We start from the raw sequence: 54,442 nt of genomic DNA on the forward strand, positions 1-54,442 counted from the left end.
CCATCATGTCGCCCTGCTTGATATCGATGCCGGAATGCGAAAGCGCAATGACGATGTCGGCGCCCTCCTCACGGATTTGCGGTACCCAGGCCTTGGCCGCCTGGACAATGTCGCGGGTCTGGACGTTGCCTTCCAGGTTTTTCAGGTCCCAGACCATGATCTGCGGCGGCACGAACCCGATGACCCCGATCTTGATCGGCTGTTCGGCGCCGGAGCCGTCCTTGATCTTCTTGTCGAGGATAACATAGGGCTTGAGGTAGAGCTTGTCGTCGCGCGGGTTCGTGGCGAGCGTGGTGCCCCGGATCAGGTTGGCGCATACGAAGGGGAAATTGGCGCCGGCCAACACCTTGTCCATGAAGGACAGGCCGTAGTTGAATTCGTGGTTGCCGAGGGTCGAGCATTCATAGCCGAGCAGGTTCATGCCCTTCATGATCGGATGCAGGTCGCCGTCCTTCATGCCCTTTTCATAGGCGATGTAGTCGCCCATCGGATTGCCCTGTAACAGGTCGCCATTGTCGATCAGCATCGCATTGGTGGCTTGCTTGCGCACCCCGTCGATCAGCGAGGCCGTGCGCGACAGGCCCATCGTGTCGTTCGCTTTGTCGGCGTAATAATCATAAGGCAGCAAATTCACATGGATGTCGGTCGTCTCCATGATCCTCAGATGCGCCTGATTGGCTGCGGCCCGGACGGAGAACGGATGCAGCATGATCAGCGCTCCGCTGGCGGCGGCTCCGGCCAGGAATTCGCGGCGAGAGACGGGCAAAAGTGACATTGTTTTCCTCCTCTTAGACAACGCGACATGCCCTGCCCCTCAATCGGAACATGCCGCCGAAGGCATTTCGAGTCCATGTCTGTTGGATGTCTGTCGATCACGACAAAGTGACGCGTCGATGAAAAGCAATCAGCTCTTGTCGTCGTCACCCTGAGTGATCAGGCGCGCGCTGCGCTGTCCGGTAAAATATATCCATAGCCAGCTGAGCGACACCGCGAGCCGATTGCGGAAATCGATCAGGAAATAAATGTGCGCTATCCCCCAGAGCCACCATGCGAGCCAGCCGGTGAGCTTGATCCAGCCGAAATCGATGGCGGCCGCGCGTTTGCCGATCGTCGCCAGGTCGCCAGCATGCTTGTAGCGGAAAGGGCGTGGCGTTGCGTCGCCATCGAGCCTCGCTTTGATCGTTGCAGCAACATGCCTGCCCTCCTGCTTGGCGGACGGCGCCACGCCCGGTACCGGCTTGCCGTCCGGTCGCAGCAGATGCGCCGTATCGCCGATAACAAATATCTCCGGGCTGCCCGGCACGGTGAGATCGGGCTCGACCAGCACCCTGCCCGCCCGGTCGGCGGGCGCTCCCAGCCATTCCGCCGCAGGCGAAGCGGCGACGCCGGCTGCCCATAAAATCGTCTTTGCCGGCAGGTAGGTATCGCCAAAGACGACGCCCTCGGCATCCAACTGCGTGACGGCACGGCCAAGCTCGACCGTCACGCCAAGCCGCTCCAGCGCCTTTTGAGCATAGGCCGAGAGCTCCGGTGCGAAATTTGCGAGCACACGGTCACCGGCTTCGATCAGCACAACGCGTGCCTGCCGCGTGTCGATGTTGCGGAATTCGCCGCGCAGCGTGTCATGCGCAAGCTCTGCAATGGTGCCGGCAAGCTCCACGCCGGTCGGTCCGCCGCCAACGATGACCAGCGTCAGCAATGCCTGGCGCCTGGCGGGATCGGTCTCGCGCTCGGCTTGCTCGAAGGCGAGCAGGATGCGGCGCCGGATGGTGGTGGCATCTTCCAGCGTCTTCAGCCCGGGCGCGAATGGCTCCCATTCGTCATGGCCGAAATAGGCGTGGCGCGCGCCGGTGGCGAGCACTAGCGTGTCGTAGCCGACTGCGCTCCCGTCATCGAGCAGCACGCGTTTGCCTGCGCGGTCAACACCGATGACCGTACCCAGAAGCGTCGTCACGTCCTTGCGCTTGCGTAACAGATGACGGATCGGCCAGGCGATCTCGGAAGTCGCCAGCGCGGTGGTCGCCACCTGGTAGAGCAGCGGCTGGAACAAGTGGTGATTGCGCTTGTCGATCATGGTGATGCGCACCGGTGCGCCGGCCAGCGCGCGGGTAAGTTCGAGACCGCCGAACCCGGCGCCGACGATCACGACATGATGCTTGGCTTCGCCCATTTTCAGCCACCTCGCCCAAAGCAACCCGATTGCCTAGATGTAAGCTTTTTTGTGCACCGCAACAACGCCACCGCTGGCCATGTCAGTGCCCGGGAGTCGTCGCCCGGTGTCGTGTACGCGCATGTCGCCCCCGGAACGCCGGGTATAGCGTGGAGCAGAACGATAGGAGTGGAGCATGTCTGACAATCGCGATGACGACGGCCCGGCGCAATACGCTTCGCCGCCTTGTTTCATGCATGAGCTCGACCCGGCCTATCAGATGCCGCTGTCCGACTGGACCGATGTCCGGCGCTGGCGCAAGGCGGAGCGTGAGCGGCTGATCGGCGCGCGGCTTGCGGTTTCCGCCGATGCACGCGCGGCAATGTCACAGCGGATTGCCGAGGGCCTCGATATGCTGGTCGGCAAGGTTGCCGGCCTTATGGTCAGCCTCTACTGGCCGTTCCGCGGCGAGCCGGACCTGCGCGGCTTTATGGCGTCGATCAATGCGCGCGGCGGCCGCATCGCGCTGCCCGTCGTCATCGAGAAGGGCCAGCCTTTGGTGTTCCGCGCCTACGCGCCGGGCGACCGGCTGGAGAAGGGCGTCTGGAACATCCCGATCCCGGCCGAGGGTGATCCTGTCCTGCCCGATATCGTGATCTCGCCGGTAGTCGGCATCGATCCCAGCAACTACCGGCTGGGCTATGGCGGCGGTTTCTACGATCGTACGCTCGCCGCCATGCCGTTCAGGCCGCTGGTGATCGGCGTCGGCTACGAATTGCAGCGCATTCCCACCATCTATCCGCAACCGCACGACATCCCGATGACCAAGGTGGTCACCGAGGCGGCCGGAGCCTAATGCAGTTCCAAGAAAAGTGTGTAGCGGTTTTCCGTCCGTAATTGCGCAAAGCAAAGAAATGAGCGGTTCGGGGTTCCCGTGAAACGATGCGACGCTCTGACCTCAGCTAGGCCATTTCCGGCCTCAACCCCACCGCTGTCCTGTCGACGATCTCGCGCAGGGCGAAGGATGAGTTGATCTTCGTCACATGCGGCATCGCCGACAGCCATTCCTTGTGGATACGCTCATAGTCGGCAAGGTCCTTGGCCGCTATACGCAGGATATAGTCGTATTCGCCCGACATCAGATGGCAGGAAAGCACGTTCGGGCAGCGTTTGATCGCCGCTTCGAAATCGGACAGCGTCTTCTCGAACTGCCCCGACAACGATATATGCACGATCGCCGTCATCTGATGGCCGAGCGCGGCATTCGACAGCCGCGCGTGATAGCCGCGGATGGTTCCGGATTTCTCCAGATTGTCCAGGCGCCTGGAGCAGGCCGACTGTGACAGCCCAACCTTTTCGGCAAGCGCTGCATTGGGGATCCGGCCATCCTTCTGCAAGGTCTCCAGAATGGCGATATCAATCCTATCGAGCGGCATTTTTCGGGATTCCTGCGAATAATCCGGCATTTTGCGCAACGATTATCGAAGACCGGTCGCTGCCGCAAGTGCATTCGCAAACACATACGGAACGATTCATGCTTCACTGCGTCTCATGCATGTCGCCCAACTGCGCGGCGGTTTGGGGTTGGCGGCATGCCCGGAAATGTCAGGGAGAGCGCCCTTTCAAGGGCCGGACAGGAGAAGAAGATGCGCGTCGGCTGCCCCAAGGAAATCAAGAACCATGAATACCGTGTCGGTCTGACGCCCGGCTCGGTTCGCGAATATGTCGCGCACGGCCACGAAGTGCTTGTCGAGGCCGGCGCCGGCGCCGGCATAGGCGCCGACGACAACGCCTATCGCGCCGCCGGCGCCACGATCGCCAAGACGGCCGCCGACGTGTTCGCCAAGTCGGACATGATCGTCAAGGTCAAGGAACCGCAGCCCAACGAATGGGTGCAGCTGCGCGACGGCCAGATCCTCTACACCTACCTCCACCTCGCCCCGGATCCGGAGCAGACCAAGGGCCTGCTCGCTTCGGGCGTCACGGCGATCGCCTATGAGACGGTCACCGACGACCGCGGCGGTCTTCCCCTGCTCGCGCCGATGTCGGAAGTCGCCGGCCGCCTGTCGATCCAGGCCGGCGCGACCGCGCTGCAGAAGGCCAATGGCGGCCGCGGCGTGCTGCTCGGCGGCGTTCCCGGCGTTTTGCCAGGCAAGGTCACCGTGCTCGGCGGCGGCGTCGTCGGCCTGCACGCTGCCAAGATGGCTGCCGGCCTCGGCGCCGACGTCACCATCATCGACCGCTCGATCCCGCGCCTGCGCCAGCTCGACGACATTTTCGGCGGCCGTGTCCATACCCGCTACTCGACCGTCGAGGCGCTCGAAGACGAGTGCTTCTCGGCTGACATCGTCGTCGGCGCCGTGCTGATCCCGGGCGCTGCCGCACCCAAGCTGGTCACCCGCGAAATGCTCTCCGGCATGAAGAAGGGCTCGGTGCTCGTCGACGTCGCCATCGACCAGGGCGGCTGCTTCGAGACCTCGCACGCCACGACCCATGCCGACCCGACCTATGAGGTCGACGGCGTGATCCACTACTGCGTCGCCAACATGCCGGGCGCGGTTCCGGTTACCTCGGCACACGCGCTGAACAACGCCACCCTGCATCACGGCCTGCAGCTCGCCGACAAGGGCCTGAAGGCGCTGGTCGACGACCATCACCTGCGCAACGGCCTCAATGTCCACAAGGGCAAGATCACCAATCGTGCCGTCGCCGAAGCGCTGGGTTACGAGATGGTCGAACCGAAGGCGGTGCTGGCCGCCTGAAATTATTTGTCACGTAATTCCGGACGGTACCGCTACAGACCTTTCCTGGAATTGCCCTCGATAAAAGCTTCCTTCTGTCGCCCGCCGGTTCTTCCGGCGGGCGTTTTTTATCGTGTTTCCAACCGGTCCTTTGCGCGAAGAGTCCGGGCAACAAAAAAGCGGAGCCAGAGCCCCGCTTCCTCGATGTTGCGATGTGCCGCCGGTCCATCCGCGGTCGGCCATCGATCAACGACTGCCCTTCTAGCGCGGTTATGCGACGGGAGTACGACAGTTTGCGGGGGCATGCGGGCCGCCGCTCAGCCAATGCGAGCGAATCCGGTGCCTCTTGTGTGAAATGCTTCACATTCGGGACCCGAGAAACCTGCCTAGAGAGATTTCGCTACCTGATGGCTACGGTCGCCCTCGGTTCCGGTGAAAACCGGCCCCGCCGGCGGCTCGGGCCGAAGGCTTCTGTCACAGACTTCCAACGGCCCGCCAGACCACCGGCGGGCATTTTTTTGCCGGCGATCAAGCTCGTTCGATGCGGCACTGGTAGCAATTGTTCCGTGCCGAGCGGACGTGAATGTAGGCTATGTCGTCGCGCTCGAACAAAGTCTCGGCGCGGGCCGCGATATCGCCAGTCGGGACGACGGCGCCGCTGCCGTAGACGATGCGGTCGTCCTTGCCATAACCGCGCACTATGTAGTCGCTGCTTTGGAGCATCTCGGGCAGTGCATCCGCCTCCGCGGGGCGTTGGCATTCGTCCGCATGCAGGAAGATCGGTCCGGTCTCCGCGTAAGGCTGAAGCTCCGGGAACGGCCGGTAGGCGAGGATGAGATAGCTATCGCCGGTTGCGACGTTCTTCATGCAATGCCGGCACGGCACGCCATCGCCGTCCGAAATCCCTCGCTCTGGCGTGTGGCCGTAAGCGTCGGGCCCTCCCCGCTGTAAGGCGCGCACGGCTTCGGTCGGCAGGGCTTTGAACTGGATGCTCATGGCAAATTCTCCGGTGTCCTTGGCCGAAAATTATGCCGAGCCGACAGCGTCTCCCACCCGATTCCTGCCAAGCGCTTCGTGCGTCGCTCGAAGCGCAGTATCGAATTACGAACCCGAAATCACGATGCTCGCCTCATCGGACTCGCCATGGACCGCGCTCCGCGCCATGATGATCGCAGAAGAAGGGTGTGGCGCGCGGGCGGCTGAGGTCTGGCGATGATCCGAGCATGATACGGCCCGCAGCGACGATCCGGACGATCAAGGCGCCCCGATGGGCTTGCATCGACACGTCGCTGCCGACCTTCGCGGGCCAGCCGCCGCCGGTTGCGTAGGCGGCATCGAGGCAGCCGACTGCGCCGCGCTTCCCCTTAACTACGGCCGCATGACGCTTGCGGAGCGCTCGGCGAAGGTCAGCGGATGCACGACCTCTTTCTTCTGCGCAACCGGCGTAAAACCTAGCTTCTGGTAAAGCGGCAGCGCCGCCGGGTGGTCAAGCGTGCAGGTCTGCACCGTGATGCGCTTCGGCCCATAAGACCACGCGGCCGAGATGGCCGCTCCCAGGAACCAGCGACCGATACCCTGGCCGTGCGCATGTTCCATCATACCGAAATAGGCGAGTTCCACTTCCTCGGGCAGATGTGGCTTGAGGTCGAAGAAGCCGGCGGGAGAGCCGTCGAGGTAGAGCACGCTGATGTCACGGTCTTCACGATGCAGGCCGGCGGCCAGTTCCTCGTCGCTTAGTCTAAGCACATTGACCCAGTGCCATTTGCGCCCGACGCGATCCATCAGGTAGCGGTAGAAATGCAGCGGAATGTCCTTGGTCCTCAGCAAGGCGATCTGCCGGTTGTAGGGCAGCGGGGGAGATGAGGCCGGCGGTGCGTGCATTTCGAGGAATGTGACCGTGACATCGATATCCTTCGGTCCACCGTTTTCCATCGCCGTCATTCCTTGCCCGTCACCACGGGCGTGTCGCTCAGCCCACCCCATTCGGTCCATGAGCCGTCGTACAGCCTGTTGTCGGTATGGCCAAGCGTCTCCAGCGCCAACGTGATCGCCGCCGCGGTGATGCCAGATCCGCACGAGGTGACGACCGGCTTTGTAAGATCGATGCCGGCCTCCTCAATGACCATGCGCAAGCGGTCCTTGGGTAGCAGTTCGCCATTCTCGGCAAGCGCGGCAACCGGAACATTGCGAGCGCCCGGCATATGGCCGGAACGGACGCCGGGACGCGGTTCCGGATCGGTACCGGCGAAACGCCCGGGTGAGCGCGCATCGGCGATCTGGCTTTCTCCACTTCCAACGATCCGGCGCATTTCGTCGAGGCTGACAACCCGGCTTGCATCGAAATCGGCATAAAAGACGCAAGGCGCGATCCGGGTCTGCTCCGCCGTCACCGGCCGCCCTTCCGCCTTCCAGCGGTCGAAGCCGCCATTCAGGATATAAACCTGGAAGACGCCCATGACGCGGAACATCCACCAGGCGCGAGGCGCCGAGAAATAGCCTGGACCATCATAGATGACGATCGTGTCGTCGGCCGAAACGCCCATCGAGCCGACATATTGCGCGAAACATTGGGGCGACGCCAATGTGTGCGGCAGCTTGGAATTCGGGTCCGAAACGGCGTCCTGATCGAGGAAGCGCGCACCGGGAATATGGGCGTCGTCATACTCGGCGCGGGCGTCGCGTTTCTGCGCCGGCAGGTACCAGGACGCGTCAATGATGGTCAGTCCTGGCGTTCCCAACCGCTTCTCGAGCCAATCCGCGTCGACGGTGAATGGGCTGTCTTCGGCCATTTTTCCTCTCCTGCCCGCTCCTGGCGACTTTGGTAGGTGTTGCTCGTCAATTCGCCGGCATCGGCCCGAAGCGGATGCGGAAGCGCCGGTTCTCGCGGCCCTTTTTTTCGATCTTGCCGATATGGATCTCGCCGATTTCGCCGGTGCTCTTCACATGGGTGCCGCCGCAAGGCTGACTGTCGATTGAGGCATTCTCGCCGATACAGACCAGGCGAATCCTGCCGGTGCCGACGGGCGGCCGCACGTTCTTCGATTTGACAAGCCCGGGATTGGCCGAAAGTTCCTCGTCGGTGATCAGCCGCGTGAAGACGGGATGGTTGGCCCGCACAAGCTCCATCAACCTCGCTGTCACGTCCTCCTTGCTGAAGCCGGCATCGGGAATGTCGAAATCGACGCGGCTGTCGTCCTCGGTGACCGCTGCCCCGGTGATCGGAAACGGGCAGACGACGGTGAGCAGATGACACGCGGAGTGCATACGCATCAGAAGATGCCGCCGCCGCCAGTCGATGGCGAGCTTCAGCTTTTCACCGACGGCCGGCAGGGCCTGTTCAGGCGCCGGCACATGGATGATCTCGTCCTTGGTCTCGCCGGTGATGGTGGCGGCGATCGCGATGCGGCTGCCGTCGGCGCGCTCCAACATGCCCGTATCGCCTGGCTGTCCGCCCGACGTGGCATAGAAGATCGTGCGGTCGAGAAGGATGCCGCCGCGGTCATTGATGGCGACGACTTGCGCCTCCGCCGTGCTCAGATAGGCGTCGTCGCGAAACAGCGCTTCGGTTCTCTGCGCCATCAGGCCACCTTTTCGAACGGCACCGGGATGCTGGTTTTTTCGTCCATCCAGCCTGGGACCGGCAGGTTCTTGCTTCGCAGGAACTCGGGATTGAACAGCTTCGACTGGTAGCGCGTGCCGTAGTCGGCGAGGATCGTCACGATGGTATGGCCGGGGCCAAGCTCGCGCGCCAGCCGAATGGCGCCGGCGATGTTAATGCCCGTCGAGCCGCCGACGCACAGTCCCTCTTCCTGGATCAGATCGAAGATGATCGGCAATGCCTCCTCGTCCGGTATCTGGTAGGAGAAGTCCGGCGTGAAGCCGTCGAGATTGGCGGTGATGCGACCCTGGCCGATGCCTTCGGTAATCGAGCTGCCGTCGGCTTTCAGCTCACCGCTGGTATAGAAGCTGTAGAGCGCAGCACCCAACGGATCGGCAAGTGCGATCTTGACGTGCCTGCTCTTGGCCTTGAGCCCGAGCGCAACGCCGGCGAGCGTGCCGCCGGAGCCGACGGCGGACACGAAGCCGTCGACCTTGCCGCCGGTTTGGGTCCAGATCTCCTCGGCAGTCGTGCGGATGTGGCCGTCGCGGTTCGCGACATTGTCGAACTGGTTCGCCCAGATCGCGCCGTTCGGCTCCGACCGTGCCATCTGCTCGGCGAGCCGCCCCGAAAGCTTCACATAGTTGTTCGGGTTCTTGTAGGGCACGGCCGGCACTTCGATCAACTCGGCTCCCAGGATCTTGATCGTGTCCTTCTTCTCCTGGCTTTGCGTGTCGGGGATGACAATGACTGTCCGGTAGCCGAGCGCCTTGGCGACCAGCGTGAGGCCAATGCCGGTGTTGCCGGCGGTCCCTTCGACGATGACACCACCGGGCCTCAAAAATCCGCGCTGTTCGGCGTCCCTGATGATGAAGAGGCCTGCACGGTCCTTGACCGATTGTCCCGGATTCATGAATTCGGCCTTGCCCAGGATCTCGCAGCCGGTTGCGTCCGAAGCCTTGTTGAGCCGGATCAGGGGGGTGTTGCCGATCGCTTCGATCACATTACGGGGCATGGGGATTCCTTTATGCGTGCGGCGAGACCCTAAAAACCGGAAGCCGCGGTTTCAAGGCAAGATTTTGCCTGGTCCAGTCGCATTCGGGACGCTGCAATGCTCCCGAGCATTTCAACGATGTTATCCAAAAGCGCTCTTTTCATCCCATTTCTTCGCCGCTAGAGCACTAGCCCAGATAATTCGCAGGACTTTCAATGACACTCTACCGGGCCAACCCGAAAGACGGTGTCGCCTGGATCACGGGCGGCAGCAGCGGCCTCGGCCGGGCGCTGGCCAAGGACCTGGCGAGGCAAGGCTATGCCGTCGCGGTGACGGCGCTTGCCAGCGATCCAGCCGATACGCTGCTGGTTGAGACCGCGCAGATGGCCGGCCACGTGAAATCCTTTCCCTGCGATGTGACCGACGAAGAAGGGATGGCACGCACTGTCGCGGCGATCGAGAAAGACATGGGGCCGATCGTGCTCGCCGTCTTCAACGCCGGCAACTACATCGCGACCCCCGGTGAGCATCTCGTGGTGCGCGATTTTCATCGTTCCTTCGCCGTCAATTATTTCGGCATCGTCAACGGACTGGTGCCTGCGGTCGACTATATGCGCACGCGAGGACGCGGGCATGTCGTCCTGGTCGGGTCGGTCACGGCCTATTCCGGCTGGCCGACCACCGCCGCCTATGGCGGCACCAAGGCGGCAATCAACATCCTGGCGGAATCGCTGAAATACGACTTCGACAAGATGAACATCCGCATCCAGGTGATGAATCCGGGATTCGTCGACACGCCGCTGACCGAGAAGAACATGCTGCCGATGCCGGGCCTGATGCCTGTTCACCGGGCATCGCGCCGCATGGCGCGCGGCATCCGGAGGGGAGGCTTCGAAGTCACCTTCCCCTATCACATAAGCTGGCCGCTGAAGCTGCTGGGCCTGCTGCCGCGACCCGTAGGCCGACTGGTGATCGGGCTGACCACCAGCTGGCGGGGACGGCCGTTGTATTTCGACCGCAAGACGCCGGGCGAAAAAAGTCCAACGGACAAAGCGGCGTAAAGCGCCTCGCGCTGAAACGCATTCAGGCAACGCGCTTTATGCCTTTCTATGCAAGTCGTTTCGCAAAACCGTCGCAGGCTTTTGCACGACATCCGCTGATCCGGGAGAGATTGCCTCTCGGTGGGCACCGCCATAGGTTGAGAATTGTTGCTTGGAGTCGGTCATGGGGCGACGGATCTTGCTTGCGGTACTGGGTCTCGTCGTTATCCTCCTCTCAGGCTTTTACCTCGGCCCACGCGTGGCGGTCGATACGACGATCCGTTTCGATCCTTCGGCGATCGGCGACGATCCGCAGGCCTATCTGGCGCGCGAAGAAGCGGCCGTACCCAATATCCGTGACGGGTTGGACAAGGAGATCATCTGGGCGAATCCGTTGGTTCACGCCAAGACCAAGCTTGCGATCGTCTACATCCACGGGTTTTCGGCATCCAAGGGCGAGATCCGGCCGCTGCCGGACGACGTCGCCGGGGAGATCGAGGCCAATCTCTTCTACACCCGCCTGACCGGCCACGGGCAGGACGGCGCGGCCATGGCCGAAGGCAGCGTGAATGCCTGGATCAACGACTATGAGGAGGCACTGGCGATCGGGCGCGCGATCGGCGAGAAGGTGATCGTTATCGCCACCTCGACTGGCGCCTCACTGGCGACATGGGCTGCAGCCCAGCCTGGTGCTTCCGACGGCGTCGCGGCAATCGCATTCATCTCGCCTAATTTCGGCGTCAAGGCGTCGGGCGCCGAGGTCCTTACACTGCCTTGGGGCAGAGAGATTGCCGAACTCGTCGGCGGCAGGGAGCGCAGTTTTCCGGCGCGCAATGCGCTGCACGAAAAATTCTGGACCACCAAATATCCGATCGCGGCGGCCTTGCCGATGGCTGCGCTCACCGAGCTCGCCTATCGCGCGCCGGTCGAGAAGGCGACCATCCCTGCCCTGTTCATCTTCTCGGATGCCGACAAGGTGGTCCGGCCGGACCGCACGCGCGAGGTCGCCGGCCGCTGGGGCGGTCCGCACGAACTGGTGCCGGTCGACGATACGGGCGATCCGGACAACCACGTCATTGCAGGCGATGCAATATCGCCGCAGACCACGGGCTTTCTGACAGAGCGGATCGTGGTGTGGGTGAAGGCGCTGATGCAGCAGCAATCAAGTCCGTGAGACGAGAAACGGCCGGAGCGTTGCTTCCGGCCGTTATGCGATTTCAATCAAACCTCGGTGGGACTTTAAGCGGCCCGGTTCGCCGGCCGCTTGCCGCCGAAGCGGCGCTTGTTGTTGCCCTTGAAGCGCTTGAAGCCGTCAGGCTTGTGCTCGCCATTCGGCTTGGCGCCCGCAGGACGTTCGCCTTGCGGCTTGGGCGCGAATTGGCGCTCGCCACCGGGCTTGCCGCCGAAGCGCTTCTTGCCGTTGTTGCCGCTGCCGGGACGGCGGCCATCACGACGGCCGCCATGGTGCTCGCGGTCATTGGCCGGCTCGAAATGACGCTCGGTCCTTTCCTTCGGATCGCGCTGCGGGACGGGACTGCCGAGATGATCGGCAATGACCGGAAGCTTCATGCGGATGATGCGCTCGACCTGCCGCAGCTTGCCGTTCTCCGATGGATCGCAAAGCGTGATCGCGATGCCGTCCCTGCCGTTGCGGCCGGTACGGCCGATACGGTGGACATAGCTCTCCGCTTCGTCCGGCAAGTCGAAATTCACGACATGGCTGATGCCTGGGACGTCGATGCCGCGCGCGGCGATATCGGTCGCCACCAAAATACGCACCGAGCCGTCGCGGAAATCGTTGAGCGCCTTCTGACGCGCGTTCTGCGACTTGTTGCCGTGGATCACTGCGGCGTCGAAGCCGTCGCGGGCAAGGTCCTTGGTGACGCGGTCGGCGCCATGCTTGGTGCGCGAGAACACGATGACCGAGCGCATCGCCGCGTCGGCCAGCATCTTGGACAGCACTTGGCGCTTCTGCTTGGTGCGGGCAAGCACCACGCTTTGCACGATCTCGGCCGCCGTCGTGCTCTGCGGGGAGACTTCGATGCGGACGGCGTCCTTCAGCAAGCCCTTGGCGAGTTCCGCGATCTCGTTCGGCATGGTGGCCGAGAACAGCGCGGTCTGGCGGTTCGGCGCGGTCGCCTTGGCGATGCGCTTGACGTCGTTGATGAAGCCCATGTCGAGCATGCGGTCGCCCTCATCGAGCACCAGCCATTTGGTATCGGCAAGGATGAGGTCGCCTTCCCGCACCAGGTCGGTCAGCCGGCCGGGCGTGGCGATCAGGATATCGACGCCGGGTGCGATCTTCTTCACCTGGCTGTAGCGGGAGACGCCGCCGAGCACGAGCGCGGTCGAGATGTGCGCGCCCTTGGCGAGCAGCTTGATGGTGTCCTCGATCTGTACCGCTAGCTCGCGTGTCGGCGCCAGGATCAGCGCGCGCGCCGTCTTTGGCCGGCGCTTCGTGCCGAGCCCGATGATCTTCGACAGGATCGGCAGCGCGAAAGCCGCCGTCTTGCCCGAACCGGTCTGAGCAATTCCGAATATGTCGCGGCCTTCGATCTGCGGCGGGATCGCCTGCACCTGGATCGGCTTCGGATCCGTGAAGCCGGCGGCATTGGCGGCCTTCAGCAGCGCGCCGGTGATTCCAAGGGTAGCGAAACCGTTCTGGTCCGCCTGATTTTCATTGGTCAAAATAGTCTTCTTTCACGCGGCCCTGTGGCCGCAAACATCATGGCGGCAGGGCGCAACCTGCCGTCGAAAAATTGTCAGGAAACGACAAGGCGGCGGACGGGGAGCGTCCGCGCGGCTGCGCTGTCGTGCCCGCAGGCGTCATGCCCCGGGGCTCTTTCGCCAGCTTGCCGATCGACGCGAGGGCCCACCGGAAAGAGGGAAAACAGACGCAACCAGTCTCAATTAGTGGCCGAAGTTCGGCCCAAGCGCCTATGCGACCGCATATGGCCGAGTCCGCCGCAAAATGCAAGGGTGGATGTTGCAGCGCAACAAAACGCCGATCGAAAAGCGACGCTTGCGCTGCGCTGCCCTCACGATTACCACAAACCACCTTTCTATTGTGGGGGCAGCGATGAAGGACGTGCTGAAGGAACTCGAGCGCCGCCGCGAGATCGCCCGGATGGGCGGCGGCAAGCAACGGATCGAGGCCCAGCACAAGAAGGGCAAGCTCACCGCCCGCGAGCGCATCGACGTCTTCCTCGACGAGGGTTCGTTCGAGGAGTTCGACATGTATGTCGAGCACCGCTCAACCGACTTCGGCATGGAGAAAACCAAGATCGCGGGCGACGGCGTCGTCACAGGCTGGGGCACCGTCAACGGCCGTCCAGTCTACCTTTTTGCCAAGGATTTCACCGTCTTCGGCGGCTCGCTGTCTGAGGCGCATGCCGAGAAGGTGGTCAAGGTGCAGGAGATGGCGCTGCGCAATCGCGCGCCGATCATCGGCCTCTACGACGCGGGCGGCGCACGCATCCAGGAAGGCGTGGCCGCGCTCGGCGGCTATGCCGAGATTTTTCAGCGCAACGTGCTCGCCTCCGGCGTCATCCCCCAGATTTCGCTGATCATGGGCCCGTGCGCCGGCGGCGATGTCTATTCGCCGGCCATGACCGACTTCATCTTCATGGTGCGCGACACCTCCTACATGTTCGTCACCGGGCCGGACGTGGTGAAGACGGTGACCAATGAGACGGTGACGGCCGAAAGCCTCGGCGGCGCCACGGTACACACGACCCGATCCTCCATCGCCGACGGCGCCTATGACAACGACGTCGAGGCGCTGCTGCAGATGCGCCGGCTGATTGACCTGTTGCCGGCGTCCAATACCGCAGAGATTCCCGAGATCGAATGCTACCAGTCGGTGACGGACCATGACATGTCGCTCGACCGGCTGATTCCGGACAACGCCAACAAGCCCTACGACATCAAGGAACTGATCCTGAAGGTTGCCGACGAAGGCGACTTCTTCGAGATCCAGGCGAGCTTCGCCAGGAACATCGTCACCGGCTTCGGCCGTGTGGAGGGGCGAACCGTCGGCTTCGTCGCCAACCAGCCGATGGTTCTGGCCGGCGTGCTCGACTCCGACGCCAGCCGCAAGGCGGCGCGCTTCGTGCGCTTCTGCGACTGCTTCTCGATCCCGATCGTTACCTTGGTCGACGTTCCAGGCTTTCTGCCAGGCACCGCGCAGGAATATGGCGGGCTGATCAAGCATGGCGCAAAACTGCTGTTCGCCTATGCCGAAGCCACCGTGCCGAAGATCACCGTGATCACCCGTAAGGCCTATGGCGGCGCCTATGACGTGATGGCGTCGAAGCACCTGCGCGGCGACATGAACTATGCCTGGCCGACGGCGCAGATCGCGGTGATGGGCGCAAGGGGCGCGGTCGAGATCATCTACCGCAAGGACATCGGCAACGCGGAGAAGATCGCCGCCCACACCAAAGCATACGAGGATCGGTTCCTGTCGCCCTTCGTAGCGGCCGAACGCGGCTATATCGACGAGGTGATCATGCCGCATTCGACGCGCCGCCGGATCGCGCGGGCGCTGCGCATGCTGCGCAACAAGGATATGCAGAACCCCTGGAAGAAGCACGACAACATTCCGCTGTGAGGCGGTGGTGTCGCGACTGGTCCTTGTAGCTGGCAAGCATTTCGGCAGGTCCGCCGTTATTCTCGTTGCTTAGCCCCTCTCCTTCCGCTTGGCCTCGCGACCGGGAGTCGCCGACCATCTCAATCGGTGGAACCTCGAAAAGCCGGCCGGCGGCTGGAACTCTGGCTTACGCAATCCGTCGTCGGAGGTTGACAACTGGCAACCTCTAATCACATTGAAATCACATCAATGTGATGGCGGTAATGAATGCTAATAACCCTTGCAACAAAGGGCGTCGTTCCGTGCAAAGGCTACGGCGGGATAGAACGTCAGGTCGACTGGCTGGCCACTGAACTGGTCAGGCAGGGCCACCGTGTCGTCCTCGTGGCGGGCCCTGGATCGTCGCATCCACTGTGCGAAGTCCGGCATGCTGTGAGCGATGCCGAGTGCCGCGCGGCGATCCGCAAGGACACCCAAATCGTCCACCTTCATGCGTGGAAGGTCGAGGTTGACTTCCCGACCCTCAACACCGAGCGGGGCCATTTACCGGATTATCCGCGGCCGCAACCGAACTGGAGCTTCATCAGCGCACGGCACGCCCAGCTGCACGGCCGCAAGACCTTCGTCTACAACGGCTTTCCGGTGGATGACTATCGGCTGGCCGAATCGAAGAGCGATCGCCTCCTCTTCATGGCGGCCATCGCACGCGCCGGAAAGGGCTTGAACCGGGCAGTCGAACTCGCCAGGAAATTCGACTTTCCCCTCGATATCGCCGGCGGCTCGCGGTGGAAATTGCTCGGCCGAAGTCGGACCCGCCGCGAGGGGGTCTTTTTCAAGAGTCTTTCCCGCCGCTATCGCTTCAACGGCGTCGTCGACGGCGACGACAAGCTGCGCCTGCTGGGCGCATCGAAGGCCTTCCTCAATCCGATCGCCTGGGAAGAGCCTTTCGGCAATGCGCCGGTCGAGGCGATGCTGTGCGGCACGCCCGTTTTGACCACAGCGCGCGGCGCCCTGCCGGAGACGGTGGACACGGATACGGGCCGGTTCTTCGAGAGCGACGAGGAGTTTGCTGAAGGTCTTGCCGAGGTCGCAGACCTGTGCATGCGCAAATGCCGTGAATCTGCCGCGGACAGATTTCCGATCGCGAAAACCGCGAAGGCCTATCTGGAACTCTATGCCCGCATCCTTGATGGCGAAGCGCTTCCGTGACAAGGAACCGGCATGCTCGCCGTTCGCGGCGACTGCGTCGGATCGAAAAGGTATCGCGCGTTGCGCCCCATTCTCGTGTTCTGCTTGCCGGCAATCGGCGACTTCATCCGCTGCCATTCGGCAATTCAAATCATAGCAGCGACGTTTCCCGGACAGCCGATCGACGTCATCACCTCGCCGCTCGCCGCGCCCCTGGCGCGCTTGATGCCGCATGTCCGGAAGGCCTGGACCGTCGAGAGGCATTGGAACCCCGGTCTCAAGGAGCGGGTGCGGCTGGCGCGCGAACTCCGCCAGGAGAATTATCAGGCAGCCTATCTGCTCACCAGCAGCACCAAGGCGGCCCTGGTGCCGTGGCTGGCGGGCATTCCCGAGCGCATTGGATATCCGCGCGAGCTCCAGTTCGGCATCGTCAACCGGCTGCCGGCGGGATGGCTGAAAACCTTCGTGGCCTTCGGCCCGCGCAAGACAAGGCTCGTCGAACAGGTCTGTGCGATCGCGCTCCTCGGCAAGCAGCCCGCCGAGGAAAAACAGCTGCCGGCCCCGCGGCTGGCGATTTCGTCCGAAGACGTTGCCAAGTGGCGCCGGCGCAACGGCATCGATCCGGCAAGGCCAGTGCTTTCCCTCTATACTTCCGATTTCGAGAACATGCGCTCCTGGCCGCCCGAGCGCTTCGTCTCGGTCGCGCGAAAGCATATGGTACGGGGCTGGTCCGTCTGGCTTGTCGGCGGTCCGCGCGAACGCCAGGCTGCCGCCCAGATTCGCGCCTTGTTGCCTGAGGCGATCGACTTCACCTCGACGCCCGACATTGCAGAGGCCATGCACCAGATCGCCGCCTCCACCGTCTTTCTCGGTGTCGATGGCGGTGTGTCCCATGCAGCCGGCGCCTTAGGCATTCCAAGCGTGCTCATCTTCGGCTCGAACCGATCCTACGTGCATGGACCCTTGAACGAGCAGGTAACCTTCATCGAGCCTCCGATCTCGATACCGAGCTGGGTCCTGAACACGCGCGGTATCAGTGAGCAGCGTGTGCTCGAAGCGCTGGCGGCAAGCGTCGGAAAATACGCACCCCAACCGGTATGACCGCTTACTCCTCGGTGGCGCCAAAGCCCGCGCTCATGCTCGCGCGGGCGGTGTTCGTCCACGGCGTCGCATGATTGTCGATGCGCATCTGGAACAGGAAATAGGTCGGCGAGCAGAAGCCGATGCCCTTGACCCTGCCAGCACCCGGCGTGTCGGACGGCAGCGACTGGCACATATAATCCTCGCGGCAGAAACGATCGGCCGAGCAGGCCGGACGGTTACCGCGATTAACGGCGCCGCCGAGGCATTGGTCGAAATTGTTGGTCGCCACGCAAATATCGAACTTCTTGCCGCCGACCAAGCCGCAGATTTCGCTCGGCATCGGCTTGCCAGCCTTGAAAGCGGAGAAGGCCAGATCCTTCGCGTCGCAGCCGCGATAGGCGAAGCCGCCTGGCACACCGATCTTGGGCGGCCGGCAGGTATAGGCGGTGCGTGAAATGGCGGGCGCGAACGCCGCGAACTGGCCGGTGACGTTGTAACGGTCGTTGAAGGGCTGCGCGGTGTCGCTGGCAATCGTTCCGGTCAAGCAGGGATGGCCGGAAAAGATGTTCCGGCTCTCCTTCGGCAGCAGGCATTGCGCCAGTTTCGTCCTAACCCCTGTAGCGGTCGCGATCGGTGTGCAGACCGTGCCGGCTCCGCATTGCCAGCTGCTGCCGAAGCGGGCGGCGTCTTCCGGCACCAGGCACGGCATGGTCGTCTCGGCCGGCGTATAGGCGATCTCGCCGGTGTCTTTCCACACGGCGGGTGGTGCGAAGGACAACGGGCGAAACCCGTTCGCTTCTTTGCCTTCCGCAGTCGCCTGCAGCCACGCCTCGCGGCGCGGAATCTCGGCATGGAGATGCGGCGAGATGCCGACTTCGATGCGGTTGAGCGGCGAAGTCGTGCTATCGTCGAGGCCGATGAAATGGAATCCTGCGGTCGAGCCCGCCTGATGGCAGCCATGGCAGGCGCCGTTGTCGAGCCGCTCGATCAGGGCTTCGGCCGTGCGCGCCAATGTCAGTTTCGAATAGTCGACCCCGGCAAGCGCCTCCGGTTCGAACAGTGGCGTGAATGGATGATTGGCCTGCCTGGCACTGCCGAAGGTCGACCAGGAGATGACCTTCTTCGCTAGGAATTCATCCGGGATTTCGTAAACGCCGAGATCGATTGCACCGGCATTGGCGCGGACATAGTCCGTAAGCCTCGCCTTCAACCGCGCGTCTTGCGCAAGGCGGATGGTGTCCGGCGTATTTTCGAGCGGTTTCTGGCTGATTGTGGTGCCGTCGATACCGAAGATGCGCATGAGATAGGCGGCCTGACCGCCAAATTCGGTCTCCTGGCCGGAAGGAAAGCGCACCACCTGAGCGTTGAGTTCGAGCTGCTTGAAGGAGAGGCTCGCTTTATCCAGCGGTCCGCCGGACAGCCACCCGGCATCCGCCGCTTCGTCGATCTGCGGCGTCCAGCGCCCGGCGACGCCGGTACAGCCGCCGTCGGCGTCGGGAACTGCGCGGTAGATGGCACTGAAATTGAACGGCAGCCTCGAGGCCAACACCTTGCCGTTCTTCCTGAAACTATAGGCAAGGCGGTAGATGAAGCGCACCTCGCCGCAGCCCGCTTCCCCACCGAGCTTTGCGAAGTCACGCCGGTCGAGCCGGTTGACGACGCCGACCAGCCGGAAACGCGCCGCGTCGGTCTTCAGCCAGCGCATGTCGATGATGCGGCCGACATTGCCGTCGGTCACCTCATAGAGCGGCCGGCCGCCTGCTTTCAGGTCGGCGCGCAGTGCTGCGACATCGGCCGCTACGGTGTCGACGATGGCGTGGTAGGCCGGCGCCGCGTCATAGAGCGTTTTCAGATCGTCCTTGCCGCTGATGCCAAAAATACCGGCGAATCCGAAGCCATCGGCGTCGAGCTTGGCGAGCACCTGCGGATCGTCCACGACCGTGACCGGACGACCGGCAGCATCAGCCGCCCGCTCGCCAAGAACAGCGATGGCAGCGACCGCGACAAGGATCGCCAGCCTCATCATCGGGCAGCCATCCCATTCTCGACCAACGCGTGCAGCACAGGCACCATGGCCAAAGGCAAATCCTCGGCGATCAGGCCGGGTCCGAACCGGCTGCCGGCTTCGGCGTGTATCCAGACAGCCGCGCAGGCCGCTTCGAACGCCGGCATGCCTTGTGCCAGGAGCCCGGCGATGATGCCCGCCAGCACGTCGCCCGAACCCGCGGTGGCAAGCCACGGCGCGCCATTGCCGTTGATCGCGGCGCGGCCGTCTGGTGCTGCGATCACCGTGTCGGCGCCTTTGTAGACGATGACGGCGTTGGCTCGCGCCGCCGCCGCGCGGGCCTTGCCGAGTTTGGAAAGAGCCTTGTCGCCCGCGATCTCAGGAAACAGCCTGCCGAACTCGCCTTCATGCGGCGTCATCACCAGCGCCGGGGCGCCGGACTTTCGGGCAGCCTGGAAAAGCGTCTCAGGCTCGTCGCGAAACGAGGTGATGCCGTCGGCGTCGAGCACCAGCCCTTCAACGCCGGTGTCCTGCGCGTGCCCGGCGCCGAGCAGCGCCAGGACAAAATCGCGCGCCTTTTCGCCGATGCCAAACCCCGGGCCGAGCACAAAGGACGAGGGGCGGCGGTCGGCAAGGAACGCACCGAGATCGGCAACTGCGTCGACCTTGCGCAGCATGATCGATGTCAGATGAGCGGCATTGACCTGCATGGCGTTCGCCGGCGACAGCACCGTCACCGCCCCTGCCCCGCTTCTTGCGGCTGCGAGCGCCGACAGGCGCGCGGCACCGGTGGCCGCAGGACCGCCCGAAAAGACACTGGCATGACCGCGCTTATATTTATGCGCATCGACGGCCGGAACCGGAAAGACAGGCAGCCAGAGCGCCGGCGCATTCTCGAAACTGCGCGGCGCGACTCGAGCGATGATGTCGTCACCGATGCCGATGTCGGCGAGCACGATCTCGCCGCTCATTTCCCGCCCCGGCAGCAGCAGATGCCCCGGCTTCTTTCGCGCGAACGTCACGGTAACCGCCGCCCGAAATGCGCTGCCGAGGATGGCGCCGCTTTCGCCGGAAACGCCCGAGGGCAGGTCCACGGCGATGACCGGCAAGCCGAGATCCGCAACGACCTGGACGGCCCGGGCGGCATCGCCCGACAGTGCTTTCGAGAGCCCCGCTCCGTACAGCGCGTCGACCACCAGCGATCCCGGTTCGGCCGCGAAGGCAGATAGCGGTCGTGGCTCCAACGGGCAATCGGCTGCAGCCAGCGCGGCATCGCTGCCCGCGCGCGGTTCGCCCGATCTCCACAACGCAACGTCGACACCGCTCTTCCGGAGCAGGCTCGCCACGACATAGCCGTCGCCGCCATTGTTGCCGGGTCCGCAAAGCACGTGCACCCGTGCCGCCGCCGGATAGCGCGCCATGAGCACGGCCGCCACGGCTTCGCCGGCCCGGCGCATCAATCCGCAGCCGTCGAGCGGGCCTTGGGCGATCGCCAGCCGGTCGGCTTCGGCCATTTCGGACGGGGAAAGAAGTTCATTGCGCATGGGATTGCCGATCTCCATGCGATCAAGCATTGTCCGATTTGCGGCTCGAAGCAAACAGCGGCGGGCGTATGCATCCCAGAGCGGTGGGCGCCCGGAGGGGAATCTGCCTGCAAATTGCGCTATCTGCTCAAGTTTTGCGCAGACGGATGGAGGAGCGATGTATAGGCTTTGGGCGTCGATGACGCATCCGATGCAGCGGATGACGCGGATTTGCATTCGGGTGCAGCAAGGCATGGAAATCGCCCGATACCGCCCTCAACCTCTGGTATTTGGCACGCTTCGTGCTTGATGAAGGCGCAAGCGGGGCGCGCAACCCGTCTCTTTGGCAGTGGAGGCCACTTTCTACATGAAAAAGATCGAAGCGATCATCAAGCCATTCAAGCTGGACGAAGTGAAGGAAGCGCTTCAGGAAGCCGGGCTGCAAGGCATCACCGTCACCGAAGCCAAGGGTTTCGGTCGGCAGAAGGGCCATACCGAGCTTTATCGGGGCGCCGAGTATGTCGTCGACTTCCTGCCCAAGGTGAAGATCGAGGTCGTGCTCGGCGACGACGCCGTCGAAGGCGCCATCGAAGCCATACGCAAGGCGGCGCAGACCGGCCGCATCGGCGACGGCAAGATCTTCGTCTCCAACATCGAGGAAGTCGTCCGCATCCGCACCGGCGAGACCGGCATGGACGCGGTCTGACTCCACCCGTCTTCCTGAACCGTCATCATCAAAAAACGTCAGCACACAGGGATACATGACATGACGACAGCCAAAGACATCATGAAGCAGATCAAGGACAACGATGTAAAATTCGTCGACCTGCGCTTCACCGATCCGAGGGGCAAGCTGCAGCATGTGACGATGGACGTCGTCGAGGTCGAGGAAGACATGTTCGCCGACGGCGTCATGTTCGACGGCTCCTCGATCGCGGGCTGGAAGGCGATCAACGAGTCCGACATGGTGCTGATGCCGGACACGGATACGGTCCACATGGATCCGTTCTTCGCCCAGTCGACCATGGTGATCCTGTGCGACATCCTCGATCCGATCTCGGGCGAGGCCTATAATCGCGACCCGCGCGGCACTGCCAAGAAAGCCGAAGCCTACATGAAGTCGGAAGGCATCGGCGACACCATCTATGTCGGCCCGGAAGCTGAGTTCTTCGTGTTCGATGACGTCAAGTACAAGGCCGATCCCTATAACACCGGGTTCCGCCTGGACTCGACCGAGCTGCCGTCCAACGACGACACCGACTATGAGACCGGCAATCTCGGCCATCGGCCGCGCATCAAGGGCGGCTACTTCCCTGTGCCGCCGATCGACTCCTGCCAGGACATGCGTTCCGAGATGCTGACAGTGCTCGCTGAAATGGGCGTGCGCGTCGAAAAGCATCACCACGAGGTCGCGGCCGCCCAGCACGAACTCGGCATCAAGTTCGACACGCTGGTGCGCAACGCCGACAAGATGCTGATCTATAAGTATGTCGTGCACCAGGTCGCCAATGCCTATGGCAAGACGGCCACTTTCATGCCGAAGCCGGTGTTCGGCGACAACGGCTCGGGCATGCACGTGCACCAGTCGATCTGGAAGGGCGGCAAGCCGACCTTCGCCGGCAACGAATACGCCGGCTTGTCGGAAACCTGCCTCTTCTACATCGGCGGCATCATCAGGCACGCCAAGGCGATCAACGCCTTCACCAACCCGCTCACCAACTCCTATAAGCGTCTGGTGCCGGGTTACGAAGCGCCGGTGCTGCTCGCCTATTCGGCGCGCAACCGTTCGGCCTCCTGCCGCATTCCGTTCGGCTCCTCGCCGAAGTCGAAGCGCGTCGAGGTCCGCTTCCCCGATCCGGGCGCGAACCCCTATCTCGGCTTTGCCGCCATGCTGATGGCGGGTCTCGACGGCATCAAGAACAAGATTCATCCCGGACAGCCGATGGATAAGGATCTCTACGACCTGCCGCCGAAGGAATTGAAGAAGATCCCGACGGTCTGCGGCTCCCTGCGCGAAGCGTTGCAGAACCTCGACAAGGACCGCGGCTTCCTGAAGGCAGGCGGCGTGTTCGACGACGACCAGATCGACTCTTATATCGAGCTCAAGATGGCCGAGGTGATGCGCTTCGAAATGACCCCGCACCCGGTCGAGTACGACATGTACTATTCGGTGTAAGCGACTGCATTCCCGACAGAAAACAACCCCGGCGAAAGCCGGGGTTTTTTCGTGAACAGCTCGCCAGAGGGCGGAAAGGCCGCAGGACGGGCCTCGTCAGAACAGCAGGCCAGCACTGTCGCGAGGGCGCGGATCTCATCGCCGCCAAGCAAGCCAGGCGTAAAAAAGCCCCGGCATTTCGCCGGGGCTTTTTTAATGTTCGCTGGCCTGGCGCGGACTGCCGCCCACGCCGTAAAAGCATCACGCCGCTGCCGAGACCTTCGCGTCGGTCGCGACCTCCGAGATCGTCTTCAAGACCTGCGAGGCGATCTGGTAGGGGTCGCCCTGGGAGTTCGGGCGGCGGTCTTCCAGATAACCCTTGTAGTCGTTCTTGATGAAGGAGTGCGGCACGCGGATCGAGGCACCGCGGTCGGCAACGCCATAGGAGAACTTGTTCCAAGGCGCGGTCTCATGCTTGCCGGTCAGGCGCTTGTCATTGTCCGGACCATAGACGGCGATGTGATCCATCAGGTTCTTTTCGAACTGGGCCATCAGCGCCTCGAAATAGGCCTTGCCGCCGACTTCGCGCATGTACTTGGTCGAGAAGTTGCAGTGCATGCCCGAGCCGTTCCAATCGGTATCGCCAAGCGGCTTGCAGTGGAACTCGATGTCGATGCCGTACTTTTCGGTAAGGCGCAGCAGCAGGTAGCGCGCCATCCAGATCTGGTCGGCGGCTTTCTTGGAACCCTTGCCGAAGATCTGGAACTCCCACTGGCCCTTGGCCACTTCGGCGTTGATGCCTTCATGATTGATGCCGGCGGCAAGACAGAGGTCGAGATGCTCCTCGACGATCTGGCGCGCGACATCGCCGACATTCTTGTAGCCGACGCCGGTGTAATAAGGTCCCTGCGGCGCCGGATAGCCGCTCTCGGGGAAGCCGAGCGGGCGGCCGTCCTTGTAGAAGAAATATTCCTGCTCGAAGCCGAACCAGGCGTCCTCGTCGTCCAGGATCGTCGCGCGGCTGTTCGATGCATGCGGGGTGAGGCCATCGGGCATCACGACTTCGCACATGACGAGAACGCCGTTGGTGCGCGCCGGATCCGGGTAGAGCGCGACCGGCTTCAGCACGCAGTCGGAGCTGCGGCCTTCGGCCTGGTTCGTGGAAGAGCCGTCGAAGCCCCACAGTGGCAGTTGCTCAAGCGTCGGGAACTCGGCAAACTCCTTGATCTGGGTCTTGCCGCGCAGATTGGGGGTCGGGGTGTAGCCGTCGAGCCAGATATACTCGAGTTTGTATTTGGTCATTCCAGTGCCTCTCGTTGCTTGGACGCCGGGGCGGCATCAACGCATGGCCGGACCGAGCCGGCCTGCCGTGCGCTAAAATGCAATTCGTATGCCACTCTCCTCGTCCAGGGTGCGGCAAAATGGTCATCGCAAAGCGTTGATTTTGCTGAGCCTGCGCAGCAATGCGCGGCGATCGTTCAGGCGCGCTTTCTGCATAAATATTGTGCAGCGACTGATCTTTTTGTGAGCATATTGCCTAAATGAATCGCAGAACCTATCTTGGGAACAGATTTGAATCGACTTGCTCCTGAAGAGGTAGGAGGCCGCCAATGGATGTCACCACGTCCCGTCCTTCGGCAAAGATCCTGATGTTCCCGCTTGCAGGCCGGGCGTCTGCCTCAAATTTAGGCGCAAAGGCGAAATTCGCGGCAGAGCTTGCCTCGTTGCGCAATACGCACGCAGATTTCGACGGCTGGTACCATCAGGCGGCAATCGAGGAAGAACACAAGCAGCGCAAGAGCTGACCAAATTCTTTCCAGCTCGAGACGAGAAAAAGCCCGGCGCGATCGCTCGCGCCGGGCTCTTCATTGCCGAGGATCGGCTACTGCTTGGCGTCCAGATCGGTGCCAAGCGTATCCCTGACGAAGATCATGCCGATGATGAGCGACATCGCGGCGATCACCACCGGGTACCAGAGGCCGTAATAGATGTCGCCCTTGTAGGCGCTGAGTGCGAACACCGTTGCCGGCAGCAGGCCGCCGAACCAGCCATTGCCGATATGGTAAGGCAGCGACATGCCGGTATAGCGGATGCGGGTCGGGAACATCTCGACCAGAATCGCGGCGATCGGCCCGTAGACCATGGTCACGAACACGACCAGGATGAACAGGATGCCGATCGTCACCGGCCAATTCACCGCCTCCGGATCGGCGACCATGGCAAAGGCACCACCGCCCGGGATGTTGTAGACAGTGACCTCGGGGGCGCCGGCCGCTTCCTCCTTGGTCAGCAGCTTGTCGGCCACCGCCTTGTCGGTCGGAACGGTCGTTTTCTCGCCGCCGCGGATCGCCGCGGCATCGAGCTTCAGTTCCGGATTGGCTGCGACGAAGGCGTCGAGCTTCTGATCCGGCACCTTGGCCGCGGCCCGCTTCAGCGGATAGCCGCCATCCTGCAGGGACATGTTGACGGCCTTTTGGAAGGCGGCCTCCTTGGCCTTGGCCTGATCGCCGGCGGCGACGGCGTCATAGGACTGCACCGTCTCGTTGCCGATCTTGACCGTGGCGGCCGTGCCGGGTGCCGCGGTCGAAACGACGTCGTAAGGCACCGAGTTCTTGGTCAGGAACGAGGTCGCGATATCGCAGGATGTCGTGAACTTCGCCGTGCCGACCGGATTGAACTGGAACCTGCAGTCGCCGGGTGCCGCGGTCACCGTCGCGCGCGTGTTCTGCTGTGCGGTGGCCAGCGCGGGATTGGCGGCCCAGGTCAGCGCCTTGAACAGCGGGAAGGTGCAGACGATTCCCAAAGCAAGGCCGGCCATGATGATCGGCTTGCGGCCGATCTTGTCGGACAGCCAGCCGAACACGACGAAGAAGATCGAGCCGACGGCAAGCGCGATCGCGATCATGACGTTGACCGACCACGCGTCGACCTTCAGCACGTTCTGCAGGAAGAACAGCGCGTAGAACTGGCCGTTGTACCAGATCACGGCCTGGCCTGCGGTGAGGCCGAGCAGCGCCAGAAGCGCGATCTTGGCGTTCTTCCACTGGCCGAAGGCTTCTGACAGCGGCGCCTTGGAGCCCTTGCCCTCCTCTTTCATGCGCTGGAAGGTCGGCGACTCCGAAAGCGACAGCCGGATCCAGATCGAGATGGCAAGCAGCAGGAAGGAGACGATGAAGGGAATGCGCCAGCCCCAGGCAGCGTAGGTTTCCTTGCTGAGCGAACCCTGGACGATGAGGATGACGATCAGCGACAGGAATAGGCCGAGCGTTGCCGTCGTCTGGATCCAGGAGGTGTAGAAGCCGCGGCGATCGTCCGGCGCGTGCTCGGCGACATAGGTTGCGGCACCGCCATATTCGCCGCCAAGCGCCAGCCCCTGCAGCATGCGCAGCCCGATCAGGATCACCGGTGCCGCGATGCCCCAGCTGGCATAGCCGGGCAGCAGGCCGACCAGGAAGGTCGACAGGCCCATGATCGTCATGGTGACGAGGAAGGTGTATTTGCGGCCGACGAGGTCGCCGATGCGGCCGAACACAAGCGCGCCGAAGGGACGGACGAGGAAGCCGGCGGCGAAAGCCAGCAGCGCGAAGATGTTGCGCGTCGCCTCGGGGATGGTCGGGCTGAAGAAGGTCGCGCCGATGAAGGCGGCCAGCGAACCGTAAAGATAGAAATCGTACCATTCGAAAACGGTACCGAGCGAGGAGGCGAAGATGACCTTCTTTTCCTCCCGCGTCATGCCGCGGCTTTTTCCGCCGGCGGTCGATGCCATTGCCATTGATATATCCTCCCGTGGATCCCGTCTGTCCTCGATGGCTGCGCGCCACCGTCCCTCCGAACGCGGACTCAAAAACGCGGCCAACGAAGGAAAAAATGGCAGAAAGCGCCCCGGAAAGGCACCGCGACGATGGGATTATGACTTTGGTATTAGATGCAATGCGAAGCGGAGCTCAGGCTTTGAGCGCCTCAAGCAGGCTGACTGCCGCCATCATGTCGCGCTTGCGGGCGGAGCGGCGCGCGACGGCTTCGGCATCCTGGCCCCAGTGCTCGATCTGCCAGTCTTCGTCGACATGGCCGGCGGCCCAGGCCTCCTCGCCGTCGAGCTCGCCGAAGTCGACGGCAAGCGCCAGCAGCGCTGAGCCGGTCAGCGAGGTCATGACGTGGATCGCGGCCAGACGCAGCGGCTCGGCGCGCTGGGCAAGATGAGCGCCAAGGACGGCGATCGTCTCGCGCGGCTGCTCGACATGGATGACACTTTCGGCGAGGTTGAAGCGCACGCCGAGGTTGCTTCTTGCCCAATCGAGAACCGGATCCCAGAGCCTGTTCTGACGGTCTACCAGCCCCTGCGGGCCATCGGCTCGGTAGCAAAGCAGGTCCGACGAAGCGAAGCGCAGGACATCCTCCAGCACCGCTTGCGGGTCGCTGGCCACACCGTCGAGTGCCGTGTTGGCAAGGCGCATCACCGGCATGGTCACAGGGTCGATGATCTCGCCCTGGGCGGAAAATTCGTCAGCAACCAGCGTCGCGGCTCCTTCAGTCGGCAACACCAGCAGCGCCTTTCCCGGCGTGCGGACCGGCCTGCCGTCCAGATGGACGGCAAAACCGCCTTCGACCGGCACGACCGAAACCGCCTTGTAGAAGCGCTTCGGCAGCGGCGTCTTCATCTGGATCTGGGCGCGGCGCACCGGATCGGGATCTGAAAGCTGCTTTCCCGCTTCGAGGTCGTTGAGGATGTCGCGCATCTCGAACTCCTTACGCTGGGACCTGCTTGCGCGACGGCCGATTGACGATGATCAGCCCGGCCGCGATCAGGCCCAGTGCCAGGAAGATCCTGATCGTCAGCGGCTCGCCCAAAAGCACGGCGCCGCACAGAACACCGAACACCGGCGACAGGAAGGCGAAGCTGGACAGGCCTGCCGCCGGATAGCGCGTGAGCAGCCAGAACCACAAAACATAGGTGAAAGCGACGATATAGAAAGACTGGAACATCAATGCCAGTGTCGGCAATGCAGCGATTTCGCGGATCGGCGGGCCGGCGAACGGCATCACAAGGGCGCCGACGACGGCGGCGCCCGCCAGCTGATAGAGCAGAAGCTTCTCGGCGCTGGTCTCGACCAACTTCGATCGCTTGATGACGATGCTGGTCAACGCCCACAGGATGCCCGAGCCAAGACTGAGCAGATCGCCCGTCAGCGTCGCGTCATTGCCGGCGAAGATGCCGTCTGAGAACACGGCCAGAAGCCCGCAGAAAGCAAGCACGAGGCCCCCAAGCTTGCGCGCGTTGATGCGCTCGCCGAGCAAAAAATGGCCGCCGATCAAGACCCAGAACGGCATGGTGTTGACCAACAGCGTGTTGCGAGCGACGGTCGTGTATTCCAGCCCGATATAGAGAAACAGGAACTCGACGCCGAAGAGCACGCCGACGACAATACCGGCGCTGAGCGTCCCATCCGCTTCAAACAGCTTGATGCCGCGCAACCGGCACCAGCCGAGAACGCACAGCCCGCCGATGATCGAGCGCGCGATCGATACGAAGACCGGATCGTAGCCGGCATAGGAGACCTTGGCGGCGACGTAGTTCAGGCCCCAGGACAATGTCAGCCCGACCATCATGGCGGCCGCGGTCATGTCGACCGCGTCGCGTCGCCCGAATGTATCGGCAGCACCGCTCAATTGTCGTCCTCCGCGCTCTGCTCATCGAAGCCGAGCAAGTTCCAGCTTTGGCGCATATGCGGTGGCATCGGCGCGGTAACATCGATGACGCCCTGGTCTGGATGCGGGATAACGATGCGGCGCGCGTGAAGATGAAGGCGGTTCTGGATGCCGCCGGGAAACTCCCAATTGGTGTCGGCCTCGAAATATTTGGGATCGCCGATGATCGGGCAGCCGATATGGGCGGCATGGACGCGAAGCTGGTGGGTGCGGCCGGTATAGGGTTCCATTTCCAGCCAGGACAGCGACTGCGCCGCCTGCTCGACCACGCGGTAATAGGAAACGGCATGGTCGGCGCCCTTCTCGCCATGCTTGGCGATGCGCACGCGGTCGCCGTCCGGCGTCGCCTCCTTGACCAGCCAGGTCGAGATCTTGTCCTCGCGCTTCGGCGGCACGCCCTTGACCAAGGCCCAATAGGTTTTCTTCGTCTCGCGCGCCCGGAACGCTTCCGACAGCTTCATCGCGGCAAGGCGGGTGCGGGCAACGACCAGCACGCCGGAAGTGTCGCGATCGAGGCGATGGACGAGGCGCGGCTTCTCGCCCTTCTGGTTGCGCCAGGCCTCGAGCATGTCGTCGACATTGCGCGTGACGCCGGAGCCGCCCTGCACGGCAAGCCCGGCAGGCTTGTTGAAGACGAAGACCTTCGGGTCCTCGTGCAGCAGCATCTTGGCCAGCACATCGGCATCGCCCTGGTTGCGGATCGAATGGCCGGTGAGCGGGGCGTCGCCCTTCTTGTCGACTTCGAGCGGCGGAATGCGCACGGTCTGCCCGGGCTCGACGCGCGTGTCGGCCTTCACGCGGCCGCCATCGACGCGGACCTGGCCCGAGCGCAAGAGCTTTTGCAGGTGACCGAAGCCGAGGCCCGGATAATGGACCTTGAACCAGCGGTCGAGCCGCATGCCCGCTTCGCCGGCCTCCACCGTGATTTGTTCGACACCTGCCATGGTTACGCTTTTCCGGTTGAAAGCGGCGCCATAGCACTAAGGCAGAGAGGTTGCGAGCCAAAGACCCAACAACGGACAAAGATCGCGCCAAAGAGCGTTGCGCAGCCGCGGGCGCGGACGCCTCAGTTTGCGGCCGCCTTCTTGGCCTTGGACGAGCCGATCATCTTCCAGTTCTTGTAGAACATGGAATTGACGCGCTCGACGCTGACCGAGACGATGGCGAGAAGGTTGGCGATCAGGCCGGGGAATGGCGATGGACGGATGATATCCATGAACACGCAGTAGCGGCGTCCGTCATATTCGTTCACTGAACGGTGCAGCAGCGTGTCGTCGAAAATGTAAAGCGGGTTGTCGTGCCAGTAGTTCCTGGCGCCGTTGCACTCGACGAAAATCTCAGCCTTGACCGGCAACAGGTTGTAGAGGATGCGCAGGCTGAGCCGCAGCGGCCCGAAATGCCAGGAAGTCGATTCCTTGCCTCTGAAGACTGAGACGGCGATGGTCTTGATGTATTTGAAGTCCTTGTTGAATTCCGCGACGTTGTCGATCTTGTGCTTGCCATACCACTGATAGACATACATGCCGCGCCGACCGGTGCCGAAATTGGCGTCGATATCGGCGATGATCTCGTCCTTGCGAGCCTTGAAGACGTCGAGAACCTCGTTGACCTCGCGCTGATAGTCTGCAGGGAACTGCTCCAGCTTCCATACGCCCGGGTTCCGATAGCAAAGCAGGTCGACCAAAAGGTTGAACGGCGACAGCAGCCAGGTGAAGATGCCGTTGCCGAGGAAATAGCCGCGGAACAACGACAGATCCTTGTTTGCATTGCGCATCACGTCGATCAGACCGCAGACGATCCAGATCGTGGTCAGGATCGGGATAAAATAAAAGCCAAGCGCGAGAAGCGGGACTGCGATAGCAGCCTGACGAAGAGTCTTACGGGTTTGCTTTGTCATAGTCTTTCGCTTGGGAGCGCGATCCTGTTCGCATGAGCCAAATCACGGCGACCCCCGCCAGCCGTGCGCCTTCATAGGATTTTTCATGACGCGGCACAATCTGGAACAGGTTTGCCCGCTCACGATCGCGCCAGCATCTCGACTTTGCTGTCATGCCGACGAAGCTTCGCCGCGAAGCACCCGAGCCCGCCGAGTCGCGGAAGCGGCTATTCCCGCTCTTTGCGCAGCTTTGCCCAGTATTCCAACCGCTTCTTGACCTCGCGCTCGAAGCCGCGCTCGGGCGGATCGTAGAAAGTGCGGCGGCCCATCTTTTCCGGGAAATAGTCCTGGCCGGAAAAGGCATCCGGCTCGTCGTGGTCGTAGCGGTAGCCGGCGCCGTAATCCTCTTCCTTCATCAGCTTGGTCGGCGCGTTGAGGATGTGCTTGGGCGGCAGCAGCGAGCCGAATTCCTTGGCCGCTTGTGTCGCCGCCTTGAAGGCGGTGTAGACGGCATTCGACTTGGGCGCGGTGGCGAGATAGACGGTGGCCTCGGCGAAGGCGAGTTCGCCCTCGGGCGAGCCGAGATAATCGTAGGCGTCCTTTGCGGCATTGGCGACGACCAGGGCCTGCGGATCGGCAAGCCCGATATCTTCCACCGCCATGCGCACCAGCCGGCGGCCGAGATAGAGCGGATCCTCACCGGCATCGAACATGCGGGCGAGGTAATACAGCGCAGCGTCCGGATCCGAGCCGCGCACCGATTTATGCAGCGCCGAGATCAGGTTGTAATGGCCGTCCTGGCCCTTGTCGTAGATCGGCGCGCGACGCTGGATGACGCGCTGCAGGCCTTCGGGCCCAAACACCTCGCCCGGCCTGGCGGCGCGCCAGACTTCCTCGGCGAGCGTCAGCGAGGCACGACCGTCGCCATCGCTCATGCGGATCAGCATGGCCCGCGCCTCGTCGTCGAGCGGCAGCGCCCTGCCCTCGGTCGCCTCGGCCCGCTCCAGCAGCTTGGCGATGCTCTCCTCGTCCAGCGAGCGGAAGACGAGCACCCGCGCGCGGGACAGAAGCGCCGCGTTCAGCTCGAAGGACGGGTTCTCCGTCGTGGCGCCGACCAGCACAACCGTGCCGTCTTCCATGACCGGCAAGAAACCGTCCTGCTGGGCACGATTAAAGCGATGGATCTCGTCGACGAAGAGCAGCGTCTGGCGGCCATTGGTCCGGCGCAGTTTTGCTGCCTCGAATACTTTCTTCAGGTCGGCGACGCCGGAAAACACCGCCGATATCTGCTCGAAGGCAAGGTGGGTTTCGCCGGCGAGCAACCGCGCCACCGTCGTCTTGCCGGTGCCGGGCGGGCCCCAGAAAATCATCGAGCCGAGCGTGCCGGACTTGATCAGCCGCGTCAGCGCGCCATCCGGGCCGGTCAAGTGCTCCTGGCCGACAACCTCGCCAAGGGTCTTCGGGCGCAACCGGTCAGCCAGCGGCCGGCCGGGCGGCGCCTTCTCCGGTTCATCGACGCTGAACAGATCGGCCATGCGCTTTTATTTGGTTGGAACGCGGCCCCTTTTCCAGAGCCTGCTCAGTAACGCAACACTTGGCGCAGTATCTGCCCACCGCGCTCGACGGTAAACCGCCACCACCGCGTGTCCTGCTGCGCAATCTGTGCCAGCGTCGCCGCCTTATCGATGCTCGTGCCGTTCACTTCGCGCACGATGTCGCCCGGTTGGAAGCCGAAATCGGCGGCCGGTGAATCGCGGTTGATGTCGACCACGGTGACCCCCTTCATGTCGGTGCGCAGCCCGAGACGCTGGGCAAGGCGCGGCGAAAGCTCTGCCACCTTGGCGCCGGCGAAGGGGCTGCGGCCATGCAGCGTGACCTCGCTCGCCTTCGCGCCTTCGGGGGCGCGCTCCAGCGCAATCTCAAGCGTTGCCTGCTGGCCCTTGCTCAGCACTGCGAAGGTCGCCTTGGTACCGATCGACAGCGTCGCCATGCGGTAATCCAGCGCCTCGATGCTTTCGACCGGGGTGTTGTTGAGCGACAGCACGACGTCGCCAGGCTTGAGCCCCGCCTTGCCGGCCGGTCCGGCCCCATCGACCGACGAGACCAGCGCGCCTGTCGGCTTTTCCATGCCAAGCGATTCCGCGATCTGGGGTGTCACGGCTTCAAACTCGGCGCCGATATAGGGCCGCTCGAAGAAATCCAGGCCGGCTTTGGCGGCGTCGGCGAAAGCCCTGACCATGTTCGACGGAATGGCGAAACCGATACCGATCGAGCCGCCGCTGCGGCTATAGATAGCCGTGTTGATGCCGACCAGCTGGCCGCCCATGTTGATCAGCGCGCCGCCGGAATTGCCGGGATTGATGGCGGCATCGGTCTGGATGAAATAGCCGGAGTCGGAAACGCCGATATGGCTGCGGGCAAGCGCCGAAACGATCCCGCTGGTGGTCGTCTGGCCGACGCCGAAGGGATTGCCGATGGCGAGCACCAGGTCGCCGACCTCGAGCGCGTCGGAATCGCCGATGGCGATCACCGGGAACGGCTTGTCGGCGGAGATTTTGAGCACGGCAAGATCCAGTGTCTCGTCCTTCAGCATCACCTTGGATGTGAACTCGCGCCCGTCGGCCGTCGCGACCTTCACCTCGTCGGCATCCTTGATGACATGGTAGTTGGTGACGATCACGCCGCTCGGATCGACCAGCACGCCGGAACCGAGCGAAGACTGCGCGCGCGGCTGCGCGCGGCCGAAGAACTCCTCGAAGAAGGGATCGCCCTCGAACGGCGAGGTCACCTTTGCGGTCTGCGAGGCATAGACGTTGACCACGGCCGGCGCCGTCTGCTTGACCAGCGGCGCAAACGAAAGCTGCACCTCCTCGCGGCCGAACGGCACGCGCTTGTCGGGCCCGGAAGTGGAGTTCTCGCCCTCGACGCCATGCAAGAGATCGGTCAGCACGTCGGAAAGGCCAGGGTCGGCCGGCTTGGCGGCATCTTCTGCGAATGCCTGTCTGACGCTAGGAGCCGCGGCGAAAGCGGCAAGCGTGCAAACCGCAATAAGAAACAGCCGTTTGAGGTGCATTCCGAATCCTCCAGATCAGGCGCCATTGTCCCGACGATTGTGCAGAATGAAAGGCTAATGCACGGAAATACGATGCTTGTCGCGCAAAAGAGTGAGAACGAGAACGAAAATCCGCTCGCCCTGCTCGCTGGTTTCAGAACGCAAAAAGGGGCCCCGAAGGCCCCTTGAATTCATTCGCTGAAAACCTGGCCTTATGCGGCCGCGGCTTCCTCTTCGCCGCCTTCGGCCTCGAGACGCGCGCGGTCGGCGGCGCCCTTGGCCGAGGTGTCGCGGTCGACGAACTCGATGACCGCCATGGCGGCATTGTCGCCGTGGCGGAAGCCCGCCTTCATGATGCGCAGGTAGCCGCCGTTGCGGCTGGCGTAGCGCGGTGCGATGGTTTCGAACAGGCGCTTGACGACGCCTTCATTGCCGATCTGCGCGATCACCTGGCGGCGGGCGTGCAGGTCGCCGCGCTTGCCGAGCGTCACCAGCTTCTCGACGATCGGACGCAGGTCCTTCGCCTTCGGCAGGGTAGTGACGATCTGCTCGTGCTCGATCAGCGACACGGCGAGGTTGGCGAACATCGACTTGCGGTGGCTTACGCTGCGGGCGAAGCGACGGCCTTTGAAACCGTGGCGCATGGCTCTTTTCCTTCTTTAGTTGTTCAAGAGGCCACGGCCCCTGATGGTTTTCCGCATGACCGTCGGATCGAGCGGCTCGCGCCGCCGATCCTTGGAATTCATGCTCAATACTGATCCTCGTAACGCTTGGCGAGGTCTTCGATGTTTTCCGGCGGCCAGTCCGGCACTTCCATGCCGAGGTGCAGACCCATCGCCGCCAGCACTTCCTTGATCTCGTTCAGCGACTTGCGGCCGAAATTCGGAGTGCGCAGCATCTCGGCTTCGGTCTTCTGGATCAGGTCGCCGATATAGACGATGTTGTCGTTCTTCAGGCAGTTGGCCGAACGCACCGAAAGCTCGAGCTCGTCGACCTTCTTGAGCAGCGCCGGGTTGAAGGCGAGCTCGGTGACGGCCTCGGTGGCGACTTCCTTCTGCGGCTCGTCGAAGTTGACGAACAGGCTGAGCTGGTCCTGCAGGATGCGGGCCGCGAAAGCCACGGCGTCCTCGCCCGAGATCGAACCGTCGGTCTCGATGGTCATGGTCAGCTTGTCGTAGTCGAGAACCTGGCCCTCGCGGGTGTTCTCGACCTTGTAGGAGACCTTCTTGACCGGCGAGTAGAGGCTGTCGACCGGGATCAAGCCGATCGGCGCGTCCTCGGCGCGGTTGCGCTCAGCCGGCACATAACCCTTGCCGGTGTCGACGGTGAATTCCATGCGGATCTCCGCGCCCTCGTCCAGCGTGCAGATCACGTGGTCGGGGTTGAGGATCTCGACGTCGCCGACGGTCTGGATGTCACCGGCAAGCACGGCGCCCGGGCCCTGCTTGCGCACGACCATGCGCTTGGGACCATCGCCTTCCATGCGGATGGCGATTTCCTTGATGTTGAGCACGATGTCGGTCACGTCCTCGCGCACGCCGGCGATGGACGAGAACTCATGCAGCACGCCGTCGATCTGCACGGCGGTGACGGCCGCACCGCGCAGCGAAGACAGAAGCACGCGCCGCAGCGCGTTGCCGAGCGTGAGGCCGAAGCCACGCTCGAGCGGCTCGGCCACAAGCGTGGTCAGCGTCTTCTTCTTCGACGAGAACTCGATCTTGTTCGGCTTGATCAGTTCCTGCCAGTTTTTCTGGATCATGGTGTCTTCCTTCCTTTGACCCGCCACCATCCAATCGTGGCGGGCAGCCTGGAATTGCCGCGGAGGAGCGCCCTGGCGCTCACGCGGCGTTCAAAAATATTAGACGCGGCGCTTCTTGCGCGGGCGGCAGCCATTGTGCGGGATCGGCGTCACATCGCGGATCGAGGTGATGGTGAAGCCGGCCGCCTGCAGGGCGCGCAGCGCCGATTCACGGCCGGAGCCGGGTCCGCAGACCTCGACCTCGAGCATGCGCATGCCGTGTTCCTGTGCCTTCTTGGCGACGTCCTCGGCGGCCATCTGGGCGGCGAACGGGGTCGACTTGCGCGAACCCTTGAAGCCCTGGGCGCCGGCGGACGACCAGGCGATCGAATTGCCCTGCGCGTCGGTGATGGTGATCATCGTGTTGTTGAAGGTCGAATTGACGTGGGCAACGCCCGACGAGATGTTCTTGCGTTCGCGACGGCGAACACGAGCGGCTTCCTTGGCCATGGTAGTCCTTTCAGTTGATCTCTACACCGCCGTAACGCCAGCGGCTCCACCTTTGCAGTGAATGGTGAATAGTGAAATGGTGAATGGTCAAAGCGCCATTCACCATTCACCACCAACCATTCACCAATTACTTCTTCTTGCCGGCGATCGCCTTGGCCGGGCCCTTGCGGGTGCGCGCATTGGTATGCGTGCGCTGGCCGCGGACCGGCAGCGAGCGGCGGTGACGCAGGCCGCGGTAGCAGCCGAGGTCCATCAGCCGCTTGATGTTCATCGAGACCTCGCGGCGCAGGTCGCCTTCGACCTGGTAGTCGCGGTCGATCGTCTCGCGGATCTGCAGCACTTCCGCGTCGGTCAACTGGTTGACGCGGCGGTCTGCCGGGATGCCGACCTTGTCGACGATCTCCTGGGCAAACTTCTTGCCGATGCCGTGAATGTACTGAAGCGCAATGACGACGCGCTTGTTGGTCGGAATGTTGACGCCGGCTATACGAGCCATGTTCTTTCATCTCCATTTGGGCCGGCCATCCTTCAAAAAGGCAGGCCCGGCGCTATCTAAGTTGCCCCGCGTCCGGTGGAGGCCGGCCCTTGCGGGAGTTTCCTGGTTCAAAACAGATGCCCTGCCCTTGCGGGCAAGCAAAGTCCATGCCTGATAGGAAGACGGGCCGCCATACCCCAATGGCTTCTTCCAGTCAAGCGCAATCTTTGCTTGTCGGAGCGGCCTAGCTCACCGCCGCCGTGAGCACCTTCTCGATCTCCGCGGTCACCGCGTCGATGCTGGCCATGCCGTCAACGCTCTTCAGCCTGCCTTTGGCATAGTAGTAGCCGGTCAGCGGCGCCGTCTTCTTGTAATATTCTCGCAGGCGCTCCTCGAACACCGCCGGGTTGTCGTCCTTGCGCACCGGCTGGCCGGCCGCCTTGGCATCCTCGGCCCGCTTGACGATGCGCCCGACCAGCGCCTTGTCGTCGACGACGAGCTCGATGACGCTGTCGAGCGCGATTTTGCGCTCGGCGAGCATGGCTTCGACGGCATCGGCCTGCACCAGCGTGCGCGGATAACCGTCGAGGATGAAGCCCCTGGCGCAGTCGGGCTGGTCGATCCGCTCGGCAACGATCGCATTGACGATCGCGTCCGATACCAGCTCGCCGGCATCCATAACCGCCTTGGCCCGCTTGCCGACTTCGGTTCCGGTCTGGACGGCGGCACGCAGCATGTCTCCCGTCGAAAGCTGGGGTATGCCGTGTTTTTCTACCAGTCTCTGTGCTTGCGTCCCCTTGCCCGCTCCTGGCGGCCCAAGCAATATCAGCCTCATCTGCTCCTCTTACCCCCGCGCAACTTCGACTTCTTGATCAGGCCCTCATACTGGTGCGCGATCAGGTGACCCTGAATCTGCGCCACCGTGTCGAGCGTGACACTGACCACGATCAGAAGCGATGTGCCACCGAGATAGAAAGGTACGCCAGTCGCTGAAATCAGGAACTCAGGCAGCAGACACACCAGCACCAGGTAGATGGCGCCGATGACGGTGATCCGCGTCAGAACATAGTCGATATATTCGGCGGTGCGCTCGCCCGGACGATAGCCCGGGATGAAGCCGGAATGCTTCTTGAGCTGGTCGGCCGTGTCCTTCGGGTTGAAGACGATCGCCGTGTAGAAGAAGGCGAAGAAAATGATCATCGCCGCATAGAACGCCATATAGAGCGGCTGGCCGTGGCCCAGCGCCGCCAGGACCGTGCTCGCCCAGGCAGGCAGGTTGGTGGTCTGCGAGAAGCCGGCAACCGTTGCCGGGAGAAGCAGCAGCGAGGAGGCGAAGATCGGCGGGATGACGCCCGAGGTGTTGAGCTTCAGCGGCAAATGCGAGGTGTCGCCTTGGAACATGCGGTTGCCGACCTGCCGCTTCGGATACTGGATGAGCAGGCGGCGCTGGGCGCGCTCGAAGAAGACGATGACGCCGATGACGACGACGGCGAGCACGATGATCGCGAGAATCAGGCTAGTGGACAGCGCACCGGTGCGGCCGAGTTCCAGCGTGCCTGAAATGGCGTGCGGCAGACCGGCGACGATGCCCGAGAAGATGATCAGCGAAATGCCGTTGCCGATGCCGCGCGCGGTGATCTGCTCGCCGAGCCACATCAGGAACATGGTCCCGCCGACAAGCGTGACGACGGTCGAGATGCGGAAGAACATGCCGGGATCGGTGACGATACCGTTGCCGCCCTCCAGCCCGACCGAAATGCCGTAGGCCTGCACCAAGGCCAGCAGCACGGTGCCGTAGCGCGTGTACTGGTTGATGATCTTGCGGCCCTGCTCGCCTTCCTTCTTCAGCGCTTCCAGCGACGGGATGACCGAGGTCATCAGCTGCATGATGATGGAAGCGGAGATGTAGGGCATGATGCCGAGCGCGAAGATCGCCATGCGCTGCACGGCGCCGCCGGCAAACATGTTGAACATGCCGAGCACGCCCTTGCTCTGCGAGGAGAAGGCCTGCGCGAAAGCGTCGGGATTGATCCCGGGAAGCGGGATGTAGGTGCCGAGGCGGTAGACGAGCAGCGCGCCGACGGTGAACCAGATGCGCTTCTTCAGATCCTCGGCCTTGGCGAAGGCCGCAAAATTCAGATTGGAGGCTAGTTGTTCAGCAGCCGAAGCCATGCCTGATTTTCTCCGCTAGAGCATGATGCCGAAAAGTGTGAAGCGGTTTTCGGAAGACATCATGCTCTACTTCATTGATTATGCTCTACTTCATTGATTTCTATGTCGCGCTCGATGCCCGCAGCTCAGGCGGCGCGTGTCACCGAAGCTCACGAGATAAGCTCCGGACCGTCAACATGCAAGCGGCCGCGTTGACGCGGCCGCCTAATTGATCAGATCAAAGCGCGGACGGGCGGCAAAAAGAAATCATACCCGCCGGCCGCGCTTCAAATCGCCGTTACTCGGCGGCGGCCGCTTCCGGCAGCTTCACCGAACCGCCGGCCTTCTCGATCTTCTCGATCGCAGCTTTGGAGGCGCCGGCGACGTCGAAGCTGAGCTTGGCCTTGAGCTCGCCGTCGGAGAGCACGCGCACGCCGTCCTTGGCGCGGCGGATGACGCCGGCAGTGATCAGGGTCTCAGCCGTCACGGTCTCCTTCGCGTCGAGCTTCTTGGCATCGACGGCAGCCTGGATGCGAGCAAGCGACACGACGGTGAAGCTCTTGGCGAACAGGTTGTTGAAGCCGCGCTTCGGCAGGCGCCGGTAAAGCGGCATCTGGCCGCCCTCGAAGCCGTTGATGGCAACGCCCGAGCGTGCCTTCTGGCCCTTAACGCCGCGACCGGCGGTCTTGCCAGAGCCGGAGCCGATGCCGCGACCGAGGCGCTTCCTGGAGTGCGTGGCGCCGTCCTTGTCACGCAGATCGTTGAGTTTCATGTTTCTGTCTCCTGCGCTTCCGTTCAGGCCTCGTCCACAACGCGGACGAGGTGCTGGACGGCGGCGATCATGCCGCGCACCGAAGGGGTGTCTTCCAGCGTACGCCGCTTGTGCATCTTGTTGAGGCCGAGGCCGACCAGCGTCGCGCGCTGCTCCTTCGGCCGGCGGATCGGCGAACCGATCTGCTCGACGGTGATGGTCTTGGTAGCTTTCTTGGCCATGGTCGAAATCCCTGGTCAGCGTCGACTATTCTTCGGCCGCGACGGCGGTGCCGCGGCGGGCCTGAAGGGTCGAGTACTTGATGCCGCGCGCAGCGGCCACATCCTTCGGATGCATCTGGCTCTTCAGCGCGTCGAAGGTGGCGCGAACCATGTTGTATGGGTTCGACGAACCCATCGACTTGGCGACCACGTCGTGCATGCCGAGTGTCTCGAAGACGGCGCGCATCGGGCCGCCAGCGATGATGCCGGTACCCTGCTTGGCGGCGCGCAGCAGAACGCGTCCGGCGCCCCAGCGGCCCTCGACGTCGTGATGCAGCGTGCGGCCCGAACGCAGCGGCACGAAGATCATGTCGCGCTTGGCCGATTCGGTCGCCTTGCGGATCGCCTCCGGCACTTCGCGCGCCTTGCCGTGGCCAAAGCCGACGCGGCCCTTCTGATCGCCCACGACGACGAGCGCGGCAAAGCCGAAGCGACGGCCGCCCTTCACCACCTTGGCGACGCGGTTGATGTGGACAAGCTTGTCCACCATGCCGTCGTCGCGCTCTTCGCGTTCACGCTCGCGGCCGCGGCCGCCTTCCCTACGTTCCTGTGCCATATCCTAGTCCTTGTTCTTTTCCGGAAGCACGGGTTGCTGTTTGCCGGCGCCTCTATCGACACCGGCGGTGAATTTCTCCTTTGCATGATCTTGTCCGAAAAGTCTGCAACTTTTCGGGATCATGCATTAGAAGCTCAGACCGCCTTCGCGGGCAGCCTCGGCCAGCGCCTTGACGCGGCCGTGATAGATGTACGGGCCACGATCGAAGACGACTTCCTTGACGCCGGCCTTCGACGCGCGCTCGGCGATCAGCTTGCCGACCGCGGCAGCAGCGGCGCTGTCGGCGCCGGTCTTGAGCGAGCCCTTCAGCTCCTTCTCCAGCGTCGAGGCGGCGGCCAGCGTGTGGCCCTTCGCGTCGTCGATGACCTGGACGTAGATGTGCTTCGAGGTGCGATGCACCGAAAGCCGCGGCCGCTCGCCGGCGACCTTCTTGAGCTGGCGGCGCACGCGCTGCGCGCGGCGCTGGGTGGTTTCTTTGGGGCTAGCCATCGTGTCTGTTCCTTGCCTTCAGAAAACGGGGGAAACCGTGTGCGGTAGGCCAAGCCTCCCGCGGTCGCGCCCCGCGGCGTTCAAAAGTCTTACTTCTTCTTGCCTTCCTTGCGGACAATCCGCTCGTCGGCGTAGCGAACGCCCTTGCCCTTGTAGGGCTCGGGGCCACGATACTCGCGGATCTCGGCCGCGACCTGACCGACCTGCTGCTTGTCGATGCCGGAGACCGTGATTTCGGTCGGCTTCGGCACCGAGATCGTGATGCCCTGCGGCGTCTCATAGACCACGTCGTGGCTGAAGCCGAGCGCCAGCTGCAGGTTCTTGCCCTGCATGGCGGCGCGATAGCCGACGCCGGTGATCTCGAGCTTCTTCTCGAAGCCATCCTTGACGCCCTGCAGGATGTTGACGATCTGCGTGCGCGACATGCCCCACTTGGCGCGGGCGGTCTTGGTCTGGTCGCGCGGCTCGACCGAAATCTCGGCGCCTTCCATCTTGACCAGCACTTCGTCGTTGACCACGAACTTCAGCTCGCCCTTGGGGCCCTTCGCCGTCACGGTCTGGCCGTTGACGGTCGCGGAGACGCCCTGCGGCAGCGAAACGGGTTTCTTTCCGATACGAGACATTGTTGTCTCCTCTTTCCTTTACTGCTGTGAATGGTGAATGGTGAAATGGCGAACGGCGCGGTCAAAGTCCCGTGCAGCCTCACCATTCACTATTCACCATTGACCATTCACCCTTAGAAAATCTGGCAGAGGATCTCGCCGCCGACATTCTGCTCGCGCGCTTCGTGATCGGCCATGACGCCCTTCGGCGTCGAAAGGATGGCGATGCCGAGGCCGTTGGCGACATGCGGGATCGACTTGGCCGAGACATAGACGCGGCGGCCGGGCTTCGAGACGCGCTCGATTTCGCGCACGACCGGAGCGCCGTCGAAATACTTCAGCTCGATCTCGATTTCCGACTTGCCGTTCTCGAAGTCAGTCTGGCTGTAGTCGCGGATATAGCCTTCCGACTTCAGCACTTCGAGGACGCGGGCGCGCAGACGCGAGGCCGGGGTCGAGACGCTCGACTTCTTGCGGCCATAGGCGTTGCGGATGCGGGTCAGCATATCGCCGAGAGGATCGCTCAATGACATCTCAGTGTCTCCTTACCAGCTCGACTTGACCAGGCCCGGGATCTGGCCGTTGTTGCCCAGATCGCGAAGCGCGATACGCGAAAGCTTGAGCTTGCGATAGTAGGCGCGCGGACGCCCCGTCACTTCGCAGCGGTTGCGGATGCGGATCTTGGCCGAGTTGCGCGGCAGCGCCGAAAGCTTCAACTGGGCGCGGAAACGCTCTTCCATCGGCTTGGACTGGTCCATGACGATGTCCTTGAGCGCCTTGCGCTTGGCGGCGTACTGACCGGCAAGCTTGCGGCGCCGGTTGTTCTTCTCGACTGAGCTGGTCTTTGCCATTTCAGATTTTTCCTTTTTCGCTGCCGTTACTGGCGGAAGGGGAAGTTGAAGGCCTTGAGCAGCGCTCTGGCCTCGTCATCCGTCTTCGCCGTCGTACAAACGATGACGTCCATGCCCCAGACCTGATCAACCTTGTCGTAGTTGATCTCCGGGAACACGATGTGCTCCTTGATGCCCATGGCGTAGTTGCCACGGCCGTCAAAGCTCTTCGGGTTCAGTCCGCGGAAGTCGCGAACGCGCGGCAGCGCGATGTTCACGAGGCGGTCGAGGAACTCGTACATGCGTTCCTTGCGCAGCGTGACCTTGGCGCCGATCGGCATGTTCTCGCGCACCTTGAAGCCCGCGATCGAGTTGCGGGCGCGGGTGACGACAGCCTTCTGGCCGGCGATCAGCGCGAGGTCCTCGGCCGCGACCGAGGGCTTCTTGGAATCGCCGGTCGCTTCGCCGACACCCATGTTCAGCACGATCTTGTCGATGCGCGGAACCTGCATCTCGTTGTCGTAGCCGAACTGCTCCTGCAGCGCCTTGCGGATGGTCTCCTGATAGACCTTCCTGAGGCGCGGCTCGTTCTTGGCAGCTGCCTGCTTGGTTTCAGCCTTAGCCATTGATGACTTCTCCCGAACGCTTGGCGACGCGCACCTTCTTGCCGTCCTTCTGGATGGCGAAGCCGACGCGGGTCGGCTTGCCGTCCTTGGGGTCGGCCAGCGCGATGTTCGACAGGTGGATCGGCGCTTCCTTGGTGATGATCCCGCCCTCTTGGGACTGGGTCTGCTTCTGGTGACGGTGAATGAGGTTCACGCCGCGGACCAGCGCGGTGTCTTCCTTCGGCTGCACCGATAGGACTTCGCCCGAACGGCCCTTGTCCTTGCCGGCAAGCACGACGACCTTGTCGCCTTTTCTGATCTTTTGCATGGGTCCGGCTCCTTACAGCACTTCAGGCGCGAGCGAGATGATCTTCATGTGGTTCTTGGCGCGAAGCTCGCGCGGAACCGGCCCGAAGATACGTGTGCCGATCGGCTCTTTCTTGTTGTCGACGAGAACGGCCGCGTTCTTGTCGAAACGGATCACGCTGCCGTCCGGACGGCGGATGTCCTTGGCCGTGCGAACCACGACCGCCTTCATCACATCGCCCTTCTTAACGCGGCCGCGCGGGATGGCTTCCTTGATCGACACCACGATGATGTCGCCGACGGAGGCATACTTCCGCTTCGAACCGCCCAGCACCTTGATGCACATGACACGACGGGCGCCGGAATTGTCCGCGACGTCGAGGTTTGTTTGCATCTGAATCATGACTGGCCGCCTTCTTCTTTTCTAACGGGACGGGCTTTCACCCCTCCCCGGTCTGTCCAAAATTCGTTTCGTTCGCCCGGATCAAGCCTGATCCGCGGTGATGACGACCCAGCGCTTGTCCTTGGAAATCGGCTTCGATTCCTGGATGAACACCTGGTCGCCGACCTTGTGGGCGTTGTTCTCGTCATGCGCCTTGTACTTCTTGGTCAGGCGCACGGTCTTCTTCATCACGGGATGCGTGAAGCGCCGCTCGACCTTGACGACGACCGTCTTCTCGTTCTTGTCGCTGACGACGGTGCCCTGCAGGATGCGCTTTGGCATGGTTCTCGTCCTTAAGCCTTCTTGGCCGCGGCTTTTTCCGCGGCGATGGTCTTGATGCGCGCGATGTCCCTGCGGACCTGCTTCACGCGTGCGGTCTTCTCGAGCTGGCCGGTGGCCTTCTGGAAGCGCAGATTGAACTGCTCCTTCTTGAGGGCGGCCAGGTCGTCGGCCAGCTGATCCTGGGTCTTGGTCCGGATATCTTCGGCTTTCATGATCGCCTGTCCTTATTCTGCGATGCGCTGCACGAAGCGCGTCTTGACCGAGAGCTTGGCGGCGCCGAGACGCAGCGCCTCACGCGCGGTTTCTTCGCTGACGCCGTCGATCTCGAACATGATGCGGCCAGGCTTGACGCGCGCCGCCCAGTAGTCGACGGCGCCCTTGCCCTTACCCATGCGCACTTCGGTCGGCTTCGAGGTGACCGGCAGATCCGGGAACACCCGGATCCAGACGCGGCCGGCGCGCTTCATCTCGCGGGTGATCGCGCGGCGGGCCGCCTCGATCTCGCGCGCGGTGACGCGGTTCGGCTCAAGCGCCTTCAGCCCGAAACCGCCGAAATCCAGATTGGTGCCGCCCTTGGCGGTACCGTGGATACGGCCCTTGAACTGCTTGCGGAACTTTGTGCGCTTTGGCTGCAGCATCGTTCTAACTCCAAATTCTCAAATTTCTCAGGCGTTCTCGCGACGGCGACCGCGCTCACGCTCGCCGGTCTGACCGCCGTGATCACCTTCCGTGGCGCGACGCTCCGACGCCATCGGGTCGTGCTCGAGGATCTCGCCCTTGAATACCCACACCTTGACGCCGCAGATGCCATACGCCGTGTTCGCCTCGGCCGTGCCGTAGTCGACATCGGCGCGCAGCGTATGCAGCGGCACGCGGCCTTCGCGGTACCACTCCATGCGCGCGATTTCGGCGCCGCCGAGACGGCCGGAGCAGTTGATGCGGATGCCTTCGGCACCAAGACGCATGGCCGACTGAACGGCGCGCTTCATGGCGCGACGGAACGCGATGCGGCGTTCGAGCTGCTGGGCGATCGACTGGGCGATCAGCGTGGCGTCGATTTCCGGCTTGCGCACTTCAACGATGTTGAGGTGCGTCTCGGACTTCGTCATCTCCATCAGCTTCCTGCGGAGCTTCTCGATGTCGGCGCCCTTCTTGCCGATGATCAGGCCCGGACGCGCGGCATGGATGGTGACGCGGCACTTCTTGTGCGGACGCTCGATCACGACCTTGGAGATCGCGGCCTGCTTGAGTTCCTTCTCAAGATACTTACGGATCTTGATGTCTTCATGCAGCAGCTGACCGTATTCGCCGGTGTTCGCGAACCAGCGCGAATCCCAGGTGCGGTTGATGCCGAGACGCAGCCCGATCGGATTGACTTTCTGGCCCATTATGCGGCCTCCCCTTTTTCCTCGACTTCACGAACGACGATCGTGAGGTGCGAGAACGGCTTTTCGATACGGCTGGCGCGACCACGGCCACGCGCGTGGAAACGCTTCATGACGATCGACTTGCCGACATAGGCTTCCGATACGATCAGTGCGTCGACATCGAGGTCGTGGTTGTTTTCCGCGTTGGCGATCGCCGACTCCAGGGTCTTCTTGACCGTGCCGGAAATCCGCTTGGCCGAGAATTCGAGGTCGGAAAGCGCTTTCGCGACCTTCTTGCCGCGGATCAGCGCGGCAACCAGGTTCAGCTTCTGCGGGCTGATACGGATGGTGCGCAGAACGGCGCGCGCCTCGTTGTCAGCAAGCCTGCGCGGAGCTTTGGCCTTGCCCATGATTATTTCCTCTTCGCCTTCTTATCCGCGCCATGACCGTAGTAGGTCCGGGTCGGAGCGAATTCACCGAACTTGTGGCCGACCATGTCCTCGTTCACGGAGACGGGAACGTGCTTCTGGCCGTTGTAGACACCGAAGGTGAAGCCGACGAACTGCGGCAGGATGGTGGAGCGACGGCTCCACATCTTGATCACCTCATTGCGACCGCCTTCACGAACCTTGTCCACCTTCTTGAGAAGGTAGCCGTCGATGAAGGGGCCTTTCCAAATCGAACGAGTCACTTGGCGTTACCTCTTCTTAGCTCTTGCGCTGATGGCGCGAGCGCACGATGAACTTGTCGGTCGCCTTGTTGGACCGCGTCTTCTTGCCCTTGGTCGGCTTGCCCCAGGGCGAAACCGGGTGACGGCCACCCGAGGTGCGGCCTTCGCCACCACCGTGCGGATGATCGACCGGGTTCATGGCCACGCCGCGATTGTGCGGGCGCTTGCCGCGCCACACCGTGCGGCCGGCCTTGCCGTCATTGATGTTGCCGTGGTCGGGGTTCGACACGGCGCCGACGGTGGCCATGCAGGAGCCGTGCACGACGCGCTGCTCGCCCGAGTTGAGGCGCAGGATCGCCATGCCCTGGTCGCGGCCGACGAGCTGGGCGTAGCCGCCCGCCGAACGGGCGACCTGGCCGCCCTTGCCCGGCTTCAGCTCGATGTTGTGGACGATCGTGCCGACCGGCATCGAGGCCAGCGGCATCGCGTTGCCCGGCTTCACGTCGACCGCTTCGCCGGCCACGATCTTGTCGCCGGCGGCCAGACGCTGCGGCGCCAGGATGTAGGACAGCTCGCCGTCGTCATACTTGATCAGCGCGATGAAGGCGGTGCGGTTCGGATCGTATTCGATGCGCTCGACCGTGCCGACGACGTCGTACTTCTTACGCTTGAAGTCGATGATGCGGTACGAACGCTTGTGACCGCCGCCGATGAAGCGGGCCGTGATGCGGCCGTAGTTGTTGCGGCCGCCCGACTTGGTCAGGCCTTCGGTCAGGCCCTTGACGGGTTTGCCCTTGTAGAGGCCCGAGCGGTCGACGATGACCAGCTGACGGGTGCTCGGCGTTACCGGGTTGAATTTCTTGAGTGCCATTGTCCTGTCCTCGCGGCCTTGCTCAGAGACCCGTCGCGACGTCGATCGACTGGCCGTCGGCCAGCGTCACAACCGCCTTCTTGACGTCGCCCTGGCGGCCAACCGTGCCGCGGAAGCGCTTGATCTTGCCCTTACGGACGAGCGTGTTCACGGCCGTAACCTTGACCCCGAAGAGAGCTTCCACGGCGGCCTTGATTTCCGGCTTCGACGCCTTCTTGGCGACATTGAAGACGACCTGGTTCTGCTCGGAAGCCATGGTCGACTTTTCGGTGATCGCCGGCGAGACGATCACGTCGTAGTGACGGAGGTCGGTCATTTGAAGCGCTCCTCGAGAGCCTCGACGGCGGCCTTCGAAAGGACCAGCGTGCCGCGGCGCAGAATGTCGTAGACGTTGATGCCCTGGATCGGCAGCACGTCGATGTTGGGGATGTTGGTCGCCGCCAGCTTGAAGTTCTGGTCAAGCTCGGCGCCGCCGATCACCAGGGCATTGGTGAGCCCGAGCGTCTCGAGGCTCGCTACCAGCGCCTTGGTCTTGGCTTCGGCGAGCTTCAGCTCGTCGACGATGATCAGCGAAGCGCTCTTGGCCTTGGCCGAGAGAGCGTGCTTCAAGCCCAGCGCGCGCACCTTCTTCGGAAGCTCGTGCTCATGGCTGCGCACGACCGGGCCGTGCGCCTTGCCACCGCCGCGGAACTGCGGAGCGCGAGCCGAATGGTGACGGGCGCGGCCCGTACCCTTCTGCTTGTACATCTTGGCGCCGGTGCGCGCGATCTCGGCGCGGCCCTTGGCCTTGTGCGTGCCCTGCTGCTTCTTGGCCAGCTGCCAGCGCACGACGCGCTGCAGGATGTCCTCACGCGGGTCAAGGCCGAAGATCTCCTCGGAGAGCTTTACCTTGCCAGCGTCCTTGCCGCCGAGGGTTGTGATCTTGAGGTCCATTATTCCGCTCCCTCATTGGCCGGGGCATCGTTCTTGGCGGCAGCGGCACGGATCGCGGCTGGCTTCGGCGCGTTGGCCGGCAGCGCAACCTTGGCCGCGTCACGGACCAGGATCCAGGCGCCCTTCACTCCCGGGACGGCGCCGCGGATCAGGATCAGGCCGCGGTCGGCATCGGTCGAGACGACCTCGACATTCTGGGTGGTGACGCGGACGTCGCCCATGTGGCCGGCCATCTTCTTGCCCTTGAACACCTTGCCGGGGTCCTGGCGCTGACCGGTCGAGCCGTGCGTGCGGTGCGAGACCGAGTTACCGTGCGTGGCGCGGCCGCCACCCATGTTGTGCCGCTTGATCACGCCCTGGAAACCCTTGCCGGTCGAGGTGCCCGTCACGTCGACCTTCTGGCCGGCGACGAAGTGCTCGACGGTGAGCTCGGCGCCGACGTCGATCATGTTGTCGGCGGAGACGCGGAACTCGGCGAGCTTCGCCTTTGGCTCGACGGAGGCGGCAGCGAAATGGCCGCGCATCGCCTTCGACGTGTTCTTCACCTTGGCAAGGCCAACGCCGAGCTGGACGGCGGTGTAGCCGTTCTTCTCCTGCGTGCGCTGCGCCACGACCTGGCAGTTCTCCATCTGGAGAACGGTGACGGGAACGTGTTCCCCGGCATCGTTATAGATGCGGGTCATTCCCACCTTCTTTGCAATCACACCTGAACGCATCGGTTCAATTCCTTTAGAGTTCCCTGTCGGGGCTGACGCCCCTCCACGCCTCTTGCTTCCTTCAGAGTTCCGGGTCGCCCCGCCCTCTTGTTCCTTAGAGCTTGATCTCGACGTCGACACCGGCGGCCAGATCGAGCTTCATCAGAGCATCGACCGTCTGCGGGGTCGGATCGACGATGTCGAGCAGCCGCTTGTGGGTGCGCATCTCGAACTGCTCGCGGCTCTTCTTGTCGACGTGAGGCGACCGGTTGACCGTGAACTTTTCGATCCGCGTCGGCAGCGGAATGGGGCCGCGGACGTTGGCGCCGGTGCGCTTGGCGGTCGACACGATTTCGCGCGTCGAGGCGTCGAGCACCCGGTGGTCAAACGCCTTAAGGCGGATGCGGATATTCTGTCCGTTCATGCGTCAATTCCTTGTTCTGGCGCGGCGCGGGCAGCCCCGCGCCCGCGACAGATCCGTTTCGTCCAATTATTCTTTGATGGTGACGACGATGCCGGCACCGACGGTGCGGCCGCCTTCACGGATGGCGAAGCGCAGCTTCTCTTCCATCGCGATCGGCACGATCAGCTCGACATCGACGGTGATGTTGTCGCCGGGCATCACCATCTCGGTGCCGGCCGGCAGCGTCACGATGCCCGTCACGTCGGTGGTGCGGAAGTAGAACTGCGGACGGTAGTTGGTGAAGAACGGCGTGTGACGGCCGCCCTCGTCCTTGGTCAGGATGTAGGCTTCGGCCACGAACTTCTTGTGCGGCTTCACCGAACCCGGCTTGGCCAGAACCTGGCCGCGCTCGACACCCTCGCGATCGATGCCGCGCAAGAGCGCGCCGATGTTGTCGCCGGCCTGGCCCTGGTCGAGCAGCTTGCGGAACATCTCCACGCCCGTGCAGGTGGTCTTGGCCGTCGGACGGATGCCGACGATCTCCAATTCCTCGCCGACCTTGACCACGCCGCGCTCGACGCGGCCGGTCACGACCGTGCCGCGGCCCGAGATCGAGAACACGTCCTCGATCGGCATCAGGAACGGCTTGTCCAGCGGACGGACCGGCGTCGGGATGTAGGCGTCGACCTGCGCCATCAGCTCGCGGATGGCGTCCTCGCCGATGGTCTTGTTCGAATCCTCAAGTGCTGCCAGAGCCGAACCCTTGACGATCGGAATGTCGTCGCCGGGGAACTCGTTCTTGGTCAGCAGCTCGCGAACCTCGAGCTCGACCAGCTCGAGCAGCTCGGCGTCGTCGACCTGGTCGACCTTGTTCAGGAACACCACGATCGAGGGCACGCCGACCTGGCGGGCCAAAAGGATGTGCTCGCGGGTCTGCGGCATCGGGCCGTCGGCGGCCGAAACCACCAGGATCGCGCCGTCCATCTGGGCGGCGCCGGTGATCATGTTCTTGACATAGTCGGCATGGCCGGGGCAGTCGACATGGGCGTAGTGACGGTTGGCCGTCTCATACTCGACATGCGCCGTCGAGATGGTGATGCCGCGCGCCTTCTCTTCCGGCGCCGCGTCGATCTGGTCATAGCGCTTGTATTCGCCAAAATACTTCGTGATCGCCGCCGTCAGCGACGTCTTGCCATGATCGACGTGGCCGATCGTGCCAATGTTCACATGCGGCTTGGTGCGCTCGAATTTACCTTTTGCCACTGTATTTCTCCGTCTTTACTCATCCCGCTCGGGGAAATTGATATTCGCTCCAGCCGAACCGGAAACGCGTAAGAGCCGCGGTTCCGGTGGCACAGGCATTCTCACGCGTACTTTTTCTGGACTTCCTGGGCCACCGCCGTAGGGACCGGCTCATAGTGGTCGAACTGCATCGTGTACTGGGCGCGGCCCTGCGACATCGAACGCAGATTGTCGACGTACTTGAACATGTTGGCCAAAGGCACCATCGCGTTGATGACGACTGCCACGCCACGCGCTTCCTGCCCCTGGATCTGGCCGCGACGGCCGTTGAGGTCACCGATAACGCCGCCGACATAGTCTTCCGGCGTCACGACCTCGACCTTCATGATCGGCTCCAGGAGCTGCACACCAAGCCGGGGTGCGGCTTCCTTGAAGCAGGCGCGGGAGGCAATTTCGAACGCCAGCACCGAGGAGTCGACGTCGTGGAAGGCACCGTCGATCAGCGTCGCCTTGACGCCGATCATCGGGAAGCCGGCAAACGGGCCGGAACCCATGACGCTCTGGATGCCCTTCTCGACGCCGGGGATGTATTCCTTCGGCACCGCGCCGCCGACGATCTTGGACTCGAACAAGAACTCTTCGCTCTCGGTGTTCGGCTCGAACACGATCTTGACGCGAGCGAACTGGCCGGTGCCGCCCGTCTGCTTCTTGTGCGTGTAGTCCTGCTCGTGGGTCCGGGTGATCGTCTCGCGATAGGCCACCTGCGGAGCGCCGACATTGGCTTCCACCTTGAACTCGCGGCGCATGCGGTCAACGATGATGTCGAGATGCAGCTCGCCCATGCCGGCGATGATGGTCTGACCGCTTTCCTCGTCGGTCTTGACGCGGAAGGACGGATCCTCGGCCGCCAGGCGATGCAGCGCGAGGCCCATCTTTTCCTGATCGTTCTTGGTCTTCGGCTCGATGGCGATCTGGATCACCGGATCGGGGAATTCCATGCGCTCGAGGATGACCGGATGCAGCGGATCGCAGAGCGTGTCGCCGGTCGTCGTGTCCTTGAGGCCGGCCAACGCGACGATGTCGCCGGCATAGGCTTCCTCGATATCGGCGCGCGAATTCGCATGCATCTGCAGCATGCGGCCGATGCGCTCCTTCTTGCCCTTCACGGTGTTGTCGAGCGAGGTGCCCTTGGTGAGCTTGCCCGAATAGATGCGAGCGAAGGTCAGCGAGCCGACGAACGGGTCGTTCATGATCTTGAACGCCAGCATCGACAGCGGCTCGTTGTCGTCGGCATGACGCTCGATCTCGGCGTCGGTCTTGGCGTCGACACCCTTGATGGCCGGCACGTCGATCGGCGACGGCAGGTATTCGACAACGGCGTCCAGCAGCGGCTGCACGCCCTTGTTCTTGAAGGCCGAGCCGCAGAACATCGGGAAGAACTTGACCGCGATGGTGCCCTTGCGGATCAGCGCGCGGATCTCGTCGTTCGACGGCATGTTGCCTTCGAGGTAATTCTCGAGCGCGGTCTCGTCCATCTCGACGGCGGCCTCGATCATCTTCTCGCGATACTGAGCGGCCTTGTCCTTGAGGTCGGCCGGGATCTCGACGACGTCCCAGGCAGCGCCCAGCGTCTCGTCGCGCCAGACAAGCGCGTTCATTTCGACGAGGTCGACGACGCCCTTGAACTCGGTCTCGGCGCCGATCGGCAGTTGCATGACGACGGCCTGCGCGCCGAGGCGCGAGCCGATCATTTCCACCGAGCGGTAGAAATCGGCGCCGATCTTGTCCATCTTGTTGCAGAAGATCATGCGCGGCACGTGGTACTTGTCGGCCTGGCGCCACACGGTCTCGGTCTGCGGCTCGACGCCGGCGTTGGCATCGAGCAGCGCGATGGCGCCGTCGAGCACGCGCAGCGAACGCTCGACCTCGATGGTGAAGTCGACGTGTCCGGGAGTGTCGATGATGTTGAAGCGGCGCATCTTGCCGTCACGACCCTTCCAGAAGGTCGTGGTCGCGGCAGAGGTGATGGTGATGCCGCGTTCCTGCTCCTGCTCCATCCAGTCCATGGTGGCAGCGCCGTCATGGACTTCGCCGATCTTGTGCGACTTGCCCGTGTAGTACAGGACGCGCTCGGTCGTCGTCGTCTTGCCGGCGTCGATATGCGCCATGATACCGAAATTGCGGTAGTCTTCGATTTTGTATTCGCGGGCCATGGGAGGTGCCTCTCAGTCTCGTTCGCGCTTTACCAGCGGTAGTGCGCGAAGGCGCGGTTGGCTTCCGCCATCTTGTGGGTGTCTTCACGCTTCTTGACGGCCGTGCCGCGGTTGTTGGCCGCGTCCATCAGCTCGCCCGAGAGGCGGTCGACCATCGTGGTCTCGTTGCGGTTGCGTGCGGCGGCGATCAGCCAGCGGATGGCGAGCGCCTGGCGGCGCTCGGGGCGCACATCCACCGGAACTTGGTAGGTGGCGCCGCCGACGCGACGCGAACGCACTTCCACATGCGGCGCGACATTGTCGAGCGCCTGGTGGAAGACAGCGACCGGCTCCTGCTTGGTCTTGGCCTGGACCTGGTCCAGCGCGCCGTAGACGATGGTCTCGGCAACCGACTTCTTGCCGTCATACATGACGGCGTTCATGAACTTGGTGACGACCAGATCGCCGAACTTGGGGTCCGGATTGATCTCACGCTTTTCTGCACTGTGACGACGGGACATGGCTCTTGTCTCTCAATCTCGTGGCACGGCGCAGTCAAAAAAAGCGCCGAAGCCGGAAACCCTTACTTCGGACGCTTGGCACCGTATTTCGAACGGCGCTGCTTGCGGTTCTTCACACCCTGCGTGTCGAGCACGCCGCGGATGATGTGATAGCGGACGCCCGGCAGATCCTTGACGCGGCCGCCGCGGATCATGACCACTGAGTGCTCCTGAAGGTTATGGCCTTCGCCCGGGATGTAGCCGATCACTTCGAAACCATTGGTCAGACGGATCTTGGCCACCTTGCGCAGCGCCGAGTTCGGCTTCTTCGGCGTCGTCGTGTAGACGCGCGTGCAGACGCCCCGCTTCTGCGGGTTCTGCTGCATGGCCGGGACCTTGTTGCGCTTCACCGGCGCCAGGCGCGGCTTGCGGATCAGCTGGTTGACGGTAGGCATTAAACCCTCTTGTCTCTCAATTCCGTGTCTTGCCCTGTCAGGGCCGCTCAAAGCGTCATGTCCATACGCGAATTCGGGCAACACACCGCGCCTCGCGGTCCTGCCCGAACAAATTGCAGAGGAAGCGGAAGCCGCTTCATGCGCGCCGGAGATGTCTTTTCGCTCGTAAAACGAACCCTGTTTGAGGCAAACTCCAAGGCGCGTCGCCTCGGAAAAGCAAGTCTCACATCGGTTCTGACGTGGCGGCTTCTACTCGCAAGCCCCCTATCCGTCAACCCCGGAACGGCAAATATTGCGCCCGATCCGGAGCTTGGCAGCCATGCGGAAAACGCATGTAATTTTCTTGCGTCTTTTTTCAAGAGCGAGGAAGAAAGTGACCCGCTTCCGCCTGTCATCTCGGCCGGCTTCGTGCAAATAAGGCGGCATGAATGGCAAAACTCCCCGCTTCCGGAGGAATCAGCCCGTGAACGACAACGAGGAGCGCCCGGTCACCATCATCACCGGCCGGGTGTGGCGGCGAAAAGGCGGCAAGCCGGAAGGCGTGCATGTGATGCTGGTCGCGCCCGACGATGATTCTGCCGTCCGCCGCGCGCTCGAATCGCTCGCCGCCGAAGGATTCGCCGAAGCCGAGCTCGACCAGATCGGCGACATCGAAGGCACCCCCGACGAAGAGCCGCATCTGTCCGCCTATCAGGGCGCGCTGGAGGGCGAAGTCTCGATCGTTACCTTCGACGAGCCGAGCTGATCCCGGACGGGAACCGCGAGATCACGATTTCGTCCAGGCTTGCCGGGCACCGTTGTCCTGCCTAAGAACACCTACTTCTTCCACCCTCGGAGTCCCAATGACCAGCAACCCCATCAGGATCGGTATCGTCGGCGTGGGAAAGATCGTCCGCGACCAGCATCTTCCAGCACTGGCCAAGGACAGCAGTTATCGGCTTGCGGCCGCCGCCAGCCGCCACGGCAAGGTGGACGGCATCCCGAACTATCCGACGATCGAGGCGATGCTCGAGGCCGAGCCGGGCCTGGAAGCCGTCTCGCTCTGCATGCCGCCGCAGTTCCGCTATGACGCCGCGCGCACCGCGCTCGAGGCCGGAAAGCACGTCTTCATGGAGAAGCCGCCGGGCGCCACCGTCAGCGAGGTCGAGCACCTGAAGGCGATTGCCGCGAAGAAAGGCGTTTCGCTTTTCGCCAGCTGGCATTCGCGCTACGCGCCGGCGGTCGAGGCCGCGCGCGCCTTCCTGGCTTCGGCCAGAATCGACTCGGCGGCGATCAACTGGAAGGAAGACGTGCGCCGCTGGCACCCGAACCAGGAATGGATCTGGGCGCCGGGCGGTTTCGGCGTGTTCGATCCCGGCATCAACGCGCTATCGATCGCCACCCACATCCTGCCGC

The 54,442-nt window shown here is 63.1% G+C and carries 62 protein-coding genes (2 of these 62 cut by a window edge); 12 read left to right on the forward strand and 50 right to left on the reverse strand.

All coding sequences use genetic code 11. The features are described from left to right. Positions 1-775, reverse strand: the beginning of a protein-coding gene (locus tag A9K66_RS06635; RefSeq protein WP_067321402.1) for a bifunctional 2',3'-cyclic-nucleotide 2'-phosphodiesterase/3'-nucleotidase. It extends 1,199 nt beyond the left edge of the window; only the first 775 of its 1,974 coding nucleotides appear in the window; it begins with the start codon at positions 773-775; its stop codon lies beyond the left edge, outside the window. 129 nt (positions 776-904) lie between these two features. Next, a complete protein-coding gene (locus tag A9K66_RS06640) occupies positions 905-2,170 on the reverse strand; it encodes an NAD(P)/FAD-dependent oxidoreductase (protein ID WP_067321405.1) in 1,266 nt (421 codons plus the stop codon). Positions 2,171-2,345: 175 nt separating this feature from the next. Between A9K66_RS06640 and A9K66_RS06645 the strand changes: the two genes are divergently transcribed. Next, entirely contained in the window at positions 2,346-3,005 is a 660-nt protein-coding gene (locus A9K66_RS06645; RefSeq protein ID WP_082953743.1) for a 5-formyltetrahydrofolate cyclo-ligase, read from the forward strand. Between the two features lie 106 nt (positions 3,006-3,111). Here A9K66_RS06645 and A9K66_RS06650 read toward each other — a convergent pair whose 3' ends face one another. Then, the gene (locus A9K66_RS06650) at positions 3,112-3,585 is read right to left on the reverse strand and encodes an Lrp/AsnC family transcriptional regulator (protein ID WP_059188527.1); all 474 of its coding nucleotides are present in this window, start codon (positions 3,583-3,585) and stop codon (positions 3,112-3,114) included. Positions 3,586-3,795: 210 nt separating this feature from the next. Here A9K66_RS06650 and ald point away from each other — a divergent pair, with 210 nt between their 5' ends. Further along, complete coding sequence (gene ald / locus A9K66_RS06655) at positions 3,796-4,911, forward strand: alanine dehydrogenase (RefSeq protein ID WP_067321621.1); 1,116 nt, start codon at positions 3,796-3,798, stop codon at positions 4,909-4,911. A 507-nt stretch (positions 4,912-5,418) separates the two neighbouring features. On the opposite strand, the gene A9K66_RS06660 is transcribed toward ald, so the two are convergent. The 5 genes from A9K66_RS06660 to A9K66_RS06680 all read right to left on the reverse strand — a co-directional run bounded on the left by A9K66_RS06660 (position 5,419) and on the right by A9K66_RS06680 (position 9,503). Further along, entirely contained in the window at positions 5,419-5,886 is a 468-nt protein-coding gene (locus A9K66_RS06660) for a DUF1203 domain-containing protein (RefSeq protein WP_067321408.1), read from the reverse strand. Between the two features lie 372 nt (positions 5,887-6,258). Beyond that, positions 6,259-6,822: a GNAT family N-acetyltransferase gene (locus A9K66_RS06665; RefSeq protein WP_067321624.1), complete on the reverse strand. Its 564-nt coding sequence runs from the start codon at positions 6,820-6,822 to the stop codon at positions 6,259-6,261. Positions 6,823-6,827: 5 nt separating this feature from the next. Further along, complete coding sequence (gene sseA, locus A9K66_RS06670) at positions 6,828-7,679, reverse strand: 3-mercaptopyruvate sulfurtransferase (RefSeq protein ID WP_067321411.1); 852 nt, start codon at positions 7,677-7,679, stop codon at positions 6,828-6,830. Between the two features lie 46 nt (positions 7,680-7,725). Continuing rightward, entirely contained in the window at positions 7,726-8,469 is a 744-nt protein-coding gene (locus tag A9K66_RS06675) for an alanyl-tRNA editing protein (RefSeq protein WP_067321414.1), read from the reverse strand. After that, positions 8,469-9,503: a cysteine synthase A gene (locus A9K66_RS06680; RefSeq protein WP_067321416.1), complete on the reverse strand. Its 1,035-nt coding sequence runs from the start codon at positions 9,501-9,503 to the stop codon at positions 8,469-8,471. Before A9K66_RS06680 ends, A9K66_RS06675 begins: the two co-directional genes overlap by 1 nt. A 194-nt stretch (positions 9,504-9,697) precedes the next feature. On the opposite strand from A9K66_RS06680, the gene A9K66_RS06685 reads away from it, so the two are divergent. Next, positions 9,698-10,543: an SDR family oxidoreductase gene (locus tag A9K66_RS06685; protein WP_066989643.1), complete on the forward strand. Its 846-nt coding sequence runs from the start codon at positions 9,698-9,700 to the stop codon at positions 10,541-10,543. Positions 10,544-10,706: 163 nt separating this feature from the next. Then, positions 10,707-11,696: an alpha/beta fold hydrolase gene (locus tag A9K66_RS06690; RefSeq protein WP_067321419.1), complete on the forward strand. Its 990-nt coding sequence runs from the start codon at positions 10,707-10,709 to the stop codon at positions 11,694-11,696. Positions 11,697-11,761: 65 nt separating this feature from the next. On the opposite strand, the gene A9K66_RS06695 is transcribed toward A9K66_RS06690, so the two are convergent. After that, on the reverse strand, positions 11,762-13,210 hold the full coding sequence (locus A9K66_RS06695; RefSeq protein WP_067321422.1) for a DEAD/DEAH box helicase: 1,449 nt from the start codon (positions 13,208-13,210) through the stop codon (positions 11,762-11,764). Between the two features lie 391 nt (positions 13,211-13,601). On the opposite strand from A9K66_RS06695, the gene A9K66_RS06700 reads away from it, so the two are divergent. The 3 genes from A9K66_RS06700 to waaF all read left to right on the forward strand — a co-directional run bounded on the left by A9K66_RS06700 (position 13,602) and on the right by waaF (position 17,402). Then, positions 13,602-15,134: an acyl-CoA carboxylase subunit beta gene (locus A9K66_RS06700; RefSeq protein ID WP_067321426.1), complete on the forward strand. Its 1,533-nt coding sequence runs from the start codon at positions 13,602-13,604 to the stop codon at positions 15,132-15,134. A gap of 411 nt (positions 15,135-15,545) precedes the next feature. After that, positions 15,546-16,322: a glycosyltransferase gene (locus A9K66_RS06705; RefSeq protein WP_245307417.1), complete on the forward strand. Its 777-nt coding sequence runs from the start codon at positions 15,546-15,548 to the stop codon at positions 16,320-16,322. 60 nt (positions 16,323-16,382) lie between these two features. Then, a complete protein-coding gene (gene waaF, locus A9K66_RS06710) occupies positions 16,383-17,402 on the forward strand; it encodes a lipopolysaccharide heptosyltransferase II (protein WP_067321626.1) in 1,020 nt (339 codons plus the stop codon). Positions 17,403-17,406: 4 nt separating this feature from the next. On the opposite strand, the gene A9K66_RS06715 is transcribed toward waaF, so the two are convergent. Further along, positions 17,407-19,410 carry a hypothetical protein gene (locus A9K66_RS06715; RefSeq protein WP_067321432.1) on the reverse strand — a complete coding sequence of 668 codons (2,004 nt, stop codon included), beginning with the start codon at positions 19,408-19,410 and terminating at the stop codon, positions 17,407-17,409. Further along, positions 19,407-20,933 (reverse strand): bifunctional ADP-dependent NAD(P)H-hydrate dehydratase/NAD(P)H-hydrate epimerase, encoded by a 1,527-nt coding sequence (locus A9K66_RS06720; protein ID WP_067321628.1) that lies wholly within the window; start codon positions 20,931-20,933, stop codon positions 19,407-19,409. Before A9K66_RS06720 ends, A9K66_RS06715 begins: the two co-directional genes overlap by 4 nt. A 346-nt stretch (positions 20,934-21,279) precedes the next feature. On the opposite strand from A9K66_RS06720, the gene A9K66_RS06725 reads away from it, so the two are divergent. Both A9K66_RS06725 and glnA read left to right on the forward strand, forming a co-directional pair. After that, positions 21,280-21,618, forward strand: a complete 339-nt coding sequence (locus A9K66_RS06725; protein WP_006205430.1) for a P-II family nitrogen regulator — start codon at positions 21,280-21,282, stop codon at positions 21,616-21,618. Between the two features lie 60 nt (positions 21,619-21,678). Beyond that, entirely contained in the window at positions 21,679-23,088 is a 1,410-nt protein-coding gene (gene glnA / locus A9K66_RS06730) for a type I glutamate--ammonia ligase (RefSeq protein ID WP_066989632.1), read from the forward strand. Positions 23,089-23,328: 240 nt separating this feature from the next. Here glnA and A9K66_RS06735 read toward each other — a convergent pair whose 3' ends face one another. Next, positions 23,329-24,369 carry a glutamine synthetase beta-grasp domain-containing protein gene (locus A9K66_RS06735; RefSeq protein WP_067321435.1) on the reverse strand — a complete coding sequence of 347 codons (1,041 nt, stop codon included), beginning with the start codon at positions 24,367-24,369 and terminating at the stop codon, positions 23,329-23,331. A gap of 308 nt (positions 24,370-24,677) precedes the next feature. Between A9K66_RS06735 and A9K66_RS06740 the strand changes: the two genes are divergently transcribed. Continuing rightward, positions 24,678-24,872: a DUF2735 domain-containing protein gene (locus A9K66_RS06740; protein ID WP_067321438.1), complete on the forward strand. Its 195-nt coding sequence runs from the start codon at positions 24,678-24,680 to the stop codon at positions 24,870-24,872. Positions 24,873-24,949: 77 nt separating this feature from the next. Here the strand turns inward: A9K66_RS06740 and A9K66_RS06745 are convergent, their stop codons facing one another. The 38 genes from A9K66_RS06745 to rpsL form a co-directional block, all read right to left on the reverse strand. Continuing rightward, positions 24,950-26,839 carry an MFS transporter gene (locus A9K66_RS06745; RefSeq protein WP_067321442.1) on the reverse strand — a complete coding sequence of 630 codons (1,890 nt, stop codon included), beginning with the start codon at positions 26,837-26,839 and terminating at the stop codon, positions 24,950-24,952. A gap of 172 nt (positions 26,840-27,011) precedes the next feature. Further along, entirely contained in the window at positions 27,012-27,803 is a 792-nt protein-coding gene (locus A9K66_RS06750) for an ATP12 family chaperone protein (protein WP_067321446.1), read from the reverse strand. A 10-nt stretch (positions 27,804-27,813) separates the two neighbouring features. Continuing rightward, positions 27,814-28,689 (reverse strand): DMT family transporter, encoded by an 876-nt coding sequence (locus tag A9K66_RS06755; protein ID WP_067321630.1) that lies wholly within the window; start codon positions 28,687-28,689, stop codon positions 27,814-27,816. A gap of 41 nt (positions 28,690-28,730) precedes the next feature. Further along, positions 28,731-29,717, reverse strand: a complete 987-nt coding sequence (locus A9K66_RS06760; protein WP_067321449.1) for an RluA family pseudouridine synthase — start codon at positions 29,715-29,717, stop codon at positions 28,731-28,733. Between the two features lie 122 nt (positions 29,718-29,839). Further along, positions 29,840-30,670 (reverse strand): aspartyl/asparaginyl beta-hydroxylase domain-containing protein, encoded by an 831-nt coding sequence (locus tag A9K66_RS06765; RefSeq protein ID WP_067321452.1) that lies wholly within the window; start codon positions 30,668-30,670, stop codon positions 29,840-29,842. A 206-nt stretch (positions 30,671-30,876) separates the two neighbouring features. Beyond that, entirely contained in the window at positions 30,877-32,184 is a 1,308-nt protein-coding gene (locus A9K66_RS06770) for a replication-associated recombination protein A (RefSeq protein WP_067321456.1), read from the reverse strand. 44 nt (positions 32,185-32,228) lie between these two features. Further along, positions 32,229-33,722: a DegQ family serine endoprotease gene (locus tag A9K66_RS06775; RefSeq protein WP_067321459.1), complete on the reverse strand. Its 1,494-nt coding sequence runs from the start codon at positions 33,720-33,722 to the stop codon at positions 32,229-32,231. Positions 33,723-33,913: 191 nt separating this feature from the next. After that, positions 33,914-34,345, reverse strand: a complete 432-nt coding sequence (gene rplQ, locus A9K66_RS06780; RefSeq protein WP_066989613.1) for a 50S ribosomal protein L17 — start codon at positions 34,343-34,345, stop codon at positions 33,914-33,916. A gap of 104 nt (positions 34,346-34,449) precedes the next feature. Further along, positions 34,450-35,460 (reverse strand): DNA-directed RNA polymerase subunit alpha, encoded by a 1,011-nt coding sequence (locus A9K66_RS06785; protein ID WP_059188661.1) that lies wholly within the window; start codon positions 35,458-35,460, stop codon positions 34,450-34,452. Between the two features lie 99 nt (positions 35,461-35,559). After that, the gene (gene rpsK / locus A9K66_RS06790; protein ID WP_006205444.1) at positions 35,560-35,949 is read right to left on the reverse strand and encodes a 30S ribosomal protein S11; all 390 of its coding nucleotides are present in this window, start codon (positions 35,947-35,949) and stop codon (positions 35,560-35,562) included. 127 nt (positions 35,950-36,076) lie between these two features. Next, the gene (gene rpsM / locus A9K66_RS06795) at positions 36,077-36,445 is read right to left on the reverse strand and encodes a 30S ribosomal protein S13 (protein WP_027170351.1); all 369 of its coding nucleotides are present in this window, start codon (positions 36,443-36,445) and stop codon (positions 36,077-36,079) included. Between the two features lie 223 nt (positions 36,446-36,668). Beyond that, entirely contained in the window at positions 36,669-37,259 is a 591-nt protein-coding gene (locus A9K66_RS06800) for an adenylate kinase (RefSeq protein ID WP_067321462.1), read from the reverse strand. After that, complete coding sequence (secY, locus tag A9K66_RS06805; RefSeq protein WP_066989608.1) at positions 37,256-38,596, reverse strand: preprotein translocase subunit SecY; 1,341 nt, start codon at positions 38,594-38,596, stop codon at positions 37,256-37,258. The genes A9K66_RS06800 and secY overlap by 4 nt, the downstream gene beginning before the upstream one ends. 277 nt (positions 38,597-38,873) lie before the next feature. Beyond that, complete coding sequence (gene rplO / locus A9K66_RS06810; protein WP_067321465.1) at positions 38,874-39,347, reverse strand: 50S ribosomal protein L15; 474 nt, start codon at positions 39,345-39,347, stop codon at positions 38,874-38,876. A 23-nt stretch (positions 39,348-39,370) separates the two neighbouring features. Continuing rightward, on the reverse strand, positions 39,371-39,568 hold the full coding sequence (gene rpmD, locus A9K66_RS06815; RefSeq protein ID WP_027170355.1) for a 50S ribosomal protein L30: 198 nt from the start codon (positions 39,566-39,568) through the stop codon (positions 39,371-39,373). A gap of 25 nt (positions 39,569-39,593) precedes the next feature. Further along, entirely contained in the window at positions 39,594-40,163 is a 570-nt protein-coding gene (gene rpsE / locus A9K66_RS06820; protein ID WP_027046810.1) for a 30S ribosomal protein S5, read from the reverse strand. Between the two features lie 126 nt (positions 40,164-40,289). Further along, positions 40,290-40,652, reverse strand: coding sequence for a 50S ribosomal protein L18 (gene rplR, locus A9K66_RS06825; protein ID WP_066989604.1), 363 nt, complete (start codon positions 40,650-40,652; stop codon positions 40,290-40,292). A gap of 89 nt (positions 40,653-40,741) precedes the next feature. Next, positions 40,742-41,275 carry a 50S ribosomal protein L6 gene (rplF, locus tag A9K66_RS06830; protein WP_067321468.1) on the reverse strand — a complete coding sequence of 178 codons (534 nt, stop codon included), beginning with the start codon at positions 41,273-41,275 and terminating at the stop codon, positions 40,742-40,744. A 113-nt stretch (positions 41,276-41,388) separates the two neighbouring features. Beyond that, positions 41,389-41,787, reverse strand: a complete 399-nt coding sequence (rpsH, locus tag A9K66_RS06835) for a 30S ribosomal protein S8 (RefSeq protein ID WP_066989600.1) — start codon at positions 41,785-41,787, stop codon at positions 41,389-41,391. A gap of 12 nt (positions 41,788-41,799) precedes the next feature. Beyond that, positions 41,800-42,105, reverse strand: a complete 306-nt coding sequence (rpsN, locus tag A9K66_RS06840) for a 30S ribosomal protein S14 (protein WP_059188495.1) — start codon at positions 42,103-42,105, stop codon at positions 41,800-41,802. Positions 42,106-42,131: 26 nt separating this feature from the next. Then, positions 42,132-42,710 (reverse strand): 50S ribosomal protein L5, encoded by a 579-nt coding sequence (gene rplE / locus A9K66_RS06845; RefSeq protein WP_067321471.1) that lies wholly within the window; start codon positions 42,708-42,710, stop codon positions 42,132-42,134. After that, positions 42,703-43,017, reverse strand: coding sequence for a 50S ribosomal protein L24 (gene rplX / locus A9K66_RS06850; protein ID WP_067321474.1), 315 nt, complete (start codon positions 43,015-43,017; stop codon positions 42,703-42,705). The genes rplE and rplX overlap by 8 nt, the downstream gene beginning before the upstream one ends. 12 nt (positions 43,018-43,029) lie before the next feature. Beyond that, positions 43,030-43,398, reverse strand: a complete 369-nt coding sequence (gene rplN, locus A9K66_RS06855) for a 50S ribosomal protein L14 (protein WP_006205457.1) — start codon at positions 43,396-43,398, stop codon at positions 43,030-43,032. An 81-nt stretch (positions 43,399-43,479) separates the two neighbouring features. Then, positions 43,480-43,719: a 30S ribosomal protein S17 gene (gene rpsQ, locus A9K66_RS06860; RefSeq protein ID WP_040970380.1), complete on the reverse strand. Its 240-nt coding sequence runs from the start codon at positions 43,717-43,719 to the stop codon at positions 43,480-43,482. A gap of 11 nt (positions 43,720-43,730) precedes the next feature. Beyond that, on the reverse strand, positions 43,731-43,931 hold the full coding sequence (gene rpmC / locus A9K66_RS06865; protein ID WP_040970379.1) for a 50S ribosomal protein L29: 201 nt from the start codon (positions 43,929-43,931) through the stop codon (positions 43,731-43,733). Between the two features lie 12 nt (positions 43,932-43,943). Beyond that, entirely contained in the window at positions 43,944-44,357 is a 414-nt protein-coding gene (rplP, locus tag A9K66_RS06870; RefSeq protein WP_027170364.1) for a 50S ribosomal protein L16, read from the reverse strand. Positions 44,358-44,384: 27 nt separating this feature from the next. Further along, positions 44,385-45,107 carry a 30S ribosomal protein S3 gene (rpsC, locus tag A9K66_RS06875; RefSeq protein WP_066989596.1) on the reverse strand — a complete coding sequence of 241 codons (723 nt, stop codon included), beginning with the start codon at positions 45,105-45,107 and terminating at the stop codon, positions 44,385-44,387. After that, positions 45,107-45,496: a 50S ribosomal protein L22 gene (gene rplV / locus A9K66_RS06880; RefSeq protein ID WP_067321477.1), complete on the reverse strand. Its 390-nt coding sequence runs from the start codon at positions 45,494-45,496 to the stop codon at positions 45,107-45,109. Before rplV ends, rpsC begins: the two co-directional genes overlap by 1 nt. A 2-nt stretch (positions 45,497-45,498) precedes the next feature. Then, positions 45,499-45,777 carry a 30S ribosomal protein S19 gene (rpsS, locus tag A9K66_RS06885; RefSeq protein ID WP_006205463.1) on the reverse strand — a complete coding sequence of 93 codons (279 nt, stop codon included), beginning with the start codon at positions 45,775-45,777 and terminating at the stop codon, positions 45,499-45,501. A gap of 16 nt (positions 45,778-45,793) precedes the next feature. Then, a complete protein-coding gene (rplB, locus tag A9K66_RS06890; RefSeq protein ID WP_040970375.1) occupies positions 45,794-46,627 on the reverse strand; it encodes a 50S ribosomal protein L2 in 834 nt (277 codons plus the stop codon). 22 nt (positions 46,628-46,649) lie between these two features. Further along, positions 46,650-46,943, reverse strand: coding sequence for a 50S ribosomal protein L23 (locus A9K66_RS06895; RefSeq protein ID WP_040983033.1), 294 nt, complete (start codon positions 46,941-46,943; stop codon positions 46,650-46,652). Further along, positions 46,940-47,560, reverse strand: coding sequence for a 50S ribosomal protein L4 (rplD, locus tag A9K66_RS06900; RefSeq protein ID WP_066989592.1), 621 nt, complete (start codon positions 47,558-47,560; stop codon positions 46,940-46,942). The genes A9K66_RS06895 and rplD overlap by 4 nt, the downstream gene beginning before the upstream one ends. Next, positions 47,560-48,276 carry a 50S ribosomal protein L3 gene (gene rplC / locus A9K66_RS06905; RefSeq protein WP_067321479.1) on the reverse strand — a complete coding sequence of 239 codons (717 nt, stop codon included), beginning with the start codon at positions 48,274-48,276 and terminating at the stop codon, positions 47,560-47,562. The genes rplD and rplC overlap by 1 nt, the downstream gene beginning before the upstream one ends. 94 nt (positions 48,277-48,370) lie before the next feature. Further along, positions 48,371-48,679: a 30S ribosomal protein S10 gene (gene rpsJ / locus A9K66_RS06910; RefSeq protein WP_006205468.1), complete on the reverse strand. Its 309-nt coding sequence runs from the start codon at positions 48,677-48,679 to the stop codon at positions 48,371-48,373. 66 nt (positions 48,680-48,745) lie between these two features. Continuing rightward, the gene (gene tuf / locus A9K66_RS06915) at positions 48,746-49,921 is read right to left on the reverse strand and encodes an elongation factor Tu (RefSeq protein WP_066989565.1); all 1,176 of its coding nucleotides are present in this window, start codon (positions 49,919-49,921) and stop codon (positions 48,746-48,748) included. 101 nt (positions 49,922-50,022) lie between these two features. Further along, the gene (gene fusA / locus A9K66_RS06920) at positions 50,023-52,113 is read right to left on the reverse strand and encodes an elongation factor G (protein ID WP_067321482.1); all 2,091 of its coding nucleotides are present in this window, start codon (positions 52,111-52,113) and stop codon (positions 50,023-50,025) included. A gap of 29 nt (positions 52,114-52,142) precedes the next feature. Further along, positions 52,143-52,613: a 30S ribosomal protein S7 gene (gene rpsG / locus A9K66_RS06925; RefSeq protein WP_041003106.1), complete on the reverse strand. Its 471-nt coding sequence runs from the start codon at positions 52,611-52,613 to the stop codon at positions 52,143-52,145. Positions 52,614-52,675: 62 nt separating this feature from the next. Beyond that, positions 52,676-53,047: a 30S ribosomal protein S12 gene (gene rpsL / locus A9K66_RS06930; RefSeq protein WP_006202128.1), complete on the reverse strand. Its 372-nt coding sequence runs from the start codon at positions 53,045-53,047 to the stop codon at positions 52,676-52,678. 463 nt (positions 53,048-53,510) lie between these two features. On the opposite strand from rpsL, the gene A9K66_RS06935 reads away from it, so the two are divergent. Continuing rightward, entirely contained in the window at positions 53,511-53,792 is a 282-nt protein-coding gene (locus A9K66_RS06935; protein ID WP_067321485.1) for a transcriptional regulator, read from the forward strand. A gap of 97 nt (positions 53,793-53,889) precedes the next feature. After that, positions 53,890-54,442, forward strand: partial view of a Gfo/Idh/MocA family oxidoreductase gene (locus tag A9K66_RS06940; protein ID WP_067321488.1) — the 5' portion only. 377 nt of this gene lie beyond the right edge of the window; 553 of the gene's 930 nt are visible here — the first part of the coding sequence; it begins with the start codon at positions 53,890-53,892; its stop codon lies off the right edge, out of view.

Origin of the sequence: Mesorhizobium sp. AA23 (assembly GCF_001672435.1) — a bacterium.
Lineage (GTDB): Bacteria > Pseudomonadota > Alphaproteobacteria > Rhizobiales > Rhizobiaceae > Mesorhizobium.

Bases quoted from the DNA above. Each gene is read 5' to 3' on its own strand.
- A9K66_RS06640 (WP_067321405.1), bottom strand. From the start codon at position 2,170: ATGGGCGAAGCCAAGCATCATGTCGTGATCGTCGGCGCCGGGTTCGGC.
- A9K66_RS06645 (WP_082953743.1), top strand. From the start codon at position 2,346: ATGTCTGACAATCGCGATGACGACGGCCCGGCGCAATACGCTTCGCCG.
- A9K66_RS06650 (WP_059188527.1), bottom strand. From the start codon at position 3,585: ATGCCGCTCGATAGGATTGATATCGCCATTCTGGAGACCTTGCAGAAG.
- ald (WP_067321621.1), top strand. From the start codon at position 3,796: ATGCGCGTCGGCTGCCCCAAGGAAATCAAGAACCATGAATACCGTGTC.
- A9K66_RS06660 (WP_067321408.1), bottom strand. From the start codon at position 5,886: ATGAGCATCCAGTTCAAAGCCCTGCCGACCGAAGCCGTGCGCGCCTTA.
- A9K66_RS06665 (WP_067321624.1), bottom strand. From the start codon at position 6,822: ATGGAAAACGGTGGACCGAAGGATATCGATGTCACGGTCACATTCCTC.
- sseA (WP_067321411.1), bottom strand. From the start codon at position 7,679: ATGGCCGAAGACAGCCCATTCACCGTCGACGCGGATTGGCTCGAGAAG.
- A9K66_RS06675 (WP_067321414.1), bottom strand. From the start codon at position 8,469: ATGGCGCAGAGAACCGAAGCGCTGTTTCGCGACGACGCCTATCTGAGC.
- A9K66_RS06680 (WP_067321416.1), bottom strand. From the start codon at position 9,503: ATGCCCCGTAATGTGATCGAAGCGATCGGCAACACCCCCCTGATCCGG.
- A9K66_RS06685 (WP_066989643.1), top strand. From the start codon at position 9,698: ATGACACTCTACCGGGCCAACCCGAAAGACGGTGTCGCCTGGATCACG.
- A9K66_RS06690 (WP_067321419.1), top strand. From the start codon at position 10,707: ATGGGGCGACGGATCTTGCTTGCGGTACTGGGTCTCGTCGTTATCCTC.
- A9K66_RS06700 (WP_067321426.1), top strand. From the start codon at position 13,602: ATGAAGGACGTGCTGAAGGAACTCGAGCGCCGCCGCGAGATCGCCCGG.
- A9K66_RS06715 (WP_067321432.1), bottom strand. From the start codon at position 19,410: ATGATGAGGCTGGCGATCCTTGTCGCGGTCGCTGCCATCGCTGTTCTT.
- A9K66_RS06720 (WP_067321628.1), bottom strand. From the start codon at position 20,933: ATGCGCAATGAACTTCTTTCCCCGTCCGAAATGGCCGAAGCCGACCGG.
- A9K66_RS06725 (WP_006205430.1), top strand. From the start codon at position 21,280: ATGAAAAAGATCGAAGCGATCATCAAGCCATTCAAGCTGGACGAAGTG.
- glnA (WP_066989632.1), top strand. From the start codon at position 21,679: ATGACGACAGCCAAAGACATCATGAAGCAGATCAAGGACAACGATGTA.
- A9K66_RS06735 (WP_067321435.1), bottom strand. From the start codon at position 24,369: ATGACCAAATACAAACTCGAGTATATCTGGCTCGACGGCTACACCCCG.
- A9K66_RS06740 (WP_067321438.1), top strand. From the start codon at position 24,678: ATGGATGTCACCACGTCCCGTCCTTCGGCAAAGATCCTGATGTTCCCG.
- A9K66_RS06745 (WP_067321442.1), bottom strand. From the start codon at position 26,839: ATGGCAATGGCATCGACCGCCGGCGGAAAAAGCCGCGGCATGACGCGG.
- A9K66_RS06750 (WP_067321446.1), bottom strand. From the start codon at position 27,803: ATGCGCGACATCCTCAACGACCTCGAAGCGGGAAAGCAGCTTTCAGAT.
- A9K66_RS06755 (WP_067321630.1), bottom strand. From the start codon at position 28,689: ATGACCGCGGCCGCCATGATGGTCGGGCTGACATTGTCCTGGGGCCTG.
- A9K66_RS06760 (WP_067321449.1), bottom strand. From the start codon at position 29,717: ATGGCAGGTGTCGAACAAATCACGGTGGAGGCCGGCGAAGCGGGCATG.
- A9K66_RS06765 (WP_067321452.1), bottom strand. From the start codon at position 30,670: ATGACAAAGCAAACCCGTAAGACTCTTCGTCAGGCTGCTATCGCAGTC.
- A9K66_RS06770 (WP_067321456.1), bottom strand. From the start codon at position 32,184: ATGGCCGATCTGTTCAGCGTCGATGAACCGGAGAAGGCGCCGCCCGGC.
- A9K66_RS06775 (WP_067321459.1), bottom strand. From the start codon at position 33,722: ATGCACCTCAAACGGCTGTTTCTTATTGCGGTTTGCACGCTTGCCGCT.
- rplQ (WP_066989613.1), bottom strand. From the start codon at position 34,345: ATGCGCCACGGTTTCAAAGGCCGTCGCTTCGCCCGCAGCGTAAGCCAC.
- A9K66_RS06785 (WP_059188661.1), bottom strand. From the start codon at position 35,460: ATGATCCAGAAAAACTGGCAGGAACTGATCAAGCCGAACAAGATCGAG.
- rpsK (WP_006205444.1), bottom strand. From the start codon at position 35,949: ATGGCCAAGGAAGCCGCTCGTGTTCGCCGTCGCGAACGCAAGAACATC.
- rpsM (WP_027170351.1), bottom strand. From the start codon at position 36,445: ATGGCTCGTATAGCCGGCGTCAACATTCCGACCAACAAGCGCGTCGTC.
- A9K66_RS06800 (WP_067321462.1), bottom strand. From the start codon at position 37,259: ATGAGGCTGATATTGCTTGGGCCGCCAGGAGCGGGCAAGGGGACGCAA.
- secY (WP_066989608.1), bottom strand. From the start codon at position 38,596: ATGGCTTCGGCTGCTGAACAACTAGCCTCCAATCTGAATTTTGCGGCC.
- rplO (WP_067321465.1), bottom strand. From the start codon at position 39,347: ATGAAACTCAACGATCTGCGTGACAAGGACGGCGCCACGCACTCCAGG.
- rpmD (WP_027170355.1), bottom strand. From the start codon at position 39,568: ATGGCCAAGAAAGCTACCAAGACCATCACCGTCGAGCAGATCGGTTCG.
- rpsE (WP_027046810.1), bottom strand. From the start codon at position 40,163: ATGGCACAGGAACGTAGGGAAGGCGGCCGCGGCCGCGAGCGTGAACGC.
- rplR (WP_066989604.1), bottom strand. From the start codon at position 40,652: ATGGCTAGCCCCAAAGAAACCACCCAGCGCCGCGCGCAGCGCGTGCGC.
- rplF (WP_067321468.1), bottom strand. From the start codon at position 41,275: ATGTCTCGTATCGGAAAGAAACCCGTTTCGCTGCCGCAGGGCGTCTCC.
- rpsH (WP_066989600.1), bottom strand. From the start codon at position 41,787: ATGTCATTGAGCGATCCTCTCGGCGATATGCTGACCCGCATCCGCAAC.
- rpsN (WP_059188495.1), bottom strand. From the start codon at position 42,105: ATGGCAAAGACCAGCTCAGTCGAGAAGAACAACCGGCGCCGCAAGCTT.
- rplE (WP_067321471.1), bottom strand. From the start codon at position 42,710: ATGGCTAAGGCTGAAACCAAGCAGGCAGCTGCCAAGAACGAGCCGCGC.
- rplX (WP_067321474.1), bottom strand. From the start codon at position 43,017: ATGCAAAAGATCAGAAAAGGCGACAAGGTCGTCGTGCTTGCCGGCAAG.
- rplN (WP_006205457.1), bottom strand. From the start codon at position 43,398: ATGATTCAGATGCAAACAAACCTCGACGTCGCGGACAATTCCGGCGCC.
- rpsQ (WP_040970380.1), bottom strand. From the start codon at position 43,719: ATGCCAAAGCGCATCCTGCAGGGCACCGTCGTCAGCGACAAGAACGAG.
- rpmC (WP_040970379.1), bottom strand. From the start codon at position 43,931: ATGAAAGCCGAAGATATCCGGACCAAGACCCAGGATCAGCTGGCCGAC.
- rplP (WP_027170364.1), bottom strand. From the start codon at position 44,357: ATGCTGCAGCCAAAGCGCACAAAGTTCCGCAAGCAGTTCAAGGGCCGT.
- rpsC (WP_066989596.1), bottom strand. From the start codon at position 45,107: ATGGGCCAGAAAGTCAATCCGATCGGGCTGCGTCTCGGCATCAACCGC.
- rplV (WP_067321477.1), bottom strand. From the start codon at position 45,496: ATGGGCAAGGCCAAAGCTCCGCGCAGGCTTGCTGACAACGAGGCGCGC.
- rplB (WP_040970375.1), bottom strand. From the start codon at position 46,627: ATGGCACTCAAGAAATTCAACCCGGTAACGCCGAGCACCCGTCAGCTG.
- A9K66_RS06895 (WP_040983033.1), bottom strand. From the start codon at position 46,943: ATGACCGACCTCCGTCACTACGACGTGATCGTCTCGCCGGCGATCACC.
- rplD (WP_066989592.1), bottom strand. From the start codon at position 47,560: ATGGACCTCAAGATCACAACCCTCGGCGGCAAGGACGCTGGCAAGGTA.
- rplC (WP_067321479.1), bottom strand. From the start codon at position 48,276: ATGCGTTCAGGTGTGATTGCAAAGAAGGTGGGAATGACCCGCATCTAT.
- rpsJ (WP_006205468.1), bottom strand. From the start codon at position 48,679: ATGAACGGACAGAATATCCGCATCCGCCTTAAGGCGTTTGACCACCGG.
- fusA (WP_067321482.1), bottom strand. From the start codon at position 52,113: ATGGCCCGCGAATACAAAATCGAAGACTACCGCAATTTCGGTATCATG.
- rpsG (WP_041003106.1), bottom strand. From the start codon at position 52,613: ATGTCCCGTCGTCACAGTGCAGAAAAGCGTGAGATCAATCCGGACCCC.
- rpsL (WP_006202128.1), bottom strand. From the start codon at position 53,047: ATGCCTACCGTCAACCAGCTGATCCGCAAGCCGCGCCTGGCGCCGGTG.